This is a genomic window from Bradyrhizobium sp. AUGA SZCCT0182, assembly GCF_018130185.1.
GTDB lineage: Bacteria > Pseudomonadota > Alphaproteobacteria > Rhizobiales > Xanthobacteraceae > Bradyrhizobium.
The window spans coordinates 1-57,671 of record NZ_JAFCLY010000047.1; the positions used below are offsets into that span (position 1 = coordinate 1).

At 63.2% G+C, this 57,671-nt stretch carries 47 protein-coding genes and 2 pseudogenes (1 of these 49 running past the window's edge); 12 read left to right on the forward strand and 37 right to left on the reverse strand.

The window, feature by feature from the left end:
- Positions 1–622 precede the first annotated feature (622 nt).
- The 16 genes and pseudogenes from JQ611_RS33935 to JQ611_RS34005 form a co-directional block, all read right to left on the reverse strand.
- On the reverse strand, positions 623–1,570 hold the full coding sequence (locus JQ611_RS33935; RefSeq protein WP_212269141.1) for a sugar-binding transcriptional regulator: 948 nt from the start codon (positions 1,568–1,570) through the stop codon (positions 623–625).
- Positions 1,567–2,373: an inositol monophosphatase gene (locus tag JQ611_RS33940; protein ID WP_212386144.1), complete on the reverse strand. Its 807-nt coding sequence runs from the start codon at positions 2,371–2,373 to the stop codon at positions 1,567–1,569. The genes JQ611_RS33935 and JQ611_RS33940 overlap by 4 nt, the downstream gene beginning before the upstream one ends.
- Positions 2,373–3,914: an alkaline phosphatase gene (locus JQ611_RS33945; protein ID WP_212467917.1), complete on the reverse strand. Its 1,542-nt coding sequence runs from the start codon at positions 3,912–3,914 to the stop codon at positions 2,373–2,375. Before JQ611_RS33945 ends, JQ611_RS33940 begins: the two co-directional genes overlap by 1 nt.
- A complete protein-coding gene (locus JQ611_RS33950; RefSeq protein ID WP_212467918.1) occupies positions 3,911–4,672 on the reverse strand; it encodes a glycerophosphodiester phosphodiesterase family protein in 762 nt (253 codons plus the stop codon). The genes JQ611_RS33945 and JQ611_RS33950 overlap by 4 nt, the downstream gene beginning before the upstream one ends.
- A gap of 10 nt (positions 4,673–4,682) precedes the next feature.
- Positions 4,683–5,603, reverse strand: coding sequence for an ABC transporter permease subunit (locus tag JQ611_RS33955; RefSeq protein WP_212467919.1), 921 nt, complete (start codon positions 5,601–5,603; stop codon positions 4,683–4,685).
- A 4-nt stretch (positions 5,604–5,607) separates the two neighbouring features.
- On the reverse strand, positions 5,608–6,558 hold the full coding sequence (locus JQ611_RS33960; protein ID WP_312012312.1) for an ABC transporter permease subunit: 951 nt from the start codon (positions 6,556–6,558) through the stop codon (positions 5,608–5,610).
- Positions 6,559–6,677: 119 nt separating this feature from the next.
- Positions 6,678–8,015: an extracellular solute-binding protein gene (locus JQ611_RS33965; RefSeq protein WP_312012313.1), complete on the reverse strand. Its 1,338-nt coding sequence runs from the start codon at positions 8,013–8,015 to the stop codon at positions 6,678–6,680.
- A 304-nt stretch (positions 8,016–8,319) separates the two neighbouring features.
- The gene (locus tag JQ611_RS33970) at positions 8,320–11,637 is read right to left on the reverse strand and encodes a molybdopterin-dependent oxidoreductase (RefSeq protein ID WP_212467921.1); all 3,318 of its coding nucleotides are present in this window, start codon (positions 11,635–11,637) and stop codon (positions 8,320–8,322) included.
- A 25-nt stretch (positions 11,638–11,662) separates the two neighbouring features.
- On the reverse strand, positions 11,663–12,631 hold the full coding sequence (locus JQ611_RS33975) for an ornithine cyclodeaminase family protein (RefSeq protein ID WP_312012315.1): 969 nt from the start codon (positions 12,629–12,631) through the stop codon (positions 11,663–11,665).
- A gap of 24 nt (positions 12,632–12,655) precedes the next feature.
- A complete protein-coding gene (locus JQ611_RS33980; RefSeq protein WP_212269148.1) occupies positions 12,656–13,318 on the reverse strand; it encodes a helix-turn-helix domain-containing protein in 663 nt (220 codons plus the stop codon).
- A gap of 69 nt (positions 13,319–13,387) precedes the next feature.
- Positions 13,388–14,611 carry an ABC transporter substrate-binding protein gene (locus JQ611_RS33985; protein WP_212467922.1) on the reverse strand — a complete coding sequence of 408 codons (1,224 nt, stop codon included), beginning with the start codon at positions 14,609–14,611 and terminating at the stop codon, positions 13,388–13,390.
- 95 nt (positions 14,612–14,706) lie between these two features.
- Positions 14,707–15,606, reverse strand: coding sequence for a branched-chain amino acid ABC transporter permease (locus JQ611_RS42835; protein WP_312012323.1), 900 nt, complete (start codon positions 15,604–15,606; stop codon positions 14,707–14,709).
- Between the two features lie 138 nt (positions 15,607–15,744).
- A pseudogene (locus JQ611_RS42840) lies at positions 15,745–16,620 on the reverse strand (branched-chain amino acid ABC transporter permease); the annotation flags it as partial.
- Positions 16,621–16,633: 13 nt separating this feature from the next.
- Entirely contained in the window at positions 16,634–17,335 is a 702-nt protein-coding gene (locus JQ611_RS33995; RefSeq protein WP_212467924.1) for an ABC transporter ATP-binding protein, read from the reverse strand.
- A complete protein-coding gene (locus tag JQ611_RS34000; protein ID WP_212269152.1) occupies positions 17,328–18,089 on the reverse strand; it encodes an ABC transporter ATP-binding protein in 762 nt (253 codons plus the stop codon). Before JQ611_RS34000 ends, JQ611_RS33995 begins: the two co-directional genes overlap by 8 nt.
- A gap of 153 nt (positions 18,090–18,242) precedes the next feature.
- Positions 18,243–19,526, reverse strand: a complete 1,284-nt coding sequence (locus tag JQ611_RS34005; RefSeq protein ID WP_212467925.1) for an FAD-binding oxidoreductase — start codon at positions 19,524–19,526, stop codon at positions 18,243–18,245.
- A gap of 170 nt (positions 19,527–19,696) precedes the next feature.
- Between JQ611_RS34005 and JQ611_RS34010 the strand changes: the two genes are divergently transcribed.
- The 3 genes from JQ611_RS34010 to JQ611_RS34020 all read left to right on the forward strand — a co-directional run bounded on the left by JQ611_RS34010 (position 19,697) and on the right by JQ611_RS34020 (position 23,680).
- Positions 19,697–20,629, forward strand: a complete 933-nt coding sequence (locus JQ611_RS34010; protein WP_212467944.1) for a LysR family transcriptional regulator — start codon at positions 19,697–19,699, stop codon at positions 20,627–20,629.
- 252 nt (positions 20,630–20,881) lie between these two features.
- Complete coding sequence (locus JQ611_RS34015) at positions 20,882–22,438, forward strand: aldehyde dehydrogenase family protein (protein WP_212467926.1); 1,557 nt, start codon at positions 20,882–20,884, stop codon at positions 22,436–22,438.
- A 12-nt stretch (positions 22,439–22,450) separates the two neighbouring features.
- Positions 22,451–23,680, forward strand: coding sequence for a pyridoxal phosphate-dependent aminotransferase (locus JQ611_RS34020; protein ID WP_409411317.1), 1,230 nt, complete (start codon positions 22,451–22,453; stop codon positions 23,678–23,680).
- 78 nt (positions 23,681–23,758) lie between these two features.
- On the opposite strand, the gene JQ611_RS34025 is transcribed toward JQ611_RS34020, so the two are convergent.
- From JQ611_RS34025 to JQ611_RS34050, 6 genes are all read right to left on the reverse strand, one after another.
- Positions 23,759–25,114 carry an MFS transporter gene (locus JQ611_RS34025; protein ID WP_212269156.1) on the reverse strand — a complete coding sequence of 452 codons (1,356 nt, stop codon included), beginning with the start codon at positions 25,112–25,114 and terminating at the stop codon, positions 23,759–23,761.
- A gap of 47 nt (positions 25,115–25,161) precedes the next feature.
- Entirely contained in the window at positions 25,162–26,628 is a 1,467-nt protein-coding gene (locus tag JQ611_RS34030) for a wax ester/triacylglycerol synthase family O-acyltransferase (protein WP_212269157.1), read from the reverse strand.
- Positions 26,629–26,683: 55 nt separating this feature from the next.
- Complete coding sequence (locus JQ611_RS34035) at positions 26,684–28,405, reverse strand: long-chain fatty acid--CoA ligase (RefSeq protein ID WP_212386155.1); 1,722 nt, start codon at positions 28,403–28,405, stop codon at positions 26,684–26,686.
- Between the two features lie 116 nt (positions 28,406–28,521).
- Positions 28,522–28,947, reverse strand: coding sequence for a phasin family protein (locus tag JQ611_RS34040; protein WP_212467927.1), 426 nt, complete (start codon positions 28,945–28,947; stop codon positions 28,522–28,524).
- Between the two features lie 62 nt (positions 28,948–29,009).
- Positions 29,010–29,822 (reverse strand): triacylglycerol lipase, encoded by an 813-nt coding sequence (locus JQ611_RS34045; RefSeq protein ID WP_212269160.1) that lies wholly within the window; start codon positions 29,820–29,822, stop codon positions 29,010–29,012.
- 449 nt (positions 29,823–30,271) lie between these two features.
- Positions 30,272–31,285, reverse strand: coding sequence for an AraC family transcriptional regulator (locus tag JQ611_RS34050; protein WP_312012317.1), 1,014 nt, complete (start codon positions 31,283–31,285; stop codon positions 30,272–30,274).
- A gap of 928 nt (positions 31,286–32,213) precedes the next feature.
- Here JQ611_RS34050 and JQ611_RS34055 point away from each other — a divergent pair.
- From JQ611_RS34055 to JQ611_RS34065, 3 genes are all read left to right on the forward strand, one after another.
- Entirely contained in the window at positions 32,214–33,236 is a 1,023-nt protein-coding gene (locus tag JQ611_RS34055; protein WP_212386158.1) for a zinc-binding dehydrogenase, read from the forward strand.
- Between the two features lie 80 nt (positions 33,237–33,316).
- On the forward strand, positions 33,317–34,294 hold the full coding sequence (locus JQ611_RS34060; protein WP_312012318.1) for a sugar-binding transcriptional regulator: 978 nt from the start codon (positions 33,317–33,319) through the stop codon (positions 34,292–34,294).
- Positions 34,291–35,892 (forward strand): FGGY-family carbohydrate kinase, encoded by a 1,602-nt coding sequence (locus JQ611_RS34065; protein ID WP_212467929.1) that lies wholly within the window; start codon positions 34,291–34,293, stop codon positions 35,890–35,892. The genes JQ611_RS34060 and JQ611_RS34065 overlap by 4 nt, the downstream gene beginning before the upstream one ends.
- Positions 35,893–35,910: 18 nt before the next feature.
- Here the strand turns inward: JQ611_RS34065 and JQ611_RS34070 are convergent, their stop codons facing one another.
- Together JQ611_RS34070 and JQ611_RS34075 are read right to left on the reverse strand one after the other, a co-directional pair.
- Positions 35,911–36,765: an amidohydrolase family protein gene (locus JQ611_RS34070; protein ID WP_249133675.1), complete on the reverse strand. Its 855-nt coding sequence runs from the start codon at positions 36,763–36,765 to the stop codon at positions 35,911–35,913.
- Positions 36,765–37,802: an aldo/keto reductase gene (locus JQ611_RS34075; RefSeq protein WP_249133679.1), complete on the reverse strand. Its 1,038-nt coding sequence runs from the start codon at positions 37,800–37,802 to the stop codon at positions 36,765–36,767. The genes JQ611_RS34070 and JQ611_RS34075 overlap by 1 nt, the downstream gene beginning before the upstream one ends.
- Before the next feature lie 738 nt (positions 37,803–38,540).
- Here JQ611_RS34075 and JQ611_RS34080 point away from each other — a divergent pair.
- A complete protein-coding gene (locus tag JQ611_RS34080; protein ID WP_212467930.1) occupies positions 38,541–39,416 on the forward strand; it encodes an alpha/beta hydrolase in 876 nt (291 codons plus the stop codon).
- Here the strand turns inward: JQ611_RS34080 and JQ611_RS34085 are convergent.
- From JQ611_RS34085 to JQ611_RS34130, 10 genes are all read right to left on the reverse strand, one after another.
- On the reverse strand, positions 39,413–39,733 hold the full coding sequence (locus tag JQ611_RS34085) for a Rieske 2Fe-2S domain-containing protein (protein ID WP_212467931.1): 321 nt from the start codon (positions 39,731–39,733) through the stop codon (positions 39,413–39,415). The two genes, JQ611_RS34080 and JQ611_RS34085, sit on opposite strands and share 4 nt — an antisense overlap.
- Before the next feature lie 40 nt (positions 39,734–39,773).
- On the reverse strand, positions 39,774–40,478 hold the full coding sequence (locus tag JQ611_RS34090) for an ABC transporter ATP-binding protein (protein WP_212269164.1): 705 nt from the start codon (positions 40,476–40,478) through the stop codon (positions 39,774–39,776).
- The gene (locus tag JQ611_RS34095) at positions 40,471–41,253 is read right to left on the reverse strand and encodes an ABC transporter ATP-binding protein (protein WP_212269165.1); all 783 of its coding nucleotides are present in this window, start codon (positions 41,251–41,253) and stop codon (positions 40,471–40,473) included. Before JQ611_RS34095 ends, JQ611_RS34090 begins: the two co-directional genes overlap by 8 nt.
- Positions 41,253–42,299 carry a branched-chain amino acid ABC transporter permease gene (locus JQ611_RS34100; protein WP_212269166.1) on the reverse strand — a complete coding sequence of 349 codons (1,047 nt, stop codon included), beginning with the start codon at positions 42,297–42,299 and terminating at the stop codon, positions 41,253–41,255. Before JQ611_RS34100 ends, JQ611_RS34095 begins: the two co-directional genes overlap by 1 nt.
- Entirely contained in the window at positions 42,296–43,168 is an 873-nt protein-coding gene (locus tag JQ611_RS34105) for a branched-chain amino acid ABC transporter permease (protein WP_212269167.1), read from the reverse strand. Before JQ611_RS34105 ends, JQ611_RS34100 begins: the two co-directional genes overlap by 4 nt.
- A gap of 72 nt (positions 43,169–43,240) precedes the next feature.
- On the reverse strand, positions 43,241–44,395 hold the full coding sequence (locus JQ611_RS34110) for an ABC transporter substrate-binding protein (RefSeq protein ID WP_212467932.1): 1,155 nt from the start codon (positions 44,393–44,395) through the stop codon (positions 43,241–43,243).
- A 78-nt stretch (positions 44,396–44,473) separates the two neighbouring features.
- Entirely contained in the window at positions 44,474–45,679 is a 1,206-nt protein-coding gene (locus tag JQ611_RS34115; RefSeq protein ID WP_212467933.1) for a 2Fe-2S iron-sulfur cluster-binding protein, read from the reverse strand.
- Complete coding sequence (locus JQ611_RS34120) at positions 45,676–46,512, reverse strand: xanthine dehydrogenase family protein subunit M (RefSeq protein WP_212467934.1); 837 nt, start codon at positions 46,510–46,512, stop codon at positions 45,676–45,678. The genes JQ611_RS34115 and JQ611_RS34120 overlap by 4 nt, the downstream gene beginning before the upstream one ends.
- A complete protein-coding gene (locus JQ611_RS34125; protein WP_212467947.1) occupies positions 46,509–48,911 on the reverse strand; it encodes a xanthine dehydrogenase family protein molybdopterin-binding subunit in 2,403 nt (800 codons plus the stop codon). The genes JQ611_RS34120 and JQ611_RS34125 overlap by 4 nt, the downstream gene beginning before the upstream one ends.
- 17 nt (positions 48,912–48,928) lie before the next feature.
- Positions 48,929–50,206: an amidohydrolase/deacetylase family metallohydrolase gene (locus JQ611_RS34130; protein WP_212467935.1), complete on the reverse strand. Its 1,278-nt coding sequence runs from the start codon at positions 50,204–50,206 to the stop codon at positions 48,929–48,931.
- A 338-nt stretch (positions 50,207–50,544) separates the two neighbouring features.
- Here JQ611_RS34130 and JQ611_RS34135 point away from each other — a divergent pair, with 338 nt between their 5' ends.
- The 4 genes and pseudogenes from JQ611_RS34135 (at position 50,545) to JQ611_RS34150 (ending at position 53,913) form a co-directional block, all read left to right on the forward strand.
- Positions 50,545–50,865: a MarR family transcriptional regulator gene (locus JQ611_RS34135; RefSeq protein WP_312012324.1), complete on the forward strand. Its 321-nt coding sequence runs from the start codon at positions 50,545–50,547 to the stop codon at positions 50,863–50,865.
- A gap of 205 nt (positions 50,866–51,070) precedes the next feature.
- Positions 51,071–51,655: pseudogene (locus JQ611_RS34140) on the forward strand (M20/M25/M40 family metallo-hydrolase); the annotation flags it as partial.
- A gap of 29 nt (positions 51,656–51,684) precedes the next feature.
- On the forward strand, positions 51,685–52,287 hold the full coding sequence (locus JQ611_RS34145) for a pyridoxamine 5'-phosphate oxidase family protein (protein ID WP_212269174.1): 603 nt from the start codon (positions 51,685–51,687) through the stop codon (positions 52,285–52,287).
- Positions 52,288–52,407: 120 nt separating this feature from the next.
- On the forward strand, positions 52,408–53,913 hold the full coding sequence (locus JQ611_RS34150) for an ATP-binding protein (RefSeq protein ID WP_212269175.1): 1,506 nt from the start codon (positions 52,408–52,410) through the stop codon (positions 53,911–53,913).
- Between the two features lie 48 nt (positions 53,914–53,961).
- Here JQ611_RS34150 and JQ611_RS34155 read toward each other — a convergent pair whose 3' ends face one another.
- Entirely contained in the window at positions 53,962–55,152 is a 1,191-nt protein-coding gene (locus JQ611_RS34155) for a CaiB/BaiF CoA-transferase family protein (protein WP_212269176.1), read from the reverse strand.
- Positions 55,153–55,432: 280 nt separating this feature from the next.
- Here JQ611_RS34155 and JQ611_RS34160 point away from each other — a divergent pair, with 280 nt between their 5' ends.
- Positions 55,433–56,242, forward strand: coding sequence for a 4'-phosphopantetheinyl transferase superfamily protein (locus JQ611_RS34160; protein ID WP_212269177.1), 810 nt, complete (start codon positions 55,433–55,435; stop codon positions 56,240–56,242).
- A gap of 3 nt (positions 56,243–56,245) precedes the next feature.
- Here JQ611_RS34160 and JQ611_RS34165 read toward each other — a convergent pair whose 3' ends face one another.
- The gene (locus JQ611_RS34165; protein ID WP_312012321.1) at positions 56,246–57,616 is read right to left on the reverse strand and encodes a lysine N(6)-hydroxylase/L-ornithine N(5)-oxygenase family protein; all 1,371 of its coding nucleotides are present in this window, start codon (positions 57,614–57,616) and stop codon (positions 56,246–56,248) included.
- Positions 57,567–57,671: the 3' end of a GNAT family N-acetyltransferase gene (locus tag JQ611_RS34170; RefSeq protein WP_212467936.1), read on the reverse strand. The gene runs 954 nt beyond the window's last position; the window shows 105 of its 1,059 coding nt (coding positions 955–1,059); its start codon lies beyond the right edge, outside the window — the gene reads right to left on this strand; it ends in the stop codon at positions 57,567–57,569. Before JQ611_RS34170 ends, JQ611_RS34165 begins: the two co-directional genes overlap by 50 nt.

Here is a 57,671-nt window from a genome sequence, read left to right on the forward strand (position 1 = left end):
CTCGACGACGGCGTGGATAAGCGTACGGCAAAACCGTGTGGTCCTGGCACCCGTTGCAGGTGTCAAGCTGTCGGAGAAGCGCAAGCGGGAACGGCAGCGACGGAGTCAACCAAGAACTCGTCTCCGGGGAGATCACGGCATAAGCCGTAAAGCCACTGCGCAGGGAAAGCCGGGTGTTCACCGCTGCCCTGTATGCTCGTGTGCATTTTGTTTTGTGCAAACCGCACGCGAGACCGCGGGTGCAGCGCGCACCCGGTCTTCCCTGCGCCCTCTTACGAGAGGGCGGGAAGTTTCTGGCAAAGCTCGGGCGCAACGCGCCGCGAGAATGTGAAACTGCGTTTTGGATGATGGCGCAACAACAAACACCGCCGTCGTCTCGGCCTTGAGCTCAGATGCGCAATTGCGCATTGGGGGACCCATAACCACAGGGAGAAGTTTTGCGAATGGTGACTGCTACCGAGCTTCATCGAGAGATCACGCAGTATGGGTCCCGGCCTTCGCCGGGACGACGTGAGAGATGGGTCGAAGCGCTCAATTCAGGCTGCTCTCGATGGCTTCTGGATTTTCATTGATCTCCCGGGCACACATCGTGCACACGCCGCTTCCGCAATGGGAAACATGCTCACCGCCGCTTGCCGATCAACTTGAGCGCGCCGGCGGCGGCCTTCTCATCCGTCACCAGCACTTTGCCGATCCGCCCCTGCAGCGCCGCCGCGATGACCGGCACCTTGTTGGTCCCGCCCGCAATCAGCATCACGGTCGGCGCCCGTGCCAGCTTCTCGATCGGCAATGCGATGGCGCGCGAATTGATGCCGTGGTTGATCTGCCGGCCAGACTGCTCGAGATATTGGCCGAGCACGTCACCGACGGCGCCGGCGGCGCGCAGATCCTCGATGCCGACATCGGGCGGCAGCCCGTGCCGCACCAGGAGCGAACGCGGCGAGAGGTCGCCCATGCTGAGCAGCGCAAGATCGATCCGCTCGACGCGGTCTAACACTTCCGCATAGACCTCCTGTGCCATGAAGGTGTCACGCGATCTCCGGCTGCTGGCATAGATCGGGGCAGCCAGATAGCTGCACTTGGCGTGCAGCCGACGCGCAAGCTCGCCTGCGATCTCGAAAGTGTTGAGTTCGAGCCCGCGTGAGAGCCCGCCCATCATCGAGACGATCCAGAGATCCGGATACTCCGCGGGCGTCACATGGCGGATGGTTTCGCGCAAGGTCGCGCCCCAGCCGATGCCGATGGTGCGTGGTTTCTTCTCTTCCAGGAATTTCGACAAATAGGCGCCCGCCGCCATTCCGATCAGGCTTGCCACCAGTTCGGGATTTTCCGGACTCGGGATCACCACCGCGTCGTCGAGCCCGCATTGCTGCCGCAACTGATGTTCGAGCTCGGTGCAACTTGCGAACGCCGAGTTCAGCCTGATACTCACGATGCCGCTGTGCCGCGCCTCCGAAAGCATGCGGTTGACGCGCGCCCGCGTCAGTCCGAGCCGCTCGCCGATCTCGGCCTGGGTCAGGTTCTCCATGTAATAGAGCCAGGCGACCCGCAGGATGGTCTGGTCACTCAAAGCGTAATCTCCTCGAGCAACCGCAAAAGCTCGTCATGGATGTGACCATTTGAGGCGATCTTTTGCAAATCGTCAAACTGCGAAGCCTCGCCCGCGATCGTGGTCACGCGTCCGCCCGCTGCGCGCACCAGCGGCATCGCGGCGGCGTGCGAGACGAGATCGGCCTTGATCGACACGAAGGCGTCGAGCCGGCCGGCCGCGATCCATGTCATCTCGAGCGCGCCCGAGACCACGATGCGGACGCCGCGAACCGCCGAGCCGAGCCGCTCGATAATGGCAGCGGCCATCCGCACCTCGTCGGGTTGATAATGCGAGGTCAAGATCACCGATACCACCGCATCGGAAAGCGAACGCGTGCTCGACACCCGCACGGGTTCACCGTTTACAGTGGCAAGCGCGCCCTGCACGTAGCGGGCGCAGACATCGGCCAGCGGCGATTGAACCAGGCCGACCAGCGCCTCTTCGCCATCATGGTAGGCCGCACTGACCGAATACCACGGCAGCCCGGAGGCATAGTTCACGGTGCCGTCCAGCGGGTCGACGATCCAGCGCGGTCCGCTTGTGTTGCCGCTAAAACCCCTTTCCTCCGACAGGATCGCCGCCCATGGTGTCAGCGATCTTAGTCCGTCGATCACGATCCTTTCCGCGGCAAGGTCGGCGTCGGTGACGATATCACGCAGTTCCTTGCGTGCGGTCGCAAGCGGCGCGCGCTGCATCGCGACCAGCGTCGCAGCCGCCTCCGCCACCACCGGCTCGGCGCCGCGCATCAGCGCCATCAGATCCGTCCTGGCGGATACCGGCATCAGGCTGCCTTCACGCCGGGCGCACCATCCTCGACCACGAAGGTCGCGAGCCGGCGCACACCGCTGTTCACGTCCTTGACGTCGTCGAGCGCCTCGAAACCGACCGTGCACGATCGCGCATCGAGTTCGACGGTCGCATAGCCACGCTTGTCGCCCCGCGCATAGGTCAGGGCCGGATTGTCGGCGAGCGCCTTGGCCACGCTGCTTTCGCTCGGCCCCTCGGAAGAGATCGAGGTGCCGACGAATTCGGTCGCCATGGCCGCTTCATGCGGCTGCGAATAATCGCGCTTGAGGTCGGCGGCAAAGTAAGCGTGGCGGTCGCCGCCGATGACGACCGGGTTGCGCAATTTGTGCGACACGATCGAATCGAGCAGCCGGCGGCGGGCATTGGGGTAGCCGTCCCAGCCATCCATCCAGAAGCGGTTGCCATCGTCCGCCTTGCGCTTGCTTTCGGACATCAGAGTCTGCTGCGCCACGACGGTCCAGCGCCCGCGGCTGTCGCGCAATCGTGCGTCGAGCCACTGCTCCTGCGGCCGCCCGAGCATGGAGCGTTCCTCCTCGGTTCGTTCCGGACAGTCCGGCACCGTGGTCGGGCGCCCTCCCTTCACACAGGCGGGCGCGGACCGGTACTGCCGGTCGTCGAGCAGCATGATGTCCAGCATGTCGCCGAAACGATAATGCTCGTAGATGGTCGCATTCGGCCCGCGCGGGCGGGCGGATGGCGACAACGGCATATGCTCGTAATAGGCCTGATAGGCGGCAGCGCGGACTTTCATGAACTGCTCCGGATCGCGCGTCGTGTAGGAGCGGTCATTGGCGTAATCGTCCGCGACCTCGTGGTCGTCCCAGATCGACAACCACGGAAACGCGGCGTGCGCCGCCTGCAGGTCGGCGTCGGATTTGTAGAGCGCGTAGCGATTGCGGAATTCGGCAAGCGACGTCGGAATCCCGACGCCGTGCTGACGTACGTGACGCGAGCCCCAGGACTTTTCGTAGATGTAATCGCCGAGATGCACGACCAGATCGAGATCGCGCGCCGCCATGTCGCGATAAGCTGCGAAATAGCCCTGCTCGTACTGCTGGCAGGAGGCAAAGGCGAAGCGGAAGCGGCTGTTGCCCGCGGCCGGCGCGGTGCGGGTACGCCCGACCGGGCTCACCGCCGCACCGGCGCGAAACCGGTACCAGTAGACGCGGCCCGGCCGCAGGCCTGTTGCCTCGGCATGCACCGAATGCGCGAGCTCCGCCGTCGCCTGCACGACGCCCTTCGTGGCGATGCGCGCAAATCCTTCATCCTCCGCGACCTGCCACTCGACCTCGACCGGCGCAGGCGGCATGCCGCCCTCTTCGAGCGGTCGGGGCGCGAGCCGTGTCCACAGAATGACGCGGTCCTCGCGCGGGCAGCCGGAGGCTACGCCCAGCGTATATGGGTCCGCGTTGAACGCCACCGGCGCACCGCGCACGATCCCGAATGGCGCGGCCATCGCGGCACTGGCCAATGAGCCTGCGAGGAATCGCCGGCGCGGGATCGTGATGCCGCTCATGACGGCACAGACGCGGACGTCAGTTCGCGCCTGATATTCACGGCGAGATCGGGCCGGTCAGTGGTGATCTGCCGCACCGGCTGGGCGAGCCAGTGGGCGATGTCCTGCGGCTCGTTCGTCACCCAGGCACCGAGCCGTTCGCGACCGAAGACTTTCAGGGCGAGCGGCAGGGTCAGCGTCAGCAGCGACTTCTCGACCGCCACGATGCAATCGGGTATCGCGGCGAGACGGTCGAACGCCGGCGAGATGCCGCCCATCATTTCCGCCGACCTGCGGTCCAGCGAGGCCAGCACCCGCGCCTGCGGCGACAGCCTCCGCAACGTCGTGATCACGTCGGGGACAAAGCAGGTCAGCACCGCGCGCCGCTCCAGCCCGCGCCGCTTGACCGCCTCGATGAGCCGCCCTTCGATTCCCGGATAGGGATTGCCGAAGGCGTCGGTCTTGATTTCGATGTGAAGCTCGAGCGGTGAGTCGCTGTACACGTCGAGCACGGCATCGAGCGTTGGGATGCATTCTTCGCCGGCCTCGCGCAGACGGATGGCGGTCAGTTGTTTCAGCGTCCGAACGCCGACCGGCCCGGCGTCATGCGCGGTGCGATCGAGCAGCGGATCGTGGATGACGACCAGCGAACCATCGACGCTCTGATGAATATCGAACTCGACCGCGTCAACGCCAAGTCCACGCAGATTGCGAAAGCCGAGCAGGCTGTTCTCCGGCCAAAGGTTGCGGGCGCCGCGGTGTCCGGCGATAAGAACCATGATGAGTCCCCTATTTACTGCTGTCAACGAGCCCTTTGAGGAACCAGCGCTGCAACAGCAAAATCACCAGCATCGGCGGCAGCATCGCTAGCAGCGCGCCGCTCATGGCGATGTTCCAGGCCGGCTCGCTGTCGGAGCGCGGGATCAAATTCTTCAGCGCGATCACGGCGGTCGCCATGTCCTTGTCGGTGGTGAACAGCAGCGGCCACAGATACTGGTTCCAGCCGAACAGGAACAGGATGATCGCGAGCGCGACGATGTTCGAGACCGACAGCGGCAGCAGGATGCTCCAGAAGAACCGCAGCGGCGAGGCGCCATCGAGCCTTGCCGCCTCACACAACTCATCCGGCACGGTGAGGAAGAACTGTCGGAACAGGAAGGTCGCAGTGGCGGACGCGATCAGCGGCAGGATCAGCCCCGGATAGGTGTTGACCATGTTCCATTCCAGCGCAATCGCCACATCGTGGCCGCTGATCCATTTCCAGAGATCGGCAACATGCAGCATATCGGCGAGCCACTGCAGCGGCAGCGCGGCGTTCGCCACCGCCTCGAACGTCGGCACGATCCGCACCTCGATCGGCAGCATCAGCGACATGAAGATCAGCCAGAACGCCAGCATCCGGTAGCGGAAGCGGAAATAGGTGATGGCGAAGGCGGAGAGCAAGGACACCACGATCTTTCCGGCAGTGATGCCGAGTGCCACCACAATGGAATTGAGAAAGCTGCGGCTGAAGTCGGCCTTGACCCAGGCCGTTTGCAGATTGGCAAGAAACTGATCGCCCGGCAGCCACGGCAGCGGCACCTTCTGCACCTCGGCGATCGTCAGCGAGCCCGCGACGAACGCGAAGTAGAGCGGCACGCACACCAACATCGCGCCGGCGATCAGGATCGCGTGGCAGATCATATCGAGGATGGGTGCGCGCTCCACCATGCGGTCAGACCCCGTAATTGACCTTGTGTTCGAAATAGCGGAATTGCAGCAGCGTGCAAATCAGCGCGAAGGTCATCAACAGCACCGACTGCGCCGCCGAGGAGCCGAGGTCGAGGTTGATGAAGCCATCGACGAAGACCTTGTAGACCAGGATGTTGGTCGCGCCGGCCGGCCCGCCATGGGTGACGGCATCGATGATCGCGAAGGTTTCGAAGAAGCCGTAGATAAAATTCATCACGGCGAGAAAAAAGATAGTCGGCCCGAGCATCGGCAGCGCGATGAGAAAGAACCGCCGTATCGGTCCGGCGCCGTCGACGGCGGCGGCTTCCATCAGCGAGACCGGCACCGCCAACAGGCCGACCACCAGGAAGATGTAGTCGTAGCAGATGTGCTTCCATGACGCGGCCATGATCACGAGCCACAGCGCGTCGTTTGGATTGCGATTGGGATCCCAGGAAATCCCGAGCGCGTGCAACATGTGTGCGAGCGGGCCGACGACCGGGTTGAAAAGGAACGCCCACAGGATGCCGGCGATCGCGGGCGCGATCGCATAGGGCAGCAGGATAAGGGTCCGGTAGGCCGATCGTGCGCGCACCACCCGGTCGGTGGCGAATGCCAGAACGACGGCAATCGCCAGCGTAATCACGTTCTGCGCCACCGTGAACCAGGCCGTCGTCACGAGCGATTGGCGATACTCGCCGCTCGCAAACAGCGCCTTGAAGTTGTCGAACCACACGAAATGGACGGTGGTGCCGAACGGATCGCTCAACAGGACGGACTGCGTCAGCGCCCGCAGCGACGGGATGAAGAAGAAGAACACCAGGATCAACACCTGCGGCAGCAGCAATAGCGTCGGCAGGCCGGCGCCGCGGCCGAAATTCGCTCGCTTCAGTCCGGGTTCCCGATCAGGCTGGCCACGCTTGGGCGTCCGCGCCTTACTGGCCCGTTCCGTCACCGCGCTACGCCCGGCGGCAGTTTCGCCGGGCGACTTGTGCTGCGATCTGGCCAAGCCGGAAGGTGGGTCTGCCGGCGCTTCTGGCCAGATCGGCGAAGTTGCGATCGGCGCACTTGCCTTCATTTCGTCTCGGGAGCCCACTCGGTGCCTTTTCCGGCGTTGAGCTTCTCGAACTGGCGCAGGATCTCATTGCCGCGCTTGACGGCGTCATCCATCGCCTGCTGCGGTTGCTTCTGGCCGGTGAACACCGCTTCGACCTCGCTGCGCTGCGCCAGCATCGTCTGCACGAAATTGCCAAAGCGGAAGCCGCGCGAATTGTCATTGGGCGTGCCGCGCGAGAGTTGCAGCACCGCGATCTCGCGTGTCGGATGCTCCTTATAATAGCCGCGCTCGCGCGCCAGCGCATAGGCCTTGTTGGTCGCCGGGACATATCCGGTCACGCCATGCCACCACACTTGCGTCTCCGCCTGGGCGACGAAATCGAGGAAGGCGGCGACCGCGTCGTAGCGTTCCGGCGTGTGCCCCTTCATCACCCAGATGGCGCCACCGCCAATGGTGCTGTTGAGCGGAGGATTGATATCGCTCTCGTGCGGCAGGAAGGTGGCGCTCCAGTTGATCTTGGCGTTGCGTTCGATATTGCCGTGCGACGCGGTCGAATTGACGAAGGTCGAGCAGCGTCCGGAGGTGAACAACTGTTCCGGGCTAAAGCCCTGCCCGGCAATCTGCAGGACGCCATCATCGAGCCATTTTTTCAGGCGCGCGACTTGCGAGACCACCTTGGTCTTGTTGTAGACGAATTCGGTGCCAAGTCCGTCGAAGCCGTTGGCCAACGTACCGTAGGGCTGGTTGTTGATGGCGCTGTAGTTTTCCAGCAGGCTCCAGAAGAAGTCGCCCGGCAGCACCGTGCCACACTCACTGACGCCCTTGGCCTTGATGGCGTAGAGCTGTGTCTCCAGCTCCTGCCAGGTTGCGGCCGGCTTGTCGAAGCCGGCTTTCTGGAAGTGGTCCTTGTTGTACCAGAAGATCGGCGTCGAGGAGTTGAAGGGCATCGCCGACATGCGGCCCTTGTAGCTCCAGAAACTCGCCACCGGCTTGATGAAGTCGGAGAAGTCGACCTTGTAGCCCTTCTGGTCCAGAAGTTCCTGCACCGGCACCACGGCGCCGGACAGCAGCATGGTCATGTAGCCACGTTCGGCGATCTGCACCATTTCCGGCGGCCGCTTGGCACGATAGGCCGCGATCACGCCATTGGTCACTTCGTCGTAATTGCCCTTGGCGACCGCCACGACGGTATATTTATCCTGCGATGCGTTGAATTTCTCGACCAGTTCGCTGAGCCGTTCGCCCAGGACGCCGCTCATGGCGTGCCACCATTGCACCTCGACACGCGCCGCCTGAGCGGGCGCGGCCAACGCCAAAACCCCGAACAATGCCGCAATGAATGCAATCTTCTTCACGGGTGATCCTCCCTCAGCGGTCCAGTGAGCCGGCGCTTCAAAACCCGGCTTCGATCATTTGTATTTCTATAATGACATATGTGTCGCTTTGATGAAAGGGGGCCGGGTGCATGGATTTTATTGCGGGGGAGCACTCGCGCTCGAGCCCGGCTGGTCAGTGTATGGTGGTGCATGGCGCAATCGACCGGGAGCGCGGCGGCGCATTGGCCTTGAAGACCCTCACAATATCGCAGGAGTGGCGAGCAACTTGCTCAATCAGCCAAAGGATGGGCTGATGATCGGAGGCGTCGGTCTTGCTCGTGAGTCATGCGTCGATGACGAGATCGGAAAGTGGAACGGCCTGACATGTCAGGCAATGCCCCTCATCCAACTCCGAACAATCGACGAGATGGCGAACCTCGCCGGTCTTTACCGGCACGGCGCAGCTCTCGCATTGGCCGACACGGCAGCCGCTTGGAATCGCAATGCCCGCGCTTTCGGCCACCGCGAGAATGCTGGCCAGCGGCGCCTGCGGCGACCAGTTCAATGTGCGTCCAGAGCGGGCAAAATGAATTTGGCGCGACATGAGGCCATCGAGCGCAGGCGGCGGGGGCGAGCGGAAGCGCTCCTTGAAAATCTCGAAGACCGGCACGCCGCGCGCCTGCAGGCCTGCGGCGACCTCTTCCATCATCGCATCGGATGCGCACATGTAGATGCGCGCGCGCTTGCGCAGCAATTCCGCGTCGATATCCGACACGGTGAACCGGCCGAGCCGATCAAAACGGTCGCCGCTCTGTGGGCGGGTCAGATGCGTGACCAGCGTGAGATTCGGCAGCCGCTGCCGCAGCGCTTCGAGCCGATGATAGAACGGGCGCCTTGCGCCATCCCGGCAGCCATAATGCAGCGTGACCTGCGGCTCCTCGGCGGCGCCCTCGAGCGTGTCGAGATAGGACAGGAACGGCGTGATGCCGATGCCGCCGGCAATCAGGACGACCGGAAACTCGTTGCGCAGCGGCAGCACGAAGCCACCCTTCGGTGACTGCAATTCGACGGTGTCGTCAGGTGCGAGATCGTGCCTGATCGCCGTCGACACCTGCCCGCCCTCGATGTGCCTGACACCGATACGATAGGCATCGGGTGCCGGGATCGCTGCCCCGGTCAGCGAATACGAGCGGATCGCCTCGCCAATCCGGACGCCGACATACTGGCCTGGCCGGAATGCCGGAAGCGCCCCACCGTCGACCGGCCGCAATGTCAGCCCCACCACATCGGCAGATTCCTCGCGGCGCTCCGCGACGACGAATGAGCGCCAGCCCTGCCAGGCGGTGCTCTCGTCACGCTCGACGTCGCAGGTAAAGGAGCGCAGCGCCAAAGATCCGCTGAGCGGATCGCGCCCGTGTTCCGAGATGATGGTGTTGAAGCTGGCGCCGAGAGGCCGCGTCTCGTCCGGCAGATAGCCCGGCAGGCCGAGATCCGGCGCAGGCTGCCACCAGCCATAGTCGCTCGCTACCACATCCAGCGCGAGCGCGTCGTTGAAAGCGGCGCGGATCCGGATCGTGCCCTTGCGACTGCGCACCAACATCCAGTCGCCCTCCAGGATATTCTTGCGGCGGGCGAGTTCGGGATGGATCTCGGCGGTCGGCTCGGCGCGCTTGCGGCGCAGCGCGTTGATGCCGCGATGCTGGCTGTGGCAGAAATAACCGCTATTGGCGGAAAACAGCGTCAGCGGAAACGCGTCATCGCGGCGCTCGGCCGGCTCGATGAAACGCGGTACCGCCGGATAGCCATGGCGATGCAGCAGTTCCGAATAGAGCTCGGCCTTGCCGGTCTGCGTGGCGAAGCCGGTCGTCTGGTATTTGCGATGGCCATGCTTGAGCGGCACGCGAATGCCTTCGGGCCTTGCCCGCAGCGTTTCGAGATCGAGGCCAAGCGGGGCGAGCAGATGCTCAAACCCCTTCTCGACATCGCCGCCAAAGAACAGTTCGCTCATGCCGAGCCGCTTGGCGAGCTGGAAGACGATCCACATATCCGAACGGGCCTCGCCCTGCCGCGGAATCATCTGCGGACGGAGCTGCACCAATTCCTGCGCCTCGGGCGAGATTTCGAAGCCGAGCCGCAATGCCTCATGCTCCCACGGGCTCGACACCGGCAGCACGATATCAGCCATCTCGGCTGTCGGGTTCAGGAACAGATCACAATGGACCTGGAAGTCGAGCGCCTTCAGCGCCTCTCGTCCGCGTTCGGGCGCCGGATGCGACACCAGCAAATTGGAGCCGAACGCGAACAGCGCGCGCACGCGGTAAGGTTTTCCGGTCAGCGCTGCGTCGTAGAAATCGCTGGAGGTGATCCAGCCGTCGGCCGGCGGCCCGAGCGGCCGCGCCGATAGCCCGAGCGTGCGTGCGCGCGTCTCCGGTGGGATCATCGCCATGGAATGCAGCGACGGCACCGGAAGGCTCGGCATCCTGACATTGCCGCCCGGCGCATCGAAATGGCCGGTCAATGCATAGAGCGTTGCGACCGCGCGTTCGGTCTGCGAGGCATTGGTGTGCTGTCCGAGGCCGGTCCAGCCATGATAGCAGACCGATGATGCCTTCGAGATCGCAGCCGCGAGTTCCTCAACTTGCGCCGCCGGGATGCCGGTGATGCGCTCGACCGTCGCGGGATCGTAGGGTTCGGCTGCCGCGACATAGTGATCGAAACCGGTGCGGCAGGCGATCGGGCCCTGAGGGCCGCTCACATCGAAGCATCCTTCGAGCGCGGCAGCCGCGAGCCCGCCCTCGGCCGGCACTGCTTTGCCCGCGACCGCGTCCCAGACCAGAAAGCCCTCGCCTTCAAGGCCGATATCGCCGGGGCGCAGGAAGCAACCGTCGCTATCGCGGATCAGGAAGGTCGCATTGGTCCAGTGCCGCACGAAGTCGGCGTCGTAGGCGCGTTTGACGATGAGCCAGCGCGCAAGACCGAGCGCCAGCGCCGCATCGGTGCCCGGGCGGATACGCAGCCACAGATCGGCATCGCGCGCTGAACCGGTCCGGCGCGGATCGATCACCGCAAGCCTGGCGCCCCTCGCCCGCGCGGCGCTGATTGCTTCTGCCTGGGCAAGCCAGACATTGGCGGGGTTGTGCCCCCAGAGCAGGATCAGTTCGGAGTTGCGATAATCCGCCGTGGGCAGGCCACACCCGAAGGTGAAGGCGTGGGCGTGGTCCTTGTGCCAATTGCAGACCTCGGTGGAGAAGCAATTGTTCGGGCTGCCGAAGCCGCGGATGAAGCGCTGGATCCAGTCGAGGCTGTCTGATGTCGACGACGAAGAGCCTGAGGTTACCGCAAACGCGACCGATTCCGGCCCGGTCTCCTCGCGGTAGCGCCCTAGCCGCTCGGCGATCTCGGTCAGCGCCTCGTCCCAGGAAATCGGCACGAAGGCGGGATCGGCGGCGCCCTTCGGCGCGGTGCGTCGCAATGGCGTCTTCAGGCGGCGGGCCGAATGCGCGATCTCCGGCGCGGCCCTGCCCTTTGGGCATAGCGCCTTGCCGGTCGGATGGGCCGGGTTCGGCCTCACCGCGACGAGCCTGTCATTCTCGACGACATTGATCGTTCCGCAGCGGGAGCGGCAGAGCGTGCAGAAGCCAGGCTTTTCCTGCGTCGACATGGTCAGGCCTCGTTGCCGCACACCCTCACTCGGGAGGCTGCGCGCGTGAGTTCGGATTGGCCTCGTTCACCAGCAGGCTCGCGGCCGCAAGATCCTCGATCGCCGCGCCGACCGATTTGAACAGGGTGATTTCGTCGCGGTCAAGGCGGCCGGCTTTCGCGCCACTTGTCAGTTCATGCAGATCGCCGCAGATCCTGTCGGCGCTCCAGCGGCCGGCGGCAATCGGTTGTAGCAGGTCTCCTGCTTCGGCGAGCGCGCCAGGATAGGTATCGATGAAGACGCGGCAGCGCAAAATGGCCGCGTCATCGCTTTCGCGCATCTGCGGCGTAAAGGCACCGACCAGGTCGAGATGGGTTCCAGGCCGCAGCAGCGCGCCTTTGACCAGTGGCTCGGTCGACGTCGTGGCGCAGCTCACGATGTCGGCCTGCGGCAAGGCCAGGTCAAGGTCAGTCACCGGAACTGCGTTCGCGTCCTGCCGGACAAGCGTGTCGGCCAGAGCCCGCGCGCGCTCCGGATTGCGTCCCCATACCATCACTTTCTCGATCGGACGCACAGCGCGGTGAGCGGCGGCGAGATGACGCGCGACATGGCCGGTTCCGACGATAAGCAGCGTGCGGCTGTCCGCGCGCGACAGATAGCTGGATGCGAGCGCTGACGCAGCGGCAGTGCGGCGATTGGTCAGCGCCTCGCCGTCGATCGTCGCGCGCGGCTGGCCGGTCTGGCCGTCGAGCAGGAAATAAAGCGACGACACCGCACCGAGACCGCGCTCGGCATTTTGCGGAAACACCGTGACGAGCTTGACGCCGACGGCTTCGCCGCGGATCCAGGCCGGCATCGTCAGAAGACGGGCCGGCGCTCCATCGACGCCGACTTCATAGGCCTGCCGCAACGGCATCGGCTCGCCGTCGCGCTTGAAAGCCTCGCGCAATGCCTCGATCAGCTCGGGATAGCCGAGCGCGGCATGGACGTCGGCAGCGGAGTAGCTGCGCAGCATCGGGTTTATTCCTGTCCTACAATATCATGAGAGTGCGGTGATGCCGGTGCATATCCAGATGACCTCGGCATCTTCCTTGCTGATCGACACGATGGCGTGGCCCATCTTGCTGTCGAAATAGGTGCTGTCGCCAACCGCGAGCGTGACGGGGGCATAGAATTCCGTGAAGACCTGGACAGAGCCGGACAAAACGCACAGGAACTCCTCGCCCTCGTGACGCACCCAGCCGGGGAACTCGTCGAGGCTGCGCGCCCTGATCCGCGCCTTGAATGGCAGGATATGCTTTTGCGAAAGGTCGGTCGCCAACACCTCGTAATCATAGGTGTCGGTGCGGTGCGGCTTGCCCTCGCCGGTGCGCGTGACGCTGCGGCGGCCGAACGGCGCATTCTGGCGGCGCTGATCGAACAGCTCGACGATGTCGAGATCGACGCCGCGCGTGATCTTCTGCAGCACGTCGTAGGTCGGCGACATCTGGCCGTTCTCGATCTTCGACAGGGTCGAGCGCGCGACGCCGGTGCGCTCGCTGACCTCTTTCAGCGTCCACCCCTTGTCGATCCGTAACCGCTTCAACCTGTGACCGAGGTCATCGCTTCCCTCGGCCGGCGCGGCGTCGGCCGAGAAGCGGGCCGGTACAACCACTGTTGCCGTGGCCTCCCTCAGCGACGATCGCGTCGCAGTCTTCTTCATCGCGGCTTTCTCCCTTTTTTTCCGCGGAAGTAAGGTCCCGGCGGCGGCCGTCGCCGCCGGGACCTTGCCTCACTTCTTGACGAGCGGACATTCGCTTTGGGCAAGAGACTGGAAGGCCTGCTCGCCGGGAACGGTAGCCAGGACATTATAGTAGTCCCATGGCTGCTTCGATTCGGAAAGTTTCTTGACCTGGACCAGCAGCATGTTGTGGACCATGCGGCCGTCCTCGCGCACCTTGCCGTCCTTGGCGAAGAAGTCGTTGACCGGCAACTCGCGCATCTTGGCGGCGACGGCCTTGGCCTCATCGGTGCCCGCGGCCTGGATCGCCTTGAGATAGTGCGTGATCGAGGAGTAGACGCCGGCCTGCACCGACGTCGGCATGGCCTTGCGGGTCTCGAAGAAGCGCTTGGCGAAGGCGCGCGTCTCGTCGTTCTGGTCCCAGTAGAAACCCTCGACAAACGAGATGCCCTGCGCGGTCGGCAGGCCGAGCGCGTTGACATCCGTAATGAACACGACCGGCGCGGCGATGGCCTGCCCGCCCGCGATGATGCCGAACTCGTTGGCCTGCTTGATCGCCGTCGTCATATCCTTGCCGGCGGTGGCAAGCAGGATGACCTTCGCCTTCGATGCCTGCGCCGGCAGCAGGAAAGACGAGAGATCGGCTGCGCCGAAGGGATGGCGGACGTTGCCCAGGACCTTGCCGCCATTCGCCTTGATCGCTTCGCTCGCGATCTTCTCGAGCGAATGCCCGAAGGCGAAATCGGCGGTAACGATAAAGAACGTATCGTTGCCCTTGTCGATCAGCGCCTTCAGCGGTCCGACCGCGTTTGAATAATTGTCGTAGACCCAGTGAAAGCCGGTGGGCGAACACTGCTTGCCGGTCAACTCCGTCGTGCCGGGCGACGCGAACAACGCCACGCGGCTGGTCTCGCGCGTCAACTGCTGTACCGCAAGTGCGATGGCGCTGTTGGTGACGTCTGAGATCGCGTCGACCTTCTCGTTCTCGATCCAGCGCCGGGCAATGCCGACGCCGACGTCGGCCTTCTGAAGATGGTCGGCGCCGATGATTTCGATCGGCTTGCCCAGAACCTTGCCGCCGAAATCCGCTGCCGCCATCTGCGCCGCCAGCAGCGAGCCTGGCCCGTTAAGGTCGGAATACTGGCCGGACATGTCGGTCAGCACGCCGATCTTGACGACGTCGTCGCTGACCTGGGCTGCGGCCTGGCCGGCGATGGCGCCGAGGCAGAGCGCGGCGGCTACACCACACAAGAGTCTGGAAGGCATCTTTCGCATGATCTATCCCCTGTTGTCGGATCCGCTCTTCCGAGCGGGGTTTGGTTCGGTCCTGTTCCACTTCCCCGGATGACGAAGTTTCTTATCGAGACGTCTCATTCCTTCGTCGCGACGGCCACTTTGCGAAGTACGGCTTGTGTCGCCGCTGGTGCCCGGCGCCGGCGATGCCAGAACTCGATCAGTTCGCCGACGATGCCGCGCCGGAAGGCGAGCACACAGACGACGAAGATCAGGCCGTGAATGACGGTGACCCATTGTCCGAACGCCGCCAGATAGTTCTGCATGGCGACGACGATGAAGGCGCCGACGAGTGGGCCGTAGAGCGTGCCGACGCCGCCGAGAAACGTCATCAGCAATACTTCGCCCGACATCGACCAGTGCACGTCGGTCAAGCTGGCGATCTGGCTGACGATCGCCTTGGTCGAACCCGCAAGCCCCGCCAGCGCCGCCGAGAGCGTGAAGGCAACGAGCTTGTAGCGGCTCGTATCAAAGCCGAGCGACTGCGCGCGGGCGTCGTGATCGCTGATCGCCTTCAGCACGCGCCCGAACGGCGAGCCGACCAGGCGCATGATCAGGAAGAAACCGCCGAGAAATATCGCCAGCACGAACGTGTAGAGGTTAGCGGGCCGCGAAAGGTCGATCAGGCCGAACAGCATGCCACGCGGAATCGCCTGCAGCCCGTCCTCGCCGCCGGTGAAGGGCGCCTGCAGCGCGACGAAATAGACCATCTGCGCGAAAGCCAGCGTCACCATGGCGAAGTAGATGCCGCTGCGGCGGATGGCGAGCCAGCCCGAGACAAAGCCAAGCACGGCCGCGGTTGCCGTTCCGGCCAGAATGGCGAGTTCAGGAGGCAGCCCCCAGGTCTTCGCCACATGGCCGCAGACATAGCCGGCCGAGCCCAGGAACATGGCGTGGCCGAACGAAACCAGCCGGCCATAGCCGGCGACCAGGTTGAAGGCGCAGGCGAACAGGGCGAAGATCATCGCCTTCATCATGAAGCCGGGATAAACGATGATCGGCGCGGCCGCGAGGCAGGCGGCGACCGTCAGGAAGATCAGGCTTTGCGTACGCGCTGACGGCGCCGGCGCCGACAGGCTCGACTGCGGTTGCCCCTGCGCGGCCTCGGGCTTCGATCCGAACAGCCCCGCCGGGCGGATCAGCAGCACCACCGCCATCACCACGAAGACAACCGTCGTCGAGGCTTCGGGATAGAAGGCCTTGGTCAGGCCCTCGATGATGCCGACGAGGAAGCCGGTCAGGATCGAGCCCATGATCGAGCCCATGCCACCGATCACCACCACCGCAAACACGACGATCAAGAGATCCGCTCCCATCAGCGGGCTGACCTGGTAGATCGGCGCGGCCAGAACGCCAGCCAGTGCGGCAAGCGCAACGCCGGCGCCGTAGGTCAGCGTGATCATGCGCCGGACGCGGATACCGAAAGCCTGAACCAGCATCGGGTTTTCGGTCGCGGCGCGCAGATAGGCGCCAAGCTTGGTCCGCTCGACAACGTACCAGGTGCCGAGGCAGATCACGACCGAAGCGGCGATCACCCAGGCCCGGTAGTTCGGCAGGAACATGAAGCCGAGATGGCTGCCACCCATCAGCGCCTGCGGAATCGAATAGGGCTGGCCCGAAGAGCCGAACCAGTCGCTGAACATGCCCTGCACCATCAGTGCAAGACCGAAGGTGAGCAGCATGCCGTAGAGATGGTCGAGCTTGTAAAGGCGTCGCAGCAGCAGCATCTCGATCACGATGCCGATCGCGCCGACGGCGAGCGGAGCCAGGATCAGCGCCCACCAATAGCCGATGCCGAGATAATTGAGCAGAAACCACGCGCCCATCGCGCCCATCATGTACTGCGCCCCGTGGGCGAAGTTCACGATGTTCATCATGCCGAAGATCACCGCGAGGCCAAGGCTCAGCATGGCGTAGAAGGCGCCGTTGATCAGCCCGAGCAGAAGCTGGCCATAGAGGACCGCGGAAGGGACGCCAAGGATCGTGGTCATGATGCCCTTTCGGTCAGAGTCCGAGATAGCTTTTGAGCGAACCGAGCCTGCCTTCGAACGCCGCACCCGGGATTTCCTCGACGATGCGGCCGAGCTCCACGATGTAGTGCCGGTCGGCGAGACCGGCGGCGAAGCCGACATTCTGCTCGACCAGGAGAATGGTGAAGCCGAGCGTCTTCAGTTCGGTGATGGTGCGGCCGATCTGGCGGATGATGACGGGAGCCAGGCCCTCGGTCGGCTCGTCGAGCAGCAGGATGCGCGCGCCGGTATGCAGAATGCGCCCGAGCGCCAGCATCTGCTGCTCGCCGCCGGACAGCTTCGTGCCCTGGCTGTCGAGCCGCTCCCTCAGGTTCGGGAACAGCTCCAGGATCTGCGCGACCGTCATGCCGCCGGTAACGACCTTCGGCGGCAGCAGCAGGTTTTCGCGCACGCTCAGGCTCGCAAAGATGCCGCGCTCCTCCGGACAGAAAGCGATACCCTTGCGCGCGATGTCATAGGGCGCGGCGCCGATGATCTCACGGCCGTTGAGCGCGATCGAACCCGAACGCTTGTCGAGCAGGCCCATGATCGCCTTCAGCGTTGTGGTCTTGCCGGCGCCGTTGCGGCCGAGCAGCGTCACCACCTCGCCCGCCCTGACACTGAAATCCATTCCGTGCAGGACCTTGGACTCGCCGTACCAGGCCTCGAGGTTGCCGACCGTGAGGATCTCAGGCATGCGCCTGCCCCGTATAGGCGGCCATCACGTCGGCGCGCGAGGAGACCTCCGCATAGCTTCCTTCCGCCAGCACTTCGCCGCGCACCATCACGGTGATCGTGTCGGCGAGTTCGGCGACCACATTCATGTTGTGCTCGACCAGCAGCACCGTGCGGCCCCGGCCGGCCTCGCGGATCAATTGCGTCACGCGCCCGATATCTTCGTGGCCGAGCCCCGCCATCGGCTCGTCGAGCAGCAACACCTTGGGTTCGAGCGCAAGCGTCGTCGCCAGTTCGAGCACGCGCTTGCGGCCATAGGAAAGACTGCCTGCCATCGTCTCGGCATATTCCGACAGGCCGAAACGCGCGAGCAACGCATCGGCGCGATCCAGCACACCACGATGGCGCGAAATCCGGCCGAGCAGATTCCAGGCGAGACCATGCTCAGGCAGCAAAGCGAGTTCGACGTTCTCGCGGACGGTCAGCCCGGCGAACACTGCCGAGATCTGGAAGGAGCGCACCACGCTGCGCTTGGCCATCGCCGGCATGCTGAGGCGGGTGACGTCATGGCCGTCGTGCAGGATCGTACCGGCCGAAGGCGGAAGGTATTTCGTCAGAAGGTTGAACAGGGTGGTCTTGCCAGCCCCATTGGGGCCGATGACGGCGTGCATGCTGTTGCGGGCAAGGCGGAAGTTGACGCTATTGACAGCGAAGAAGCCGCCGAACTCGCGGCTGAGGCCGCGTGTCTCCAGAGCGTAAACGGCGCCATCCGTCATGCCTGTCCCCTGCTGAGGTCTGGATCCCGGATTGGAGAGTCAGATTGGATCCAGACCGCGCGCCCACCTTTGATCAAAAGTTTCCTATCGTCAACTAATTTCCGATGTGATCTTTTTGCTATTCTTCGGAATTCCGAAATTCGATGGCGGGACCTACCGCCGCGCCTGGACCAGATGAAGGAGCTGTGCCCCGACCTCGTAGTAGGTCGATTTGGCGTTCCGGAAGTTGGGCTTGGTCGGCGACGACGCCGGCAGCGGCAGATCTTTCTCGTCGAGTTGTCCAAGCGTGTGGAGCGCCAACAGGCGTCCGAAGGTCGTGCCGGGCGCAATGCCGCGCCCGTTGTAGCCGCTGAAGCCGATCACGTTTTCAGCGAGCTTGTGGAATCGCGGCAGGTTATCGTCGGTCATTCCGATCAGGCCGTACCATTCAGATTCGAATCTGACGTCGCCGATTTGCGGGAAAAGCTTCTTGAGCGCCCGCTTTGCCCAGGATCGGTGAACCGCCGCACCGGTCCCACGCAGCGCGCCACAGCTTCCGAACACGAGGCGGCCGGCACGATCGAAACGAAACGAACTCAGCACTTCATTGGTGTCCCAAGCCCCCTGCCGTTCGGGAAGAATGGACGCACGGATGTTGTCGGACAGCGGCTGGGTGGCAAAGTTGAAATAAGGCAGGTGGACCTGCTCCATCGTAACTTCGGACCAAGGGCCCGTCGCATAGGCATCGGTCGCCACGATGACACGATCGGCGACGACGCTGCCATCAGCAGTTTGCAGCTTCCATTTGCCGCCCATTCGCGCGGCGGAGATAACCGCGCTACGGGTGAATATCTTCGCGCCGGCATTCAAAGCGATGCGAGCAAGACCCCGCGCATAGGCCAGGGGTTGGATCGTGCCCGCGCGCCGATCCCACAGCGATCCGGCGTAAGCCGAGGAGCCAATTTTCGCTTCGGTGTCAGCGGCGTTCAGCAACTCCACCGGCGCGCCGCGGCGGCTCCACTGGGCTGCGCGCGCCTCCAGTTCCTTCATCCCTTTGACGCCGACGGCGCAATGCAGCGTGCCGGCACGCTCGACTTCGCATTCGATGCGATGACGGTCGATGAGATCGAACACAAGCTTCGGGGCGTCGCCCAGCAATCCGAGAAGACGCTCGCCGTAATCGTCGCCGAGCATGTCGGGCAGCACGTCCGGCATCACCCACATACCGGCATTGACCAGACCGACGTTCCGGCCGGCCCCGCCAAAGCCGATCTCCACCGCCTCCAGCAATGCGACTTTGGCGCCGCCCTCGGCGAGATGGAGAGCGGCCGAGAGACCGGTATATCCACCACCGACGATGGCGGTATCGACCTTGATCGATCCGCGTAACTCAGCCGTTTCAGGCGCCGCCGGCGCGGTCAATTCCCAGAGACCGTGGGATCTGGCGTTATCTAGCATCGTCTGCGACGTCCTCGTCTGTTGCCGCCCGCAAGGTCTGGCTTTTCGAGGCGCGTTGACTGGTTCATTCCATTTCGGCAAGTAAGATGCTGACCGTTGGAAGACATGCCGAATGCGTGACTGCGAGGCCGGGCGGTAATCTAGCGTTGCCAGCAGCGCCGGGCCAAGTCATGTTTGGTCAAGACCTCATTCGGCTGGAGAATGACGTGCAGGGCCCACGCCGCTTTTTGCCATCGCTGCCTCTGCTGTCCGCCTTTGAAGCGGCGGCGCGGACCGGAAGCATCACGGCCGCGGCAAAAGAGCTGTCGCTGACGCAAGGCGCGGTGAGCCGTCAGGTCAAGGCGCTGGAAGAGCAGCTCGAGGTCGAGCTGTTTCATCGCGAGCGGCAGACCATCCGCCTGACCGTGGGCGGCGACGCCTATGCCCGCGAGATCCGCGACGCCCTGCGCAAGATCAGCACCGCCTCACTCAATCTACGCGCCAATCCGTTCGGCGGCACGCTGACGCTGGCGATCCTGCCGACCTTCGGCACCCGATGGCTGGCGCCGCGGCTTCCCAAATTCCTCGCGGGCAACCCCGGCATCACCATCAACCTGGTCACGCGGCTATCGAATTTCGACTTCAGGCTGGAGCCCGTCGACGCCGCGATCCATTTCGGGCGCCCGGAATGGCAAGGGGGTGAACTGGCGTTGCTGCGGTCGGAGACCGTGATCCCCGCCTGCAGCGGCGAGCTGCGGGAGCGTTATGGATTCAAGCAAGCAAGCGACCTGCGGAAGGCCCCTCTTCTGCACCTGACGACGCGCCCCGACGCGTGGGAACAATGGCTGACGCTGCACGGCGTGGATGCCCATGCCGTCCATGGCATGCTGCTGGACCAGTTCGCCACCGCTTCCCAGGCGGCGATTTCCGGGCTCGGCGTCGCGCTGCTTCCCGAATTTCTCATCGAGGAGGAGTTGAGCACCGGCAAGCTGGTGCGCGCGCTCGATCTGCCGATGAAAAGCGCCGAGGCCTATTATCTGGTCTGGCCGACCGACCGGGCGTCCCATCCGCCACTTGTTGCCTTCCGGGAATGGCTTCTTCTGGAAACGGCGCCAGACCGCTGAAGCGTCACGCTCTGACAAGGTCGGGTCTGCGACTCATCCGCAACTGTCAGCCGTTTTGGATTTGGCCCATGGTCATTCAGCGCTGGAATGACTTATTGAACTTCTATCGTTTGAAAATGCCGGACCATTGTCCTCTCTATGAGGCGGGACATCGCCTTCCGGCCCCTGACGGAGAACGATGGTGACGTCTCAAGCCAATCGCTGACAGCCGCCTTCTCTGAAATCAACGCGAGCCCTCGGAAAGAGCCCCTCATGTCAGACAAACAATCCGCCAAAACCAAAGACCTCTCGCTCAAGGCCGACGTCGACGCGCTTCTGATTGAACTCGGTGTCGAACCTGTCAGCTATACCGGTGGCACGCTGGTCGCGAGAACCCCGATCACCCGTGAAACCGTGGCGCATGTCAGAGAGATCGACGCCGCCGGCGCGACCTCGGCGATCGAAAAAGCTCATGCGGCTTTCCTGCAATGGCGTCTGATCCCTGCTCCCAAGCGCGGTGAACTGGTGCGGCTGCTCGGCGAAGAGTTGCGCGCCAGCAAGCGCGCGCTCGGCCGGCTGGTTTCCATCGAGGCGGGCAAGATCGAGTCCGAAGGTCTCGGCGAAGTGCAGGAGATGATCGACATTTGCGACTACGCCGTGGGGCTTTCCCGGCAGCTCTACGGCTTGACGATCGCCACCGAGCGCCACGAGCACCGGATGGCGGAGACCTGGCATCCGCTCGGTGTCACCGGCATCATCTCGGCGTTCAATTTCCCGGTCGCGGTCTGGTCATGGAATGCCGCGCTGGCGCTGGTCTGCGGCAACAGCATCGTCTGGAAGCCGTCGGAAAAGACGCCCCTCACCGCTTTGGCGACCGACGCGCTGTTCGCCCGCGCCCTGAAGCGCTTCAAGGCCGATGGCGGCGCAGCGCCCGACGGATTGTCTGCCGTGCTGGTCGGAGGGCGCGAGATCGGTGAGGCCCTCGTCAACAACACCAGGGTTCCCCTGGTCTCGGCGACCGGTTCGACCGCGATGGGACGCGCCGTCGCGCCGAAGCTCGCGCAGCGTTTCGCCCGCGCCATTCTGGAGCTCGGCGGCAACAATGCGGCGGTGGTCACGCCGACCGCCGATCTCGACCTGACGCTGCGCGGCGTCGCCTTCGCGGCCATGGGCACGGCCGGCCAACGCTGCACCACGCTGCGCCGCCTGTTCGTTCACGAGAGCGTCTATGACAGCTTCGTGCCGCGCCTGAAGAAGGTGTATCAGTCCGTTTCCGTCGGCAATCCCCTCACCGGCAATCTGGTCGGCCCTCTGATCGACGGCCTCGCTTATGAATCGATGCAGCGCGCCCTCGGCGAAGCCAAGGCCGCCGGGGCGACCATTGTCGGCGGCGACCGCGTCGCCGTCGCAGGCGCAGGCACGGCCTTCTATGTCCGCCCGGCGCTGGTCGAGATCGGCGGACAGACCGGAACGGTCGAGCGCGAGACTTTTGCGCCGATCCTTTATGTCATCAAATACAGCGACTTCGATGCGGTGATCGAATTGCACAATGCCGTTCCGCAAGGACTATCGTCTTCGATCTTCACCAACGATCTGCGCGAGGCAGAAGCCTTCTTGTCGGCGCGCGGCTCCGATTGCGGGATCGCCAACGTGAACATCGGTCCCTCAGGCGCCGAGATCGGCGGCGCATTCGGCGGCGAGAAAGAAACCGGCGGCGGACGTGAGTCCGGGTCGGATGCCTGGAAGGCCTACATGCGCCGCGCCACCAACACGATCAACTATGGCCGCACGCTGCCGCTCGCCCAGGGCGTCAAGTTCGACGTGGATTGAATGGAAATCGCCGTGAACGCGCCGCTTCCGACATCATCGCATTTCCGCCCGGCCTCCCGGCTTTCATCGATCGGGGTGTCGGAAATCCTGAAGATTACCGGCCTCGCCACCGATCTGAAGCGCCAGGGCAAGGATGTCATCATCCTCGGGACCGGAGAGCCCGACTTCGACACGCCCGCTCACATCAAGGACGCGGCGGCGCGCGCCATGCACGACGGCGCGACCAAATACACCGCGCTCGACGGAACGCCAGAACTCAAATCCGCCATCCGCGCCAAGTTCCAGCGCGACAACGGCCTTGAATTCACCCAGGACGAGATCACGGTTTCCAGCGGTGCGAAGCAGGTTCTCTATAATGCGATGATGGCCAGCCTCGATCCGGGCGATGAGGTGATCATCCCGACACCATTCTGGGTGAGCTACGCCGATATCGTCCTCATCGCAGGCGGCAAGCCGGTTCTGGTGCCGTGTTCGGAAGCCAACGGCTTCCGGCTCACCGCCGGCGATCTCGAAGCGGCGATCTCGCCGCGCACCCGATGGGTGATGCTAAATTCGCCATCGAATCCCACCGGAGCCGCCTATCGCGAAGCTGACTATCGGCCGCTGCTCGACGTGCTGTCGCGACACCGGCATGTCTGGCTGATCGTTGACGATATCTATGAGCACATCGTCTACGACGATTTCCGCTTTGTCACACCGGCCGCGATCGAACCGGGGCTTCGCAACCGCATCCTGACGGTCAACGGTGTTTCCAAGGCCTATGCGATGACCGGCTGGCGCATTGGCTACGCCGGCGGGCCAAGCGCGCTGATTCGCGCCATGGCCATCGTGCAGAGCCAATCGACGTCCTGCCCATCATCGATCAGCCAGGCCGCGGCCGTGGAAGCCCTCAACGGTCCGCAAGGGATCGTGCGCGACCATTGCAGGTCGTTTCAGGAGCGTCGCGATCTCGTCGTTTCCGCATTGAACGCGATCGAGGGCATTACCTGCCGCGTGCCCGAAGGCGCGTTCTATACGTTCGCCAGTTGCGCGGGTCTGATCGGCAAGAAGGCTCCTGACGGCGGCATCATCACGAGCGACACGGCCTTTGCGGAATATCTACTGCGCGCCGTCGGCGTCGCGGTCGTTCCCGGCTCGGCATTTGGCCTCGCGCCGTATTTCCGCATCTCCTACGCAACGTCGGCCGCAGAACTCATGGAGGCCTGCCGGCGCATCGCGGCAGCATCTGCGCAACTGTCCTAGGACAGCCGGTCGCCGAATTAGCTCCTCGGCGCGACGCGTCGCAGTCACCCAACTCAACAGGCATCTTGTCAGGTTCCGTCAGTGCGCAGCCGCCGGCGCTGCCACACCCGCGGTTGAAGTCGGCCGGATCGTCAGGAGCAGGAGCAGCCCGGACAGAAGATAGAGCGCAATCACGAAATACATGCTGTAAGTATTGTCACCTGTGCTCCGGACAATGAGCCCGTTGATCGTCGGACTTATCGCCGGACCGAGGTTGCCGAGGCTGCTGATGAGCGCGAGGCCACCGGCGGCAGCTCCGACCGAGAGGTATTCGCTGATCAACGCAAAGAACAGAGGCGTAGCCGACGCTATTCCGATCACGGCGAACGACAGCGCCAGGAGCGATCCGACCAGGTTGCCCTGCAGCAGCGTCGTCGCGAAGAGGCCGATCGCAGCAATCACCACACATGCTGCAAAATGCCAGCGCCGCTCGCGCCACTTGTCGGAATGCCGGCCGATCAGGATCATGCCGATGACACCGACCGCGTTAGGGATCGCCGCGTAGATCCCGACGAGCAACAGATCCTTGATCCCCCAACTCTGAATCAAGGTCGGCAGCCAGAACACCATCGTATAGGTAGCACCCAGCAGGAGCAGATAAACGAGCGACAGGGCATACACTTTCGGATCCCGCAGCAAGCCGCCGAACGTGCCGGCAGGCTCGCTTCCGACAGCCTTCACGCTATGCGCAAGGCTGTCTTCGAGCAGCTTCTTTTCGTCCTTCGAGAGCCAGGCAGCATTCGCGGGCTTGTCCTCCAGAAGGAAGTACACCAGGAACCCAAGAATGACCGCCGGCAATCCCTGCACCAGGAACAGCCATTGCCAGCCGTAAAGCCCGCTGACCCCGTCGAAATATTTCAAGGTAGCGCCGCAAAGCGGTCCGGCAAGCACGGAAATGATCGTGGTGGCGGACATAAAGATCGCGATGACCTGGCCGCGCCGCACCGATGGATACCAATAGGTGAAATACAAAATGACACCTGGGAAAAAACCTGCCTCGAAGACACCGAGCAGGAATCGCAACACGTAGAACTGCAGTGGCGTGGACACGAACATCATGGCCGATGCGGTCAGACCCCAGAGCACCATGATACGCAACAGCGTCTTGCGCGCACCGATTTTCTCCAGCAGAAGGTTGCTCGGCACTTCAAACAAAAAGTATCCGATAAAAAATATCCCCGCGCCCAGGCCGTAGACGGCATCATCGAACGGCAGAGTTTGCTTCATTTGCAGCTGCGCATAGCCGATATTGATGCGATCGAGATAGGCGATCATGTAAGCGATCAGCAGCAGCGGGATGAGGCGCCAGCTAACCTTCGAGAAAACCGCCTTGAGTTCCCCGCTCTCCAACGCCAGCGATTGCGGCGAAGACGTTTGCGCGCCAGTCGGATGCATGATGGTTCCCCTCCCAAGGATTGCTTATCTTTATGTCAGTCAGCCTATCATGCGGATCGCCGGGATGCATCGGCACCTGATGCACCTCCAGGAGCCTGCTCGACCGGAGGCAGCGCCTCAATTTCGCGCAGCGCCGCCCGCAGGTGCTCCACCAGCTCGTAGGACTCTTCCTGCGACAACACGCGGCGACAGGCAGTGAGGCCAAACTCCAGCAGGCCGGCGTAGCTTTGCACCGTGATGTTCAGCGCGCTGCCATGGTACGGGATCGACACCGGGTGGTAATGCACCATCCGCGCTCCGGCCATGTAGAGCGGCGTCGGCGGGCCCGGGACATTGGAGATGAGGACATTGCCGGCGGCAGGCGCGCGACTCGCGAAGTTGGAGCGGCCGAGCAACGAGGCGAGCCCGGTCATCAGCCATGGCGAGCCCGTGATCGGCACGTTGACCCCGAGGACCGGTTTGAGCTCGCGCACCACCGCTTTCGCGGCCTCGGACGAGGCATGGATCGCCTTGAAGCGCGCCGGAATATCCTTGATGTCGGTTGCCAGGTCGACGCGGACGATCGACACTTGGTTGTTCATCGCGCTGTCGCCTTCCGTGCGAAGGCTCACGGGAACCACCGCGATGAGCGTTTCCTTTGGAAGCAGATCGCGCTCCTTGAGGAAGCGATCCAGCGCGACGCTGCACACGGCCATGACGATGGTGTTGACGGTGCCGCCGACTCGCTTGCCGAGTTGCTTGATGTCCGCCAGCGGCAACGACAGCGTCGTGTAGGAGCGCTGGTTGGTGATCGAATCGTTGAAGATCGTCCTTGGAGCAAGGCCAAGATTCAGCGAGCGCTCGCCGCCGGTCGTGCGCTGGTTGGCGACCACGGTTGCCGCCGCGGTTAGCGCCTTGGCAGCGGTTGGCAGCAGATCCGCCAGCTTGCGATACTGTTCGGCCGAATTGGCAACCGCCGCTTGCAGCAGTTCGGTGACGCCAAGCTGGTAGGAGACGCCGCCGCGCTTGCGGCGTGGCGGCGGCACCTCGCGCATCTGCGGCGAGACATCATAGAGCACCTTTGCAAGCTCGACCCCGGCCTTGCCGTCGACGCCGCTGTGGTGGGCCTTGGAGTAGAATGCGACCTGTCCGTTCTCGAGACCCTCGATGACGTACATCTCCCACAACGGCCGGCTGCGGTCGAGCAGTGTGGAATGCAGCCTCGCGATCAACTGCTCAAGCTGCGCCATCGTGCCGGGGCGGCGCAGCGTAACGCTGCGCACATGATAGTCGAGGTCGATATCATCGTCCTCGATCCATACCGGTTCGGCGAGTTCGAAAGGCATCTGCGCCAGTTTGCGGCAAAGTACGGAAGCCAGATGCAGGCGCTTGCCAAGCATGGCCTTCACTTCTTCGTAGTAGTCGCCCTGATATCCGTCGGGAAGCTCGAACAGCATCAGGCTGCCGACATGCATCGGCGTCTCCGGCGTTTCGAGATGCAGGAAGGAGGCATCCATGCCGCTGAGTTGATCCATCCTCATCGCTCCTTTGCGGTGTCGAGAAATTGTGCGCATCCGGCACTGAAGCGTTTCATTCTGCTGCTCCCACGCGTCTCACGCGCCGGCGCTCCTCTTCGTCATACAAATCCTTCTTCGAAATCTTTCCCACGGCGGTCTTCGGCAACTCGGGGCAAATTTCAAGCGCCTGCACCATTTCGTGTTTGCCGAGCTTGTCCTTCAGGAACGCCTGAAGCTCACCGAGCGAAGGCGCCGCCACACCGGCTTTCAGCTTGATGAAGGCCTTGGGTGATTGGCCGCGGTAATGGTCATGGATGCCGATTACCGCGACTTCCTCGACCGAGGGATGCATGTAAATCGCCTCTTCGAGCACGCGCGGATAGACGTTGTAGCCGCTGCACAGCAGCATGTCCTTGGTGCGATCGACGATGAATATGAACCCGTCCTGGTCCATGTAACCGACGTCGCCGGTGCGCAGGAAGCCATCGGACGTGGTGACATCGGCGGTCGCCTGCGGATTGTTCCAGTAACCCTTCATGACGTTGGCGCCCATGACGCAGATTTCCCCGCGCTCGCCGAGTGGGACATACTGCGCCGTACCATCGAGACCTAGGAACTTTATCACGATGCCGGGCGCCGGCATCCCGCATGACCCGGCCTTCCGCATGCCGCCCGATTGCGCCGGCGTAAAGGTGCCGCTCGGCGAGGTTTCGGTCATGCCCCAGCCTTCGGTCAGATGGCAGCCGGTGATATCTGCGAACCGTTGCGCCACTTCGAGTGGCAGCGGCGCCCCGCCCGAGCCGCAATATTTGAGCGAGCGAAGGCTGTGATTTGGCGTCTCCGGATGGTTGATCAGCGCTGTGAACATTGTCGGCACGCCGCAGAACACGCTGATCTGCTTGTGCGAAATTTCCGCCAGCGCGGCCTCAGGGTCGAAGCGCACATGCTGGATGATTTCGGCGCCGGCGAGGATGCCGAACAGCACGTTCACGGTCAGCGCATAGATGTGAAAGGGCGGCAGCACGGCGAGCATCCGCTCCTGCCCTTCGACGAGCACCGGCGGATTGCCGCGCGTCGTCTCCCAGAACTGCTGGCAGGCCGCCGACAGATTGCCATGGGTCAGCATGGCGCCCTTGGGCAGGCCGGTCGTGCCCCCGGTATATTGCAGCACGGCGATCACTTCGCGCGGATCTGACATCGGGTGGTGTTCCGGCGCGCCGTCATTGGCGAGCAGGTCGGCAAAGCGAATGCGACTGTCGTCCCACGTCACATCGCTCACCTGCCCGGCCGCCTTCATCTGGCCTGCGAGCACGTCCGGCGACGCCGTCATCTCGGCCAGACTGCCGACGATCAGCTTCTGCAGCCTTGTCTTGCCGAGCATTCCCGCCATCTGCGGATACAGCGTGACATGGTCGAGCGTGATCAGGAAATCCGTCCGGCTATCCTCGATCTTGTGCTCGAGAACCTTGGCGGCATCGAGCGGCGAATAGTTGACCACCGTACCGCCGGCCTTCAGTACGCCGAAGAACGCGATGACGTAGTGCGGCGTGTTATGCAGGAACAGGCCGACATGCACGCCCGGCCGGACGCCGAGTTGCTGAAGTCCCCGCGCCGCGCGATCCACCTGGTCGCCGAGCTCGCGATAGCTGAGACGCTTGCCCATGAACTCGATCGCGGGCCGATCCGGCCATTTCGCGATGGTGTCATCGAGAATGTTCTGCACCGGCATCGAAACGATCTCGGCATCCCATCTCACACCCACCGGGTAGGATTTGATCCAGGGCATGTCGTTCATCTTGAGCTTCTCCCAGAACAACGCACGTCTTCCGCCAGGTCGGCGTATCGGATGATCCGTCCGCCGCAGCAGCCTTACTGGCCGCAAGCCGCAACATCCGGACGGCCGGCGCTGACTTACTTCGGCAGCAATAGTTTCTGCAGGTTGCCGAGATTTTCCTGCAAACGGTCCTGAACGATCTTCCAGGCGTTGTTGCGCGACTGCGCTTCCATCGCAGACAGTTCGTTGAAATTCGCCAAGGCCTTTTCAACGCCAAGTTTGGCCGCTTCCGCCTGCTTGGTCAGGCTGTCCGCACCGCTCGCATCCTTGATCGCAGCCTGCCATTGCGCGAGCGTTTCTTGCAGGATCTCGTTGCGCCGCTCGACAAGCGCCGCAACCCCTGCATAAGCCTGCCGGTTTGCCTCGACCAGCGTCTCCATGTCCTTGCGCTGCCATTCGATCAGCGCCGCTATGTCGAGTCCGGGCGTTTGGAATTTCTCGGCAAATTTCCTGAGATCGTCGGACCACATCGCGCCGCCCGGCTGCTTGCTGTCTGCTTCCATGAAAAACCCTCCTCTTCGATTGAACTCCGGCCGTGATCACGTCGCGGCAGAGGCCGCCAACCCTATGCGGCGAATGGGCCGGCATCGGAGCCGCCCGCGCTAGCCTGGTGATGCCGCCGCGGGTCCGGAAAAAGCAGGCGTTTCAGGCCGCTTCGGTCGAACGGCCACAATTCGCCTTCCCGCATCGCGAGCCGGTCCGCGATGGCATAGAGCGCGACGGGGTTGTGCCCGAGCCCGCAATGACTGCCTTCCACCTCGATATTCTCGGTTGTCGCGCTCTCTTGTTCACGACAGCCCTGCCACGCGACGATGCCATCGCTACGGCTGTAGATCGCGGTGCTTGGCACCGGAGGCGGCAGCTTCATGGCTTCGCGCCCGGGCCAGTCTTCCGCCCGGCGCCCGCTGAGGGTTTCATAGAGCTGCCAGGCGTTGCTTGCTTTGGGTTCGTTGGCGAAGGGGCTGCCGAGCGTGATCACCTGGCGTACCAGCGATGGCGTCCGTCGCGCCGCCTCGCGCGCAAAGACGCCGCCTAGGCTCCAACCAATCAGGCTGACCTTGCGCTGATAGCGCGCGAACAGTTCCGCGAGCCGCTCGTCGATGCCGGGTTCTACGCCGGGATGTGGACCATGGTTCGAGCCCTGCTTCCAGCCATGAGCTGCGTAGCCCAGGTCTTTCAGAAGTGTTCGCAGCGGTCGGGTCGAGACATCACTTGCCGCCAGGCCGGGCAACACAAGCACCGGATGGCCATCGCCACGCGGCGCCTGCCGCAGCAACGGATATGTCGCGAAGAACGCCTGCAACTCCCAAATGCCGCGCATCTCGAGCGCCAGCAGCAGCCGCGACGGCGGCCCGACGGGTTCGGTCGCCCGATCCATCACAATTCCTCCCCTTTGAATGCAGCGCTCATGGCGCGCTCACATCAAGTCTTTGGCTTGATCGGGATCGGAACGCTCAGGTTCGGATCAGACCTCTCGTGCAGCTTGATTTGAGGTTACGGTAACGAGCGCCTCCGACCCTCGAAAGGTGCAAATGACCCGCTTGCCCGGTGAGTTTGGGACACAGCCCGCGATGCCAAGCTCTGCCGGATTCGTGCTGCACTGCAATCATTTAACGCGCGGCGACTGCTGCATGCATGATGCTTGGCTGGAAAACGCCCTGACGATCGGGTGTCCTGAACGCAGCGCGAGCCCGGACACAAAAATCGCGAAAACAACCCCATGCAAAGTAGAAAAACCCGGCCTTGCAGCACCCGTGCTGCTGGCGTCCGGGGCACGAGAAGAAAATGGTCCGTCGTCCCGGCTCCACCTCATCTCGTTCCGCCTAGCTAGATGCCAAGCGAAAGCCGGAAATCAGACGGACTCTTTCCCGTCCACCGCAGAAACGCGTGCCGGAAATTGGCGGCGTCGCTGTATCCCAGCCGATTGGCGATTTCCTCATTGGTCATTTTCGTCTTGCGAAGGTACTCGATGGCAAGATGCATCCGCACCTCGGCCAGGATATCGCGGTAAGCCGTCCCTTCCACCTCCAGCCTGCGGCGCAGCGCCCGCGGATGCATCGAGAGCTTCTCGGCAACAACTTCGATGCCGGGGTATCGGCCGCGCAGTTCGATCAGCATCCGCCGAACGTCCGCCGCGACGCCGCCTCCGCGATTGACCTCAGCCAGGATTTGCTCGCACATCTCGCGCGCCATGGCGTGACTGCGCGGGTCGGCGAGCGATACCGGACCATCAGCTGTCGCCAAATCATAGCCATAGGCGTTGCTTCGCTGCGTGAACAGAACCGGACATGCGAAGAGTTCGTCGTAGAAGGCGACATGCTGCGGCGTCGCATACACGACGGCGACGTGCGAGTATCTGAATGATGGCCCGACCAGATCCCGGGCGATCATCAAATGTGCCGCCAGCGCGAACTCCACCGCAAACCGATAGGCGTCCTCGGTGGGGTCCACCCAATGCCGCGGCTCGACGGTGCACAGCACGGTCGTCTCGTCATAGGCATTGCTGGCATCGCAGAACGGGCCGATCACACGGATGTAGCGGTTGGCGAAATCGCGGGCGTCGGCGTAGGTGGGACTGCTCAGCAGCGCGTATCCGTACATTCCATACGTCGTGACGTGCATGCGCTGACCCGCGCGGAGCGCGATGGCAGAATCTTTCGACAGGCGGAGGGCGTTGCGAATCACCGTATCGAGTTGCCGATACGAAATCTGGGTGGTGTGTGCCTCCAGCTGGGACCGATCGAGTCCAGTACCGTCCAGTGTTTCGGACGCATCGACACCTTGCACGTTCAACTCCGAAACGATCGCGGCGATCGAATGCGGTGAATAGATGCGCTGCACGAAGTCTTGCCGCGACAGGCCGCATGATTCACCGTCCTGTTTTTGCGACTTGCCTCCTTCCCTCATAGCCGTGCCCTACCCGCGCCGCTCTCCTGTTGCCAGCGGCCAGAAAGACACACTACCCACCGCGCTCGGCACAGACAACGCCGATCGGACACCTCAACTCGGTGTTCTCCTCGACCCGGCGGTCTTCCGATTCTATTTGACCATCTTGGATTTGAGGCCATTCAGTCATTTTAGCGCCGGCAGTTCGGGACCGGTGCGCAGGACCCGTAACCCGCGCATCATTCTGAATGAGGCGTAGAGGCATCGGCTGGCTTATTTGCATCGCAATCGGCGAGCCTGGAGCCGAGCTCGGTTACGTCCTTTCGCAAGTTCGGTTCGGAACGAGCCCCGAAAGTCGTCTTCATGGATCGCGATGCTTGTTCGCCGCGGTTCCAGCTTCCGTAAAGGCAGAGGCGAGGTCCGCATGCTGCCGGTTCACCACCGCGCTTCGATGATTGATCGGACCTCAAGGCAGCCTCTTCGAACTCGTTGCGGTTGCGTCGCTATCCTCCGGCCGACGGGAGATCCCACCATGAGTTTGTCGATGATATCGCTCCGGGTGATCGGATGAGCTGGCGACCCCGCACCGTGCAGCAACGCCGCACGGGTGGGCTCGTAGATCAAATGGCCGAGGAAGCGCAGCCCGAGACCGACCGCGCGACGGACACCTGCACCATTACTTCAGGTCTGCGGGTGGATCGCAGCAACCTCTTCCTAAGAGATTGAGATAACTATATTTTTATAATTCGTAGAAACTGGACTTCTGTCAAAATACAAATGTTCTTTGCATTTTTCATATGTTGCATCTCATAGAATACGAATGTAAGAGAGCACAATAGGAATGTCCCACAAGGGGACCCGGTACAAGCCGGGTGCAGGGTTGATGAGCCGAGCTCTCTTCATCGACGGCGCCAAAAAAGCGCGGGTAGCGCAGTTCAATCTGCGCGAGGGCCGCGAGGACGAAGTCCTGATGGATGTCGCCTCGGTCGGCGTCTGCGGCAGCGATCTGCATTATTTCAAGGACGGCGGTATCGGCAGCACGCTTATCAACGAACCCTTTGTCCCCGGGCATGAGTTCGGCGGCTATCTCTGTCAGGACGTCGAGGAACTCGGTCTCACGCGCGGCCAGCTCGTTGCCGTCGATCCAAACAAGGCATGCGGTCGGTGCGAATGGTGCCATGAGGGCCATCCCAACCTCTGCCCCAACGTTGAGTTCATTGGAGCTCCTCCCTTCGACGGCGCGATGACGGAGCGCATCTGGGCACCAAGGTCGCAGCTCGTCGCGCTGCCGAATGGCTTCGACGCGCTGGATGCCGTCATGCTGGAGCCGCTCGGCGTCGCCATTCACGCCGTCGGGCTCGCCAAGCCGCGCATGCTCGAACGCGTGGCCGTGCTGGGCTGCGGCCCGATCGGCCTGCTCATCGTCCAGGTGTTGAAAGCTGCCGGCGCCGGTGAGGTTCTCGCCTGCGATCCGCTGCCGCATCGCCGCGCAATGGCCGAAAAGATCGGCGCCGATCGCGTCGGTGAAAGCGCCGCCGACATTGCCGAATGGTCCAAGGGCGGCTGCCCCCTTGTGCTGGAAGCGACGAATTCGCCGTTCGGCTTCCGCGACGCCGTAACCGCGACGCGCATCGGCGGACGGATCGTGCTTGTCGGCATTCCCGACGGCGACATTTACACCTTGCCGGCCGCGGACGCGCGCCGCCGCGGCCTGAACATCAAGTTCGCGCGGCGGATGGGCGACGTCTATCCGCGCGCCATTGAGTTCCTCGCAGCGGGGAAGATCGACGTACGCTCGATCGTCACCCACCGCGTCGCGCTGGAGGAAGCGCCCGGCGTGTTCACGGCACTTGCCGAGAATGCGCCCGGCTACGTCAAGGTCCTCGTCGATCTGAAGGGGAGTTGAACCGACGCCGGAATGACACCTGGCCGCCACTAACAAATGGGAGCATCACGATGAAGCCGGCGTATGCGTGAGGTGAGGCCGTGAGCGACACACCCGACAGCGAAACGAGGACAATGCGCATCAACGCCGAGGACCTGGCCGAAGCGCAAATCCAGGCTCGAGCCTGCTGGTATTACTATGTCGGCGCGATGACGCAGCAGGAGATTGCCGATCGCCTCGGGCTGACGCGGCTCAAGGTCAACAAGCTGCTCGGGCAGGCACGGCAGGATGGGCTCGTCAGCGTCGAGATCAAGCTGCCGCTCGCCAACTGCGTTGCGCTGGAAGAGAAGCTGAAGGCGCGCTTCGCGCTCGACGATGTTTCCGTGGTTCCTAGCCTGCCCGATCCCGATGCGCTGCAACAGGTGATCGGCGAAGCCGCGAGCACGATGCTTCATCCCCTGCTGAAGGATGGCATCGGCCTCGGCGTCGGCTGGGGCCGCACGCTCAGAGCCGCCGCGCGCACGCTCAAGCAGCGACGATTCGCCCGCAGCTGGGTGACTTCGCTGATGGGCGGCATGACGCGCGGCGCCGGCACCAACACGTTCGAGGTCGCGACCGAGTTTGCGCGCCTGATCGGCGCCGAATGCTACTACGTCGCGGCACCGATCTATTGCCCGTCGGTCGAGAGCCGTTCCACGCTCCTGACGCATTACGGACTTGCGGACGTGATGCGCCGGGCTCGCGAAGGCCAGATCGCGCTGGTATCCTGCGGTGACCTGACACCACGCTCGCTGCTCGCGGCGACCCATATCGTGAATGAAGCGCTGGACGGACTGCGCAAGGCGGGCGCGGTCGGCGACCTGCTCGGAACGTATCTCGACGAATACGGCCGCCCGGTCGACCACCCTCTCAATTCCCGAGTCATGGCGCTGAGCCCGCAGGAGCTGAAGGCGTATCCGATCTCCATCCTGGCCTCGGGCGGGCTACCCAAGGCGCCGGTGATCCGCGGCATTCTGAACGCGCGCTATGTACGCTGCCTCGTCACGGACGAATCTGCGGCAGCGGCGCTGCTGCAATGAGCCTGCTGCTCGCCATCGATGTCGGTACGTTGTCGGCGCGCGCCGGGCTGTTCGACGCGTCGGGCCGGCTGGTGACCGCGCGCAGTCATCCGTTCGAACTGCTGCGGCCCGCGGAAAACCACGCTGTTTATCGGATGGACGAAATCTGGGCCGCGGTATGTGCCGCCATCCGCGCCGCCATTGCCGATGCGCCGGGTGCGGCGGCTGCGATCGCGGGCGTCGCCGTCGACGCGACATCCTCGACCTATTTCGAGGCGAACGGCGAGCCGCCGCTGCAAGGCGATGCTGACGTGGTCTGCTGGATGGACCATCGCGGCGAGCGCGAGGCAGCGGAGATTGGAGCATCCGGCGACCATTATCTGGATCATGTCGGCGGCACGGTCTCGCCGGAGATGTATCTGCCCAAGATTCTCTGGGTAAAGCGGCACACGCCGGAGGCGTGGGCGCGCGTCACCGCCGTGCGCGACCTCTCGGACGAAGTCGCTCGCCGCATGACCGGCATCGATCGGCACTCCGTCTGCGGGCTTGCCTGCAAGTTTCCCTACCTGCCTGCCGACCCTGATCCGTGGCGCCGCGATCTGCTCGCTACGCTTGATCTCTCCGATCTGCTGCGGCGCGGCAAGCTCGCCGAGCCGCCGGGCCTGGTCGGCCAGGTTCACGGAACGGTATCCGCGGATGCGGCGAAGGCGCTCGGCATTGCGCCGGGAGCGCCGGTCGCGATCGGATTGATCGACGCGGAAGCAGGCGCTCTCGGTGTCGTGGGCCACGGATTTCGCGACAAGATGGACCGCACGCTGGCGCTGATCGGCGGCACCTCAAGCAGCTACATGTGCTGGGCGGAGGATAAGCGGCACATCTCCGGGGTCTGGGGTCCCTTCAAGGACGCGGTATTTCCCGGCTACTGGATGCACGAGGCCGGGATGAGCATTTCGGGCGCGGCGCTCGACGCCGTGCTGGACCAGCATCCCGCCAGCCCCGGCAAGGCGTCGGCGGCGCGACACGCGGAAACTGCGCGCGATATTCTCGCGCTGCTCGATCTCGAAGGCCCCGCCTTCGGCGCGCGGCGGCATATCGTCCCCGATTGGCTCGGCAACCGCGCGCCCCATGGCGACGGTGCGGTGCGCGCGCTCGTCAGCGGCATTGGCCTGGAGACGAGTTCACGCACCTTCCTCGAACATTACTACGCGACGGCCCGCGCGCTCGCGCTGCAAAGCCGTCATATCCTTGAGCATCTCAACACGCGTGGCTATGCGATCGGCCGCGCCTGTCTCGCCGGCGGACACACCAGGAATCCGCTGATGGTACGCCTTTATCGCGATGCGCTTGGCGCAGACCTCGTCATCTCCCACTCGCCCGAACCGGTGCTGCTCGGCACCGCGATGGTCGCCTCCGTCGCGGCCGGGCTTTACCCGGATCTGTTTGCGGCGCTCGACGCGATGGCGCCGGAGCAGACGATCCACAAGGCCGACCCGATATGGGCGGCGGCGAACGATGCCGCCTATTCGACTTATCTCAAGCTGTTCGCCATCCGCAACGAAATCGAGGCCGAAGGTCGGCGACCGGCCGGCCGCCCCTCCGCGTCCGCAGCCGCATTCTGAACGCGATGTCTTTTCTCGTCAGCAATTAGCTTCAACATTCCGTCCCCGGCTTGAGAGATAGATGCGAGCCGCGTTACCGCCGAAGATAGCCGCCTTTTCATCCGGTGACAGACCGGCGAGCAGGGTTTCGGCGGCGGCAATCCATTTTTCATAACCGCCCGCCAGATTGACCACCGGCCAGTCGCTTCCCCATAGCAGGCGATGCGGTCCGAAACACGCAACGACATGATCCACCGCTTTCCGCAGATCCGTAATCTGCCAATCCGGTGCGGCCTCTGTCACCAATCCCGATAGCTTGCAGACGATATTGGGGCGTTCGGCGAGCAGCGCGACATCGCGATACCAATCTGCTGTCTCGCCGGTCGCAAGCCGGGGCTTGGCGCAATGGTCAAGCACGAACTGCAGATAGGGATGATCATCGACCAGCCGCAGCAGTCGCGGCAAATGGCGCGGCAGCACCAGCGCGTCGAACGCCAGGTTGTTTCGGGCCATCGCTGCCAATAGCGGCGCCAAGCCAGGGTGGAGCAGCCAATCGTCATCGGGCATGTCCTGCACCATCGGCCGCAATCCAACCAAGAGTTTGTGCATGGCGAGTGCATCAATGCGCGCCCCGCCGTCGGCTACGTCGAAGTCCGTCCAGCCGACCACACCCCGCACCACCTGTGCCTTCGCCGCGATGTCGAGAAGAAACATGGTCTCCGCCTCGGTCGGTGCAGCCTGCACCAGGATCGTCCCCCTGATGTTCGCGGCAGCCAGGTGCGGCGCCAGATCCGAAAGGGAAAAGTCGCGGTGGATCGGCGCGAGCGCGGGAGTCAACCAACCATAATCGCCACGCGCGAGAGTCCACAGATGATGATGCGCATCGATCCGCATCAGCCGGCTACCGGCAGCGGAACGGGCGCTTCCGCAGCCAGCAGGCGCTCGGCCTTCAGATCGGCCCAAAGCACCGCTGGCACGTCGCAGGACAGCGCGGCTACGTTGCGTTCGACCTCCTGCGGACTCTGGCCCCCCAGCACAACGCTCGCCACCGCCGGATGGCCCAGGGCAAAATGCAACGCCGCGGTTGGCAGGGCAACGCCATGCGCATCACAGATGCTTTCGATCCGAGCTACCCTTGCCAGGATCTCAGGTGGCGCATCCCTGTAATTGTATTTGGCACCGCTCACCGCGCCGGTTGCCAGAATACCTGAATTGAATACGCCGCCGAGCAACACACCGATCCCCTGTTGTTGCGCAAGCGGCAGAAACTTTGTCAGCGCCGGCTGCTCCAGCAGGGAATAGCGCCCCGCGAGCAGCATGGTATCGAATGAACCGGCTTGCGCGAAACGCACGCACATCTCGGCCTCGTTCACGCCGATCCCGATGCCCGCAACAACGCCCTCTGCGCGAAGCCGGTCCAGCGCCACGTACGCGCCAGTCATGGCCTCGCGAAACCGCTCGTCGATCGCGTCGACGCCATGAGTCCAAACGTCGACGTCATAGATCAGCAACAGGTCCAGCCGGTCGACCCCTAGCCGCAACAGCGACTGTTCCACCGAACGCATCGTGCCGTCATAGGAATAATCAACCACTGCCTGGTGCGGCAGCCCTCCTACAAAACCGGAACGGTCGCCTCGACCGCGAAACGGATCCGTCCAGCGACCGACTTTGGTGCAAACGACGATGTCCTGGCGCGGCACGCGCCTGATTGCGGCGCCGCAACGATGTTCGGCAAGGCCGTTGCCATAGAGCGGAGAAGTATCGAGGAGATTGATGCCCAGCTCGAATGCACGTTTCACGGTATCAATGGCCGTGCCGTCATCCAGTTGCACATAGAGATCACCAAGCGGCGCGGTTCCGAATCCCAGAACCGAAACCTGAAGCCGCGTCCCACCAAGAGCACGGCGCGGCACCGCAAATACTGGTTTCATATTGACCGGTTCTCTTCGGCCCATCGCCCAGTCGCGGCGATGCGCCCTTACCTTGCTTGCCATTGGAGAAGTCCGCTGGCTGTGAACCCTCGCGATATTGCCAGCCGCGGCCGCCGTTCAATGGGACCGCCCTGGCTGGATGTTGATTTTGCCACCGAAAAACCTGGAGCGGAAGTCAATCCGACCGTACCAAGCGGCAATCGCATCCGATGTTCGGCCGTGCACGAAAGCGGTACCGGCTGACCGACAGGCCGGATTCGACGTGGACCCGTGCGGCGCGATCGCAATGTCTCTCGGTGTGCCGGACCGGCAGCGGGGAACACGCACCCGACGACACATCGAAATGCAAGGCTGCTGACGCTGGTTGTCGCTGGATTTTCTTTGATCTCCCGGTGCAGGCATCGTGCACACGTCGCCTTCTAACCACTCGAGGAGATTAAACTCCCGCTCCAATCCATCATGGGGGCGACGGAAAGCGATAGCCTCGCCATTTCAGTAGCTTATCTTGCTTTCTCAATGGAGATGAACAGCGGACGTGCGCGCCCAAAATAGACCAAATTGCGCACGTTCGTACCCGGTTGACCTCTCGGTGCACGGGACCCGTAATCCGCGCGTCATTTTGGGGGGGACGTAGAGCAGTCGGTTGGATTATCTGCACGATCGTAATCAGCGAGCTTGGCAAGTTCGGTTGCTGGGACCGGCCGCGCGAATATACTGACCGAGGAGAAAGCGTCGGCAATGGGAATAATTTGTGTGAATGATACGAGAGTGACGAACGACAGGTCTTCATATCCCCGGTTGAACTGGGCCGCGCTTTCGCAAGCCGAGCGCGACGCTGCCTATGACAACAATGCAGCGGTAAAGAACAGCGCGGCGCTGATCGCTGAGCGAAACCAGGCTTCCGAAGCGCTGCGCGCCAGCCGCAAATCGATTCTGGATGTGCCCTATGGCGACCGCGAAAGGACGAAGATCGATCTCTATCCGGCGACCGACGGGACAGCCCCCTGCCTGGTGTTCCTGCACGGCGGCTACTGGCAGCGCAACGCACGCGACGTATTTGCCATGCTCGTCGAAGGCGTCGCGGCGCATGGCTGGTCGGTTGCCATCCCCGGCTACTCGCTGGCGCCCGACGCATCGTTGACCCAGATCGTGGCGGAGATATCCCACTCCCTCGATTGGCTGGCGCAAAACGGAGCGGCATACGGCATCTCCGGTCCCGTTATCCTCTCGGGCTGGTCGGCCGGCGCCCACCTCGTCGCCATGGCGCTCGATCACCCGCACGTCGCCGCGGGATTGGCGATTTCGGGCGTGTACGATCTTGCGCCAATCCGCGATACCGGTCTGAACAACGCGCTGAAGCTGACCGACCTGGAAGTGGCACAATTGTCGCCGCTTCGCCTGCCCGCTGTCCATAAACGGCTCGATATCGCCTACGGTACCGCCGAACTGCCGGCGCTGGTTTTCGATTCAATCCAGCTTCACGAAGCACGCGTGGCCGCAGGCGCGCCAGGCAGGCTGGTCCCGATCGAAGGTGCAAACCATTTCAGCATCCTCGGCGAGCTGCGTCGTCCTGACGGCGCGCTTGTGGATATCGCCCGAAAGCTCGTCGGTTAGGTTGCCGGCGATCTGATCGCCCCGGCGTCGATCCAGACCTGATCGTCTCCGATCCGGACAGGGTAGATCCGCAATGGCCGGCTCGACCAGCCGTAGGAAATCTGGCCATTGCGCAGATCGAACGAGGCCGCATGACGGGGGCAGCACAAGCGTCCTCCGGACAGGCACCCGAGACTGAGGTCGGCCTGTTCGTGCGGGCACATTCGTTCGCAGGCCACCGCGCGACCTTCGTTCCAGACCAGGATCAGATCGACGCCGGTCACACGGGCACAGACGATCGTTTGTGAAATCAACCGGCTGAGGCCGCAGACCGGCATCCATTTTTCGTCGCCTGACAAGGCCGTCGTTTGGTTCTGCTCATCCGCCAAGATAAGCCTTTCGCACGTGCTCGTTCTCGATCATCTCTGCGCCAGGCCCGGAGAGAACGATACGGCCGCCTTCCAGCAAATAGGCGTGGTCGCACATTTCGAGCGCCGCAAACGCGTTCTGCTCCACCAGCAGAACCGTCGTTCCGGCATCGCGGATGCCGCGGATGATCGCAAAAGTCCGCTCGACGATGTTGGGCGCCAGTCCAAGGGAAGGCTCGTCGAACATGATCAGCCGCGGCCGCGACATCAGCGCCCGGCCGATCGCCAGCATTTGCTGCTCACCGCCCGACAAGGTACCGGCAGCCTGCCGCTTGCGGTCGGCAAGCCGCGGAAACTCGCCATAGATCCGGTCGCGGTCCGCCGCGATCTCGGCAGAGCCGGTGCGCAGATAGGCGCCCATGTCGAGATTTTCCTCGACCGTCATATGCGGAAATACGCGCCGCCCTTCCGGACAATGCGCGATTCCTGCGGCCACCACGCGCGGCGGCTTGGCACCCGCAATGTCCTTGCCTTCGAACAGCATCGACCCCGAACGCGGCGCAACCAGTCCGGAGATCGCGCGCAGCGTCGTGCTCTTGCCAGCGCCGTTGGCGCCGATCAGGGCGACGAGCTGCCCGGCCTTGACCTCCAGCGAAATGCCGCGCAGCGCCGTGACGCCGCCATAGCCACAGACCATGTCCCGGATCTCAAGCACGCGCCGCTCCCTGGCCGAGATAGGCTTCGATGACGGCCGCATTGTTCCGGATCATTTCGGGCGGGCCTTCGGCGATGATCCGGCCGTAGTTCAGCACCACGATGCGGTCCGAGACGCTCATCACCATCGGCATGTCGTGCTCGACAAGCAGGATGGTGACACCGCGATCCCTGATGTTACGGATCAGTTGCACGAAGGTGTGGGTTTCCGAGGCGTTCATGCCGGAGACCGGTTCATCGAGCAGCAGCATCGACGGTTCGGCCGCCAACGCCAGCGCCACGCCGACAAGCCGCTGTTCGCCGTAGGACAGCGACCCTGCAAGATCGTTGGCGCGGCGTTCAAGGCCCACCCGTTCGATCAATTCGCTGGCGCGTTCGCGCAAACGGCGCTGGGAAGACCGCGCGCGCGGCAGGCCCAGAATGGCTTCGAGAAGGCCAACCCTGCCCTGGCGATGCAGCCCGACCAGCAAATTGTCGTAAACCGTGTCGTTCGGGAAGACACTGGTGCGCTGGAAGGTGCGGATCAATCCAAGATCGGCGATCTGATGCGGCTTCAGGCCGTTGAGAGCGGTTCCGCGATAGCTCACGGCGCCATGGGTTGGATCCAGAAAGCCCGTGACAACGTTGAACGCCGTGGTCTTGCCGGCGCCGTTGGGCCCGATCAGGCTGACGATCTCGCCTTCGCCGACCGTAAAATTCATGTCCGAGAGTGCGACGAGCCCACCAAAACTCACGGCGACTTGCTCGACTTTCAATGCCGTCGCCGGAGCCGCCATCACGCATGCTCCTTGGCGTCGCGCTTTACGAAGGCAACCGGTGCCACCGCTTCGACCCGGCTCCGCCGTTTCGCAAATCGCTGCGCCAGCGATGGCACGATGCCGCGCGGCAATACAAACAGGATCACGATCAGAACGCCGCCATAGGCGATCCATTGTGCCTCCGGCGCCATGATCGGACGCAGGAACACCGGCAACAGTCCGAAGATCATGCCGCCAACGACAGGACCGGCCAGCGAGCCCTTGCCGCCGGTGATGACCATGATCACCATCGTCACGGTATTGATGAAGGCGAACACCTCGGGATCGATAATGCGGATGTAGTGCGCATAGAGGCTGCCCGCCGCTCCGGCGATCCCCGCCGAGATCACTGCCGCCAGCGTGAGCGTTTTCGTCACGTCGATGCCAACAGACACCGCCAACGTTTCGTTTTCCATCAGCCCGCGCATGGCGCGGCCGAAATGTGAATGGACCAGGCGCGAGATCAGCACATAGGCGATAACCGCGACAGCAAGCACGAGGTAGTAATTCTGCAACTTGGTGCGGAGGGTAAGATCTCCAAGACCCGGCATTCCGATCGTGATCGAAGGAATATTGGTCAGCGCCAGCGGTCCCTGCGTCAGCTCGACCCAGTTGAGGGCCACCAGCCGGACCACTTCGGCGAAGGAAATCGTCACAATCACGAAATATGCGCCGCGAACACGAAACGATAGCAGCCCCACCAGATACCCGCACAAGCCGGCGACGACGATCGCGAGCACAAAGCCGATGATCGGAGGCCAGGGTTCGTGAACAATACGGAAGCCGAAGGGCAAGCCGGCGTCGAAACCAAGCGACGTCAGGGCACTGACGTAAGCGCCAATACCGAAGAACGCGATGTGGCCGAGGCTGAGCTGGCCGGTGAAACCGAGCAGCAGATTGAGGCTCATCGCGCCGATGATGAAGATACCGGTCGTGATCAACGCGTTCATCAGGTACGGATCGCGTAGCCACAGCGGCACGGATGCGAACGCGACGACCGTCAGAATAGCGACCACTGTTCTCATCCGACGCGCTCCGAGCGCGCGAAAAGTCCGGTCGGCTTGAAGATCAGAACCGCAATGATGATCAGGAAGCCCATCGCATCGCGATATCCCGACGAAACGTAGCCGGCGCCCAGCTCTTCCGCCAAGGCCAGGATGAAACCACCAATCACCGCGCCGGTGATGTTGCCGAGCCCGCCAAGGATGACGATCGCGAACGCCTTGACGGCGGCGAGATCGCCCATTTGCGGGAAAATCACGTAGACCGGACCCAGCAGCGCACCGGCCGCGGCCGCCAGGCTCGAACCGATCGCGAAGGTCGAGGTGTAGATCATGTCGACATTGACGCCCATCAGCGAAGCGGTGTCATGATCCTGAAACGTCGCCCGCATTGCGCAGCCGAGTTTTGTCCTGTTGATCAGGAGATAGGTGACGACGATCAGCATGGCTGCTGCGGCGAGCACGAACAGCCGAAGCCAGGACACGGAGACCGGACCGAGCACCAGCGGCGCCTCGGGAAACGGCGTCGTCACCGATTTCGCCACACCGCCCCATATCCACAGGGCGCCGGACTGCATCGCGATCCAGGCGCCGATCATGACAAGCATGGTGGTGTCGATATCGGAGCCGCGCAGCGGCCGCAGCAATATCAGCTCGATCGCCGCGCCAAGCAGCCAGCCGGCCACCACGGCGAGCGGCAGCGCCAGGAAGAAGTTAACCCCGAGCTGATGCACCACGATGAACATGATGTAGGCGCCGAACGTATAAAGCACCCCATGCGTGAAGTTCACGACGTTCATGATGCCGAAGATCAACGTCAGTCCGATACCCAGCAGGGCATAGGTGCCGCCAAGGACCAGCATGTTGATCAGATGTTGCAGAAACTCGCTCAAGGTGGCTCCCAATTATCCGACGCAGCAAGGTCCGCGGGTTCGCCGCGGCCCTTGCCGGTCAGCAATTTGACGTCAAAGTGTCTTCATGCCGATCTTGCCGTCGGTGATTTCGATCAGATAGACGTTGGGCTGGCTCTGGCCGCTTTCCTTGCCAGCCGGGCCGGATTTCCGGAACACGATGTCGCCGTTCAGGCCCTTGATGTTGATGTCCCACATAGCCGCCTTGATCGCCGCGGGCTCCGCCTTGCCCGCCTTCTCGATTGCGGCTGCCACCGTGCGAATGCCGTCATAGCCGCGAAAACTCTCGGTGCAGCCGGCGAAGTCGAACCCGCGCTTTTTCCATTCGGCGATGAAGTAGTTGGTCGCCTCCGGATTCGGCGTCTTGTCGGGGAACCAGGGCAGGAAGGTCGTCAGGTGCATGGTGCCGTTGGCGGCGGCTCCTGCCTGAGCGATGATCTGATCCGGATTCTGTGAGCCGCCAGTGGTGATGATGCGCTTCTTGAGCCCCAGCGCCGCGGCCTGCTTGAAGATCAGCGTCAGTTGGTCCACCGCCGTCGTCACGATGATGGTTTCGGAATCGGTGCCCTTGAGCTTGGAAAGCTGCGCGCTCATATCCTGCGCGCCCTGGTCCATCGTCTCGACGACGCCGACCGTGATCCCCTTTTCCTTCATCATCTTGCTGAAATCCTCGGCAGTGCCGCGTCCCCAGTCGTTGTTGATGATGAGGAAATCGACCTTCTTCAGTTCGAGTTTGTCGACGATCCCCTTGAAGGCGGCAGCCTCGATCGCCGACGGCGGCGAGATACGGAAGACATAGGGATTCCCCGTCGTGGTGATCTTGCCCGACGATGAGGTCTCAACCACCATCGGCACCTCGTACTCCATCAATTTGGGCATCACGGCCAGCGTCAGGCTCGAGCCCCACGCCCCCATCAGGACCGGCACTTTGTCGCTGGTGATCAGTTTTTCGGCGACGGCGGCCGCTTCCGTCGGATTGCTTTTGTTGTCCTCGATGACGAGTTCGATCTTCTTGCCGAGAATGCCGCCCTTGGCGTTGATCTCGTCGGCAGCGATCTTGGCGCCGTTGACGACATAGGTACCGGAAGCAGCGAATGCGCCTGTGAGCGGTTCATTCACCCCGATCTTGATGGTTTGGGCATCGGCGGCGCCACCCAGCAAAGCAGCCGCCAGCGCAATCGCTGGAACAAGTCTGAACGTCCATGTCATATGATTCTCCAATCTGCCGCTGTTAATCCATCCGCAGTCCAAAACTCGCCGCTCCGCACTGTGCGCAACGTCGATCCTTCATGCCGCTCCGTCCTTGTTGGACGAGAAACGACCAAACCAGCGCGCAACCCGCTCGCGCAAAAGACTGAAACCCAGCGTCATTCCGTTCAGGTCGGCCGCAACGGCATCTGCCGGCAAGGTGCCCGACAGCCGGCGGTCGAGATTGCCGGCAAATTCCGCGATCAGTCGCGCCGCGAGATCACGCACCAGCCCTGGCCTTCCGACCTGCGCCAGCATTCCCGTCAGCGTGTATCCGATGGAAAGATCGACTCGCGTCCCCTGTTCGGAAGGCACCAGCCGATAACGAATTTCGCCTTGAGTCGAAGACCGGCTGCGCCGGTCGTTGCCGATGCCGACGATGCGGCCGGACATATCGCCCGGGCTGCGTTCGACACGCGCTGCGCCCGAGAACGTCGCGGCGATCGGGCCGATCCTGACCCGGATTTCACCTTCGACACGCTCCGGCTTCGGTGGCGCCGTCAACGACGCGCCGGCAAGGCAAGCTGCGACAGCCGCGATGTCGCCGAACATCGCAAACACCCGTTCGGGCGGATGCGCGACGCTGAACTGCTGCTCGAGGACAGTGGCGGGGATGAAGTCCGGAATCGAATCGACCGAACTGGATCCCCCGGGCGAGGTTTGTTCGGTTTCGACCGACCGCATGCGTTCAGCGAGATCGGTACCGCGATCCAGGCTTCGGCCCGAGCCGACGGGCCCGAGGATCTTCCGTCCTCCTCCCGGTTCGGGTGGAATGTTGCGTACACGTCGCGCCTCGATCACGGATTGGACCGCCCGCACGATGCCGACATAGCCGGTGCAGCGGCACAGATTGCCGCTCAAGCCCACACGGATCAGGCGCTCGTCGGCTTGCGGCAACCGCAGCACGAGATCGCGCGCGGAGACCAGCATTCCCGGCGTGCAATAGCCGCATTGCAGCGCATGCTCGCGGGTGAAGGCCGAGCGAAGCTCTGACGTAACATCGTCCTCATCGAGGCCTTCGATCGTGGTGACCTCTGCCCCTTCGCAGGCAACGGCATAGGTGATGCACGAGCGCGCCGGCATGCCGTCGAGCAGCACCGTGCACGCGCCGCAGACGCCGTGTTCGCAACCGAGATGCGTCCCGGTCAGGTCGAGCTTTTCGCGGACGAAATCCGCAAGGTTGGTACGAGGCTCTGCGAGAGCCTGCACTGCGCGCCGGTTCACGGAAAGTGCGATCATGTTCATGCGGCGGCCTCGCGGACCGCGCGCTTCAGGACATTCACGTGAATATGGCGATGTGCCGCGTTGGCGACGCCTGCCTTCACCAGCAGGAGATCAGCCACACGCCCGTCGAAGCGCTCCTTGTAGTCGCCGGCAATGCGCCCGCCGAACAATTCCGTCGCATTCGTGATGACGATCGGCGCAGCATCGATCGCGCCGATGACGACGCGGGCGGTTGCGACGCTCGGATCGATCAGGACCGCGCCGATCGCATGCGCGAACTCGCCCGTCTTGCGGCAACTCTTGACGTATCCCCAATGCGCCGATGCCGGCCTCGACGGAACATGGATCGTCTCCACGATCTCACCAACCCGCAGCGCCGATTCCAGCGCGCCGACGATGAACTCCTCCATCGTGACCGTACGGGCGCCAGCAAGGCTTCGCAGCGTCAGTTTCGCGCCCAGCGCCGAGAGCGCGGAAACCCAGTCTGCCGCAGGATCGGCATGGCTGAGGGATCCGCCAACCGTGCCGCGATTTCGAACCGCGCGGTAGGCGATGTTACCGGCAACGCCCTGCATGGCGCCACGCGTAACATCGGGAACGCGTCCATCCTCGATGTCAGCGTGGGTGACACAGGCCCCGAGCACGAGTTCGTCGCCGCGGCGCTCGACCTGCTTGAGCTCGTCAAGCCCGGAGATGTCGACGATCATCTGCGGCTCCACGAGCCGCAGATTGAGCATCGGACCCAGCGATTGGCCACCGGCGATGATCTTGGTGGAAACTTCGGCCCCGCCCAACAGGGCGAGTGCCGCCTGCAGATCGCGCGGGCGTTCATAGCCGAAGGAAGCCGGTTTCATGCCGCCGGCCTTTCTGCGTCGCGCGCCGCCAGAATCGCCTCGACGACTCGGTAAGGCGTAACGGGTGATTGCATCAGTTCGGCACCAAGCGGCCGCAGTGCATCGTTAAGGGCGTTGACGATCGCAGCGGGCGGAGCGATCGCACCACCCTCGCCGATTCCCTTCACACCGAACTGCGTATAGGGCGACGGCGTCTCCATATGATCGAGACGCGCCGCAGGCACTTCGGTCGGACCGGGCAACAGATAATCCGCTAACGTCGTCGCCAGCGGCTGCCCCGCCGCATCGAACGGCATCTCCTCGTACAGCGCGGTGCCGATGCCCTGGGCCAAGCCGCCATAGATCTGGCCGTCCACCACCATCGGATTGACGAGAACGCCGCCGTCCTCGACGATGACGTAATCGAGGATTTCGATCTCGCCGAGATCGGGATCGACCGCGACCACCGCGGCATGCGCGGCATAGCTGAAAGTTCCGGAATCGCGCTGCGGCTTGTAGCCGGATGTGACCTCAAGCCCGCCCGCATCGACATCGGGCGGCAGATCCTGCGGACGGCGATACCAGGTGTGCGCGATTTCCTTCAAGGTAACGCTACCGTTGACGCCCTGAACCTCGCCGTTCTGCAGCACCACCGCCGCTGGATCATGCTGCAGCAGCTTGGCGCCGATGCGTTTGGCGCGCTCTCCCAATTCGCGGCACGCGGTTGCGACCGCGCCGCCTGCCATCACCATCGAACGCGAGCCCCAGGTGCCAGTGGAGTACGGCGTCATCGCGGTGTCGCCAAGGATGATGCGCACCCTCGCGACATCGACGCCCAGCATCTCGTGCGCGACCTGGGCGAGCGTCGTCTCCATGCCCTGCCCATGCGAATGCACGCCGACCCGCAGTTCGAGGCCACCGTCCGGCGTTAGCCGCGCGGACGCCTGCTCGTGACCGGGCACCATCGGAATGCCCCAGCCGGCATAGACCGACGTCCCGTGCGCGGCCTGTTCGCAATAGATGGAAACGCCGACGCCGATCAGGCGGCCGTCGGCTTCGCCCTTGCGCTGACGTGCGCGCACGCCCTCGACGTCGATAGACGCCAGGGCGCGGCGCATCGCTTCGGGATAATCGCCGCTGTCGAAGTGCTTTTTGGTGATGTTGTCGAACGGCATCTGCTCGGGCCGCACCAGATTGCGCAGGCGCACTTCGCCGGGCTCCAGCCCCGCCTCCGCCGCGACCAGATCGAGCATCAGCTCCAGCGCGAAACAAACGCCGGTGCGGGCCACGCCGCGATAAGGCAGGATCGGACATTTGTTGGTGGCGACCGAAAAGGTTCGGCAGCGATAGGCCGGCATCAAATAAGGGCCAGGCAGGATGCTGGCGACTTGCGCCGCCTCAAGGCACGCCGAGAACGGATAGGAGGAGTAAGCGCCGGAATCGACGGTCGCTTCGCAATCGATGCCGCGCAGCCGCCCGTCGCGATCGGCATAGACGGTGATCTTGTAATGGTGTTCGCGGCAGTTGGAGCTGGCAGTGAGATGTTCGCGGCGATCCTCCGTCCAGCGCACCGGATGGCCACAACGCATCGTCAGCCACGAAAGGCAGACTTCTTCCGGCAGCAGGATTCCCTTGTGCCCGAAGCCACCGCCGACATCTGGCGAAATGACGCGAATTTGGCCCTGCTCCATGCCGAGACATTCGGCCAGACCGCTGCGCGTGATATGCGGCATCTGGGCGGCGGAATAGAGCGTGAGTTGATCGAGGCGATGATCGAAGGTCGCGACGACGCCGCGCCCCTCGAGTGGCGACATGCACTGCCGCGCGGTCGATATCTCCCGCGACACCTTAATCGGCGCATCTAGTGCGGACGAGATGTCCACTTCGAAGTTGGTTTCGAGGAAGACGTTGTCGCCCCAATGCTCATGTACCAGGGCCGAACCCGGTTCCCGCGCCTTGCGCATGTTATAGACGGCGGGAAGCTGCTCGAGATCAAGCATCACCGCCGCCGCAATGTCTTCGGCTTCGGCACGCGTCGGAGCGACGCACATCGCAACCAGTTCGCCGACCTGACGCACCTTGCCGGCGGCGAGTACCGGTTGCTCCGAGATCTTGAAGCCCGGCAGCGCTGACACGGCACGGATCGGATTGACGCCGACCAGATCGGCCGCGGTGAAGACGCTGGCGCGATGCTGCTCCGGCACCCGTACTCCTCGGATCCGCGCATGCGCCAAAGGACTGCGCACAAACGCAACATCCTGGAGCCCGGCGAGACGAATGTCAGCCACAAACCGCCCGCGGCCACGCATCAGGCGGTCGTCTTCCTTGCGCGGCAGCCGCGCGCCGACGCCTTGTCCGGCGCCCGCACCGTCCGCGGAGGGAAAATCGCGCTCATTGCGCACTGTGGCGTTCTCCTCGATCGGCTGACGCTGCCGCGTTACGCCGCAACCGCCTGAGGCAGAATTGGCGCGATCGCGTCATATCGCGTACCGGCACGTAGACAGAACGCGGGCTGCAGCAGGCGTTCGGCGATGACTTCGTTCTTCTCGTTGTCAGAAAGGACAAATCGTCCGGTACGCTGTCCAATGACCGAGACGTCCGCATCCCTGCCGACCTTGAGGGCTCCGATTTCGTCAGCACGGCCGAGCATCTTGGCCGGGCTCGAGGTGACCATCGGCACAATCTGTTCGAGCGTGAGGCCGAGCGCCATCATCGAGCTCATCGCCTGGACCAGGCTGAACTTGGCCTGACCCGCAAACGGATGATTCTCGTCATCCTCGTGCTGGTCCGGCGTGCCGGCAGGCTGAGGCACGTGGGTATTGTAGCCGTGAATGTCCGCTCCGAGCGTCGTCGGAATAATGCCGGCGGCAATCGCCTTCTTGGCGAGACGATAGGAGAAGTGGCTGCCGTGACCGACATCGACCTTCAAGCCGCGATCCAGCGCCGCCTCGATCACGGGATGCACTTCACCCTCACGGTTGACGAAACCGCCGGGATGGCGCGTAAACGGATGCGCCAGCACGTCGCCCTCGCGCAGCAAGGGGATTACGCGCTCCAGAATGGTGTCGACGTTTTCGCCGTTGGTGCCGCTCTCGGGCAGGCCCCAAAGCTGACCGAAATGCACATAGACCGGCAGATCGGCGCGGCGCCCGATCTCGGACGCCATCTCGATGACGCGAATGCCCCAGCGCGCGAAACCACCGATCTCGGCATGAGCCTTGATGCCGCGAACGATGTCGAGATTGGACGTGGCCGACTTCACCGTGGCGTCGATGTCGACGCCATCGGGGCTGTAGAGCTTGGGATAGTAATGACCCTCGAGCCCGCCCACCAGATAGGCCGACAGGAACGCATAAACGCGCGACTTCGCCGGCTCGGCGACGAAGTGCCGGAAGCCCGGCAACGTCATGCATGACGGACCACCCTGATCGACCAACGTCGTCACGCCGGACTGCACGCCCACCATATCGGCATTCATGCCGAAGCGGCCGGTGACGTATTGATAGACATGTGCGTGCGTGTCGATGAGACCCGGCAATACCAGCTTGCCGGTCACGTCGATCACCTCTCTGGCGCTGGTCGGCAGGATATCGGGCTGCACGGCCGCGATCTTGCCACTGCGAATGGCGACGTCCCGGATGCCATCGATGCCTGAGGCCGGGCAGATCACCCGGCCGCCGCGCAGAAGCTGGTCGAAGCTGGCGCTGATAGACATAGCGATCTCCTGTGTTTCGGCCGGCGGAGTTCATCCCCGCTCTCCTGTCGAGATACGAAGCATACTTCGTATTTTACAAAAGCAAAGCGCATGCCATGATTAATCATGGCGCCGGCGCTCGAATCGGATAACCCGCGCCGGGTGCCGGGGGCTGGGAGAGTGCGTTGCAAAAAGCAAAAAGGCGTCGCGTCGAGACCAAACACCGACCGTGGCCGTTGTCACAGCGACCGGGATTTCTGATCCGGCGGCTGCATCAGATCCATGTCGCCCTGTTCCAGGAAGCGTGCGGCGAGTTCGAGATCACACCGCTGCAATACAGCCTGCTTTCGGCGCTTGCGGTGCGGAAAACCGCCGATCAGACCACATTGGCGGCCGATATCGCGCTGGATCGGACGACGACGACCGGAGCGCTGAAGCGACTGGCGGCCCGCAATTTTGTCGAGCGAGCCATTAATGACGAAGACCGCCGCGCCCGGCTCTGCAAATTGACCCCGGCGGGAACGACGCTCCTGGCAAAAATCGAGGCCTCGGCCCGGGCCGCACACCGCGCCACACTCGACAATTTGAGTGAACGGGAGCAAGTCGCATTCGTCGAGATGATGCAGCGTATCGTGGCGGCACACTCCGATCATGACAGCGCCTCTGCCATATTCGATTGAGCGTCACGGCGTCATCTGCTGACTTTTTAGTTTGATCTGCATAATTTGTAGTCACCTTAGACCGTCGCGAGCCTCATTACGCCCCGTTGGCCGCGGGCCACAAGGACAGCCGGCGCAAGAAGCAGCAGAGCACCTTCAAGCCTCGCCAATGAAAAGATCGCGCAGGTCGCGATCAATCCCCATCCCACTTCCGCCATTCGATGGGCTCGCCGCTTATCACCTGATCCAGGCCCTCGAAGGACTGGAGGCCGAGTGGAACGAGCGCGCCAGGAGCCATCGCTTTTTCGGCAAGGTCAAGCATCCGCTCAATTTCAATCCCGGCATCATCAAGAGCGGCGACTGGGCCTCGAGCGTTCCGGCCTGGTGCGACGTCGATTGCCGTATCGGCATCCTGCCCGGCTGGACGATCGCCGATTGCCAGGCCGAGATCGTCGCCTGCGTCGCGAAGGCCGCCAGGACCCATCCGTTCCTTGCCGATAACGCGCCTGAGGTCGTCTGGTCGGGCTTCCTGTCGCCGGGTTATGAGGTGACCGGCGCGCAGGACAGCGAGGCGGTGCTATCAGCGGCGTATGAGGCCGTGTTCGGTGGCCCGCTCGAGGACGCCTGTTTCACCGGCCTCACCGACACACGCTTCTACGGGCTCGATTACGATGTCCCCGCATTCTGCTTCGGCGCCAGGATGGAAAACGCGCACGGTTTCGACGAGCGGGTAGAACTCGAATCCGTGAAGAAGGTCACCAAGACGCTGGCGCTGTTCATCGCGGGTTGGTGCGGTGTCGAGGTGACGTAAAAACGCAACAAGACAGGAGGAGGTCTGCCATGGAGAGCAACGGCGCGGGCGGCAAGCCCTTGGTCCGGACGCCAGAAGATCTGCGTGCGCATTTCGGGCAGCTAAGCCCGCTCGCCGAGAAGAAGGTCCTGTACCATCTCGACAAGTTCTGTCGCGAATTCATCGCGCTCTCCCCGTTCCTGGTCCTCGCATCGAGCGATGGCAAGGGCAACGCCGACGCGAGCCCGCGCGGTGACGCGCCGGGCTTCGTCGCGGTGCTCGACGACAAATCGCTGCTGATCCCGGACCGCCGCGGCAACAACCGGGTCGACACGTTCGGCAACATCCTGGCCTCGCCAGGTATCGGCCTGATTTTCCTGGTGCCGGGCATCAAGGAAACGCTGCGCATCAACGGCAAGGCGGAGATCACCCAGGATCCGGCCCTGCTGACGCCGCTGGCGGTGCAAAACGTCGTGCCGATCATCGGGCTCAAGGTCCATGTCGATGAATGCTATTTCCATTGCGGCAAGGCGCTGATGCGCTCGAAATTGTGGGATCCCAAGGCCCAGGTCGAACGCTACAGTTTATTGGGTTTCGCGTTGTCCAGAGCGACATCGAATCGCGTGGGCCACGATGACGGTCTTTTCCAATAGTGCACGACCATGCCAGCGTTCGACCAGCCGTGGAGAACGTGAGCAACCGGCCAATGGGCGCTCGACGGGCTGCGGTCGGGTTGTTAAGCCCGCCTCCGCAGGGAGACTTTGAGTCGAGACATGACCGTTGCGATCGAGATGGGCCACACAACGGCAGGCGCCCCGGCTAACCTGGACCTTGAGGAACTGCTGGCGACGCGCCTGCTGGTGCAGGGCAATTCCGGCTCGGGCAAATCCCATCTGCTGCGCCGGTTGCTGGAACAGAGCGCCCCCTGGGTGCAGCAGACCATCATCGACCCCGAAGGCGACTTTGTTGCGCTTGCCGACCGTTTCGGCCACCTCCTGATCGATGCCCAGGACCATACCGAGCGGGGCCTGCAGGTCGCCGGCGAGCGAGCGCGCATACATCGCGTCTCCACGGTGCTCAATCTCGAGGGGCTCGACGCCGAGAACCAGATGCGGCGCGCCGCCGCCTTCCTCGGCGGGCTTTTCGAGGCCGCCCGCGACCACTGGTATCCGATGCTGGTGGTGGTGGATGAGGCGCAGCTGTTCGCGCCGGCCGTCGCCGGCGAGGTTTCGGACGAGGCGCGCAAACTCTCGCTCGGCGCCATGACGAACCTGATGTGCCGTGGCCGCAAACGCGGGCTTGCGGGAATCATCGCCACCCAGCGACTGGCAAAACTCGCCAAGAACGTCGCGGCCGAGGCGTCCAATTTCCTCATGGGGCGAACCTTTCTGGATATCGACATGGCGCGCGCTGCTGACCTGCTGGGCATGGAGCGGCGACAGGCAGAGGCCTTCCGGGATCTGGAGCGCGGCCAATTCATGGCGCTGGGGCCGGCCCTGTCCCGCCGTCCGCTGGGGCTGCGCATTGGTCCGACGGATACAACGCCGCGCAACGCGACCCCGCGCCTGATGCCTCTGCCGGAAGCGACACCGGACGCACGCGCCATCATCCTGGCAGCACCGCCGCCCGAGCATAATCGGCCCCAGCGCCGGTCGCCACCCGACCTCCTCGGCCAGCTCATGGCGGCGAAGTCAGCGGCGCTGGAGATCCGTCCCGAATCGGTGGAGCAGCCGCTTAGCGCCGAGGCACTGGCGGAGCGGCATGAGCGCGTGGACCGCATTCTGCGCGCCGTCATGGCCGAACCCGACGCCGGGTTCCGTGCCATCGGCGTCCTCTATCAGGAGTTCGTTGTCCGCTGCCGAATAGAGGGCCTCGGTTCGGCTGTGCCGGACCTGGGTGACTTCCGTCGCATGCTGACGCGCGCCCGCGCCGGGCTCGGCTCCGATATGGCTGACGATGACGGCTGGGAGGATGTCTCGGTCCGCGCCTCCCTTCTGCCGGAGGATATGCAGGGCGTCTTCATGATGATCGCCCGCGCCGCGAAGGAAGGTTGGCCCTGCCCGGGTGATGCAGCGATTGCCCGCGCCTATGGCTCGCATTCGTTGCGCCGTGCACGGCGTCTGCTGACCTACATCGAGGAGCAGGGCCTCATCGTTTGCCAGCTCGACGGTGCAGGTCGGCGGATTGTGACGCTCGTCGAACTGGCCTGGGCGACGGCACCGGGCGACCCCAATGCCGAGGAACTGCCGGCGGAGCAAGGCTGCAGCCCGGCTCTATGATGTGACGGTCAAGCGCACACTCAGAAGATACCAAACCGTGGTGATCACTTAAATCACGCCGGAGACCCGTAAATCTTCGATCTCTTCGCTGCTTAGTTCGAGCAGACCTTTGTAGATATCCTCGTTTTGGGCACCCAGACCCGCGCCAAGCCAGCGGATCTCACCGGGCGTTTCCGACAGCCGTGGTACGACGCCGGGAACCGCGATCTCGCCGGCGCGCGAGTCCGTCATTTGGATGTTACCCCGGGCGCGGTATTGCGGGTCTTCGAAAATATCCGCGATGCTGAAGATCAGACTGGCCGGCACGCCTCCCTTCGAACAAAGCGCAAGGACGCTGTCGAGGTCGCGCGAGGCGACCCATTCGGCGACGATGCGGTTGACCTCGTCGCGGGCCGCCAGCCGCAGCGTCTGTGGACCATATCGTTCCGCCGAGGCCAGTTCCGGTTGCCCCATCGCTTCCGCGAGCCGCGCGAACATCTGATCACTGGTGCAGGCGATCGCGATCCATTTGCCGTCCTCGGTCTGGTAGTGGCTGTGCGGGCAGACATTGACCGCGTCCGCGCCCATCCGCTCGCGCACATAGCCGAACTTCTGATAGGCAGGCGCGATCTCGTCGAGCACGCGAAACACCGATTCGTACAGGGCGAGATCGACGCATTGCCCCTCGCCGGTAGCCTCGCGGGCCCGCAGCGCAACCAGTGCGCCGATGGCGCCGTACATGCCCGACATGTAATCGGCCAGCGAGGTCGATCCTGGAACAACGGGAATACCGCCGGGCTCGCCGGCAAGATAGGTCAGGCCGGAAAACGCGTGCGCGATGCGGGCAAAGCCCGGCTGCGTCCGCATCGGTCCATCCTGCCCGTAGGCCGAGATGCGCACCAGGATCGCACCGGGATTGATCTTCTTGAGTTCCTCATAGCCGAGTCCCCATTTTTCCAAGGTGCCGGGCCGAAAATTCTCGACGATGATGTCGCATTTCGCGGCGAGGCGCTTCAGCAGTTCCCGCCCGCGCTCGGTCCCGAGATTCAGCGTGACGCATTTCTTGTTGCGGGCTTCGGAGAGCCAAACCAGCGTATCGCCGCATTCGGTATTGGTTCCAAGACGCCGAAGCGAGTCGCCGGTCTTTGGTGGCTCGATCTTGATAACCTCGGCACCGAATTCACCGAGAATGGTGGCGCAATGCGGCCCCGCGATGAACGTGCCGAGGTCGAGGACCCGGATCCCCTCAAGTGCGCTCACGGCTTTCCCCCGATGCTGGCTGCCCGATCGAGCAGTTTCCTGGCCAACTTGATGTGCATGAGAGCGGTCATCTCACCGCTCTTGGTCCTTGAGCGCCCCGCGCCCTTCGCGTTCGGCCGCCGCCATCGCTTCAATGACCTCGTTGGCCCAGGCAATCTGTCCGGCGGTTGGCGTCAGCACCTTGTCGCTCCATCCATCATGGGGGCGCCGGAGAAGGGATAATTTTGATTTCTCGACAGCTTACATTACTCTTCAAAATTTCTCCAAATGGCCGATGGACATGGCGCTATCCGACGACGCTGGAAAGGACAAACTCGCAGTATCGCTAACGACGGCCAATGCACGAGATACCGTCGCGTGGTCTATCGCAACCAATTGCAGAATTCCGCAAGAAGAGCTGGGTGTGCGATGGCTGACCAGTCCAGGCATCTCAGGCCTGACCGAGCGGTTAAGACCGGAGGACATCGCCTTCTGGCTAGCGGCAGTGCATCCCTCTCATGACCAAGGCACCGAAGGACTGGGCACGCTCAGCTTCGAGCAAGCTGCCGCGGTGCTCGACGGCGAGGAAGCCAGCCGCCTGGTGCGCTTCGTGCACATTGAGGATCGAAATAGCTACCTCGCCGCACATGCCGGCGTCCGCCTTTTGCTGGGGAGCATTGTGGGGCACGCCGCCGACACCTTGCGGTTTCGACCGTCCGAGCACGGCAAGCCGATGCTCGTCTCAGACTCGCCGAACATCGACTTCAGCCTGAGTCACGCAAGAGGTGTGGTCGCTGTCGCTGCTGCGCGTTCGCCGGTCGGTGTCGATGTCGAGCCCTTGCGAGAAATCCCCGATCTGGATTCCGTGAGTGAGATCGTCCTGGCTCGCGAAGAGCGTGAGGTCCTGTGGAGCACTCCTGCCGCATTCCGCTCGCGGCTGTTTCTTCGCTACTGGACCCTCAAGGAAGCCATACTTAAGGCAGCCGCGCTTGGATTCATCATTCCACCGCATTCGGTGATCATCGACGCTGGCCCATCACCCGCCGTTCTTTCGCTACCAGCAGCGCTCGGGCCTGTCTCGCAATGGCGGCTGATAGCTCCCGCCGCCTGAACGCTAAGCTATCAGTTCGCGGCGCGAGATCGTCAAAAGCAGCGACTCGGCGATTTCCTGCGAACGGCTGGCCAGAACGGAGAGCAACGTGTCGCTCAGGCCGTGAGAGGCCTCGGAATACCCCTGGAGATGGATTTGCGGCCGAAACGCAGGGCTCGTGGCGAGCCTGTAATTGCGGTCGACAACGTCGTCCTGGATATAGCGCCGTATCGGCTCCAGAAACGCGTGTGGCGTTTCCCTGTCATAGCCGGTCGCAAGGATAACGGCATCGTAGCAGGAGCGGCGGTCCCGACCGTCGAATTTATCGACCGTTCGGATTTCAATGCCTTCAACAGCCGCGAGCACTTTGGTGATCTCGCTGCGCGGATGCAATTCGATGCCCGTCGTGCCGCTGACGCGCTGCTGGTAGAGCAAGCGATACAACTGATCGAGCAGATCGGAATCGACCACGGCATAGTTGGTATTTCGAAAATTGTGAACGATCGCATTCCGGCGCTCGTCCGGCTGGGCGTAGATAAAATCCGTGTAATCCGGATTGAAGATTTCGTTGACGAACGGACTGCTGTCGGACGGTTTTAATGCATGGCCGCGAAAGATCAGGTCAATGTTCGCGTGCGGAAAACGGTTTCGAAGATCGACCGTCACCTCGACCGCGCTCTGCCCTCCCCCGACAACGGCCACGCATGCCGCCTTGCCGCCGAGGCCGGCGGACTCGACCGTATCGAGGTAGCGGCTTGAGTGGAACAATCTGGAATCGTCGGCGATTTTCGCGAAGACCTGCGGGATATTGGGCTTACCTCCCGCCGCCACGACAAGGTTCTTCGCAAGCCGCACCGTTTCACCGCCGGCGAAGTTGCGTGAATAGACCCGCAACGAATTCACCGACGGCCCCGCTGTTACGGGTTCGATGGCAACGACGGCTTCGCCGTAAGCCGCTAGTGACTTGAACTGCGCTGCCACCCACCGCAGATAATCGTTGAATTCCATCCTGCTCGGATAGAACGTCCGACAGTTGATGAAATCCTGCAAGCGGCCGTGCTTGTGCAGATAGTTCACAAAGGTGAACGGACTGGTCGGATCACGCAACGAAACCAGATCCTTGAGAAACGAGATCTGCATATCGCTACCCGGCAAAAGCATGCCGCCATGCCAGGTAAATTGGCGCTGCCTCTCGACGAAGAGAGGAGTGCATTTCAAGCGTGACCTTCTGGCGCACTCGTCCAGCGCGATCGCAAGCGCGAGATTGGACGGACCGAATCCGACGCCAATGACGTCGTGCTCGATGGCAAGCTGATGAGACATAAAGCTGCGCTCCGTTCGCGCGTTAGGCTGTGGGTGCCGGACCGGCCGTCGCCGGTAGCCACAGCCGGTCACCAAAGAAGCGCTCGCGCAGCAGCATGACCAGGGTGGCCCGCTTGTGTGGAAAATC

Excerpts from the sequence above, each read along its gene's own strand:
- JQ611_RS34035 (WP_212386155.1), bottom strand. The coding sequence starts at position 28,405 with ATGAACGACATGCCCTGGATCAAATCCTACCCGGTGGGTGTGAGATGG.
- JQ611_RS34130 (WP_212467935.1), bottom strand. The coding sequence starts at position 50,206 with ATGTCTATCAGCGCCAGCTTCGACCAGCTTCTGCGCGGCGGCCGGGTG.
- JQ611_RS34065 (WP_212467929.1), top strand. The coding sequence starts at position 34,291 with ATGAGCCTGCTGCTCGCCATCGATGTCGGTACGTTGTCGGCGCGCGCC.
- JQ611_RS34055 (WP_212386158.1), top strand. The coding sequence starts at position 32,214 with ATGAGCCGAGCTCTCTTCATCGACGGCGCCAAAAAAGCGCGGGTAGCG.
- JQ611_RS34070 (WP_249133675.1), bottom strand. The coding sequence starts at position 36,765 with ATGCGGATCGATGCGCATCATCATCTGTGGACTCTCGCGCGTGGCGAT.
- JQ611_RS34075 (WP_249133679.1), bottom strand. The coding sequence starts at position 37,802 with ATGAAACCAGTATTTGCGGTGCCGCGCCGTGCTCTTGGTGGGACGCGG.
- JQ611_RS33945 (WP_212467917.1), bottom strand. The coding sequence starts at position 3,914 with ATGAGCGGCATCACGATCCCGCGCCGGCGATTCCTCGCAGGCTCATTG.
- JQ611_RS34160 (WP_212269177.1), top strand. The coding sequence starts at position 55,433 with ATGGCGCTATCCGACGACGCTGGAAAGGACAAACTCGCAGTATCGCTA.
- JQ611_RS33980 (WP_212269148.1), bottom strand. The coding sequence starts at position 13,318 with ATGAAGAAGACTGCGACGCGATCGTCGCTGAGGGAGGCCACGGCAACA.
- JQ611_RS34010 (WP_212467944.1), top strand. The coding sequence starts at position 19,697 with ATGTTTGGTCAAGACCTCATTCGGCTGGAGAATGACGTGCAGGGCCCA.
- JQ611_RS34150 (WP_212269175.1), top strand. The coding sequence starts at position 52,408 with ATGACCGTTGCGATCGAGATGGGCCACACAACGGCAGGCGCCCCGGCT.
- JQ611_RS34005 (WP_212467925.1), bottom strand. The coding sequence starts at position 19,526 with ATGCTAGATAACGCCAGATCCCACGGTCTCTGGGAATTGACCGCGCCG.
- JQ611_RS34015 (WP_212467926.1), top strand. The coding sequence starts at position 20,882 with ATGTCAGACAAACAATCCGCCAAAACCAAAGACCTCTCGCTCAAGGCC.
- JQ611_RS34120 (WP_212467934.1), bottom strand. The coding sequence starts at position 46,512 with ATGAAACCGGCTTCCTTCGGCTATGAACGCCCGCGCGATCTGCAGGCG.
- JQ611_RS34045 (WP_212269160.1), bottom strand. The coding sequence starts at position 29,822 with ATGGATCGGGCGACCGAACCCGTCGGGCCGCCGTCGCGGCTGCTGCTG.
- JQ611_RS34095 (WP_212269165.1), bottom strand. The coding sequence starts at position 41,253 with ATGGCGGCTCCGGCGACGGCATTGAAAGTCGAGCAAGTCGCCGTGAGT.
- JQ611_RS42835 (WP_312012323.1), bottom strand. The coding sequence starts at position 15,606 with ATGATGAAGGCGATGATCTTCGCCCTGTTCGCCTGCGCCTTCAACCTG.
- JQ611_RS34110 (WP_212467932.1), bottom strand. The coding sequence starts at position 44,395 with ATGACATGGACGTTCAGACTTGTTCCAGCGATTGCGCTGGCGGCTGCT.
- JQ611_RS34100 (WP_212269166.1), bottom strand. The coding sequence starts at position 42,299 with ATGAGAACAGTGGTCGCTATTCTGACGGTCGTCGCGTTCGCATCCGTG.
- JQ611_RS33995 (WP_212467924.1), bottom strand. The coding sequence starts at position 17,335 with ATGCCTGAGATCCTCACGGTCGGCAACCTCGAGGCCTGGTACGGCGAG.
- JQ611_RS34000 (WP_212269152.1), bottom strand. The coding sequence starts at position 18,089 with ATGACGGATGGCGCCGTTTACGCTCTGGAGACACGCGGCCTCAGCCGC.
- JQ611_RS33940 (WP_212386144.1), bottom strand. The coding sequence starts at position 2,373 with ATGCCGGTATCCGCCAGGACGGATCTGATGGCGCTGATGCGCGGCGCC.
- JQ611_RS34080 (WP_212467930.1), top strand. The coding sequence starts at position 38,541 with ATGGGAATAATTTGTGTGAATGATACGAGAGTGACGAACGACAGGTCT.
- JQ611_RS34145 (WP_212269174.1), top strand. The coding sequence starts at position 51,685 with ATGGAGAGCAACGGCGCGGGCGGCAAGCCCTTGGTCCGGACGCCAGAA.
- JQ611_RS34085 (WP_212467931.1), bottom strand. The coding sequence starts at position 39,733 with ATGCCGGTCTGCGGCCTCAGCCGGTTGATTTCACAAACGATCGTCTGT.
- JQ611_RS33985 (WP_212467922.1), bottom strand. The coding sequence starts at position 14,611 with ATGCGAAAGATGCCTTCCAGACTCTTGTGTGGTGTAGCCGCCGCGCTC.
- JQ611_RS34115 (WP_212467933.1), bottom strand. The coding sequence starts at position 45,679 with ATGAACATGATCGCACTTTCCGTGAACCGGCGCGCAGTGCAGGCTCTC.
- JQ611_RS33975 (WP_312012315.1), bottom strand. The coding sequence starts at position 12,631 with ATGCTGCGCAGCTACTCCGCTGCCGACGTCCATGCCGCGCTCGGCTAT.
- JQ611_RS34025 (WP_212269156.1), bottom strand. The coding sequence starts at position 25,114 with ATGCATCCGACTGGCGCGCAAACGTCTTCGCCGCAATCGCTGGCGTTG.
- JQ611_RS33955 (WP_212467919.1), bottom strand. The coding sequence starts at position 5,603 with ATGGTGGAGCGCGCACCCATCCTCGATATGATCTGCCACGCGATCCTG.
- JQ611_RS34030 (WP_212269157.1), bottom strand. The coding sequence starts at position 26,628 with ATGGATCAACTCAGCGGCATGGATGCCTCCTTCCTGCATCTCGAAACG.
- JQ611_RS33970 (WP_212467921.1), bottom strand. The coding sequence starts at position 11,637 with ATGTCGACGCAGGAAAAGCCTGGCTTCTGCACGCTCTGCCGCTCCCGC.
- JQ611_RS34040 (WP_212467927.1), bottom strand. The coding sequence starts at position 28,947 with ATGGAAGCAGACAGCAAGCAGCCGGGCGGCGCGATGTGGTCCGACGAT.
- JQ611_RS33950 (WP_212467918.1), bottom strand. The coding sequence starts at position 4,672 with ATGGTTCTTATCGCCGGACACCGCGGCGCCCGCAACCTTTGGCCGGAG.